General features: G+C 70.7%; 56 protein-coding genes and 2 rRNA genes (2 of these 58 cut by a window edge). 27 read left to right on the forward strand and 31 right to left on the reverse strand.

Translation table 11 applies throughout. The features are described 5' to 3' along the window. From OG753_RS24240 to OG753_RS24285, 10 genes are all read left to right on the forward strand, one after another. Positions 1-2792 (forward strand): 23S ribosomal RNA (locus OG753_RS24240) (it extends 331 nt beyond the left edge of the window). Positions 2793-2868: 76 nt separating this feature from the next. Beyond that, positions 2869-2986 (forward strand): 5S ribosomal RNA (gene rrf / locus OG753_RS24245). Between the two features lie 175 nt (positions 2987-3161). Further along, complete coding sequence (locus OG753_RS24250; protein ID WP_327263800.1) at positions 3162-3827, forward strand: HAD family hydrolase; 666 nt, start codon at positions 3162-3164, stop codon at positions 3825-3827. Positions 3828-3870: 43 nt separating this feature from the next. Continuing rightward, the gene (locus tag OG753_RS24255) at positions 3871-5130 is read left to right on the forward strand and encodes an MFS transporter (protein WP_405790112.1); all 1260 of its coding nucleotides are present in this window, start codon (positions 3871-3873) and stop codon (positions 5128-5130) included. Next, positions 5102-6250, forward strand: a complete 1149-nt coding sequence (locus tag OG753_RS24260; protein ID WP_405792782.1) for an acetoin utilization protein AcuC — start codon at positions 5102-5104, stop codon at positions 6248-6250. Before OG753_RS24255 ends, OG753_RS24260 begins: the two co-directional genes overlap by 29 nt. Positions 6251-6343: 93 nt before the next feature. Next, positions 6344-7174 (forward strand): phosphatase, encoded by an 831-nt coding sequence (locus OG753_RS24265; protein ID WP_327263802.1) that lies wholly within the window; start codon positions 6344-6346, stop codon positions 7172-7174. Positions 7175-7288: 114 nt separating this feature from the next. After that, positions 7289-7498 (forward strand): helix-turn-helix domain-containing protein, encoded by a 210-nt coding sequence (locus OG753_RS24270; RefSeq protein WP_008738568.1) that lies wholly within the window; start codon positions 7289-7291, stop codon positions 7496-7498. A gap of 142 nt (positions 7499-7640) precedes the next feature. Continuing rightward, positions 7641-7739: a 30S ribosomal protein bS22 gene (locus OG753_RS24275; RefSeq protein ID WP_003948845.1), complete on the forward strand. Its 99-nt coding sequence runs from the start codon at positions 7641-7643 to the stop codon at positions 7737-7739. 95 nt (positions 7740-7834) lie between these two features. Further along, positions 7835-8920: an NAD-dependent epimerase/dehydratase family protein gene (locus OG753_RS24280; protein WP_327263803.1), complete on the forward strand. Its 1086-nt coding sequence runs from the start codon at positions 7835-7837 to the stop codon at positions 8918-8920. Beyond that, positions 8920-9912, forward strand: coding sequence for a lysophospholipid acyltransferase family protein (locus tag OG753_RS24285; protein ID WP_327263804.1), 993 nt, complete (start codon positions 8920-8922; stop codon positions 9910-9912). Before OG753_RS24280 ends, OG753_RS24285 begins: the two co-directional genes overlap by 1 nt. Before the next feature lie 52 nt (positions 9913-9964). Here OG753_RS24285 and OG753_RS24290 read toward each other — a convergent pair whose 3' ends face one another. The 3 genes from OG753_RS24290 to OG753_RS24300 form a co-directional block, all read right to left on the reverse strand. Continuing rightward, entirely contained in the window at positions 9965-11170 is a 1206-nt protein-coding gene (locus OG753_RS24290; RefSeq protein ID WP_405790115.1) for a DUF5667 domain-containing protein, read from the reverse strand. A 228-nt stretch (positions 11171-11398) separates the two neighbouring features. Continuing rightward, positions 11399-12214, reverse strand: a complete 816-nt coding sequence (locus OG753_RS24295; protein ID WP_327263806.1) for an ECF subfamily RNA polymerase sigma factor, BldN family — start codon at positions 12212-12214, stop codon at positions 11399-11401. A 360-nt stretch (positions 12215-12574) separates the two neighbouring features. Further along, on the reverse strand, positions 12575-13549 hold the full coding sequence (locus OG753_RS24300) for an HAD-IB family hydrolase (protein WP_327263807.1): 975 nt from the start codon (positions 13547-13549) through the stop codon (positions 12575-12577). 106 nt (positions 13550-13655) lie between these two features. Between OG753_RS24300 and OG753_RS24305 the strand changes: the two genes are divergently transcribed. From OG753_RS24305 to OG753_RS24325, 5 genes are all read left to right on the forward strand, one after another. Further along, positions 13656-13934 (forward strand): glutaredoxin family protein, encoded by a 279-nt coding sequence (locus OG753_RS24305; RefSeq protein ID WP_351302573.1) that lies wholly within the window; start codon positions 13656-13658, stop codon positions 13932-13934. 273 nt (positions 13935-14207) lie between these two features. Further along, positions 14208-15014 carry a redox-sensing transcriptional repressor Rex gene (locus tag OG753_RS24310; protein ID WP_326588687.1) on the forward strand — a complete coding sequence of 269 codons (807 nt, stop codon included), beginning with the start codon at positions 14208-14210 and terminating at the stop codon, positions 15012-15014. Beyond that, positions 15011-16768, forward strand: a complete 1758-nt coding sequence (locus OG753_RS24315) for a glutamyl-tRNA reductase (protein WP_405790118.1) — start codon at positions 15011-15013, stop codon at positions 16766-16768. The genes OG753_RS24310 and OG753_RS24315 overlap by 4 nt, the downstream gene beginning before the upstream one ends. After that, the gene (gene hemC, locus OG753_RS24320) at positions 16765-17733 is read left to right on the forward strand and encodes a hydroxymethylbilane synthase (protein WP_327263810.1); all 969 of its coding nucleotides are present in this window, start codon (positions 16765-16767) and stop codon (positions 17731-17733) included. Before OG753_RS24315 ends, hemC begins: the two co-directional genes overlap by 4 nt. After that, positions 17730-19397 (forward strand): bifunctional uroporphyrinogen-III C-methyltransferase/uroporphyrinogen-III synthase, encoded by a 1668-nt coding sequence (locus OG753_RS24325; protein ID WP_327263811.1) that lies wholly within the window; start codon positions 17730-17732, stop codon positions 19395-19397. The genes hemC and OG753_RS24325 overlap by 4 nt, the downstream gene beginning before the upstream one ends. A gap of 118 nt (positions 19398-19515) precedes the next feature. On the opposite strand, the gene OG753_RS24330 is transcribed toward OG753_RS24325, so the two are convergent. Further along, entirely contained in the window at positions 19516-20466 is a 951-nt protein-coding gene (locus OG753_RS24330) for a GlxA family transcriptional regulator (protein ID WP_405790121.1), read from the reverse strand. Between the two features lie 145 nt (positions 20467-20611). Between OG753_RS24330 and OG753_RS24335 the strand changes: the two genes are divergently transcribed. Beyond that, positions 20612-21676, forward strand: a complete 1065-nt coding sequence (locus OG753_RS24335) for a saccharopine dehydrogenase NADP-binding domain-containing protein (protein WP_327263813.1) — start codon at positions 20612-20614, stop codon at positions 21674-21676. Between the two features lie 112 nt (positions 21677-21788). Continuing rightward, a complete protein-coding gene (hemB, locus tag OG753_RS24340) occupies positions 21789-22790 on the forward strand; it encodes a porphobilinogen synthase (RefSeq protein ID WP_327263814.1) in 1002 nt (333 codons plus the stop codon). Positions 22791-22919: 129 nt separating this feature from the next. On the opposite strand, the gene OG753_RS24345 is transcribed toward hemB, so the two are convergent. The 3 genes from OG753_RS24345 to OG753_RS24355 are packed head-to-tail and all read right to left on the reverse strand — an operon-like array spanning position 22920 to position 25347. Further along, positions 22920-23705, reverse strand: coding sequence for an ABC transporter permease (locus OG753_RS24345; protein ID WP_327263815.1), 786 nt, complete (start codon positions 23703-23705; stop codon positions 22920-22922). Then, positions 23702-24661, reverse strand: a complete 960-nt coding sequence (locus OG753_RS24350; RefSeq protein WP_405792784.1) for an ATP-binding cassette domain-containing protein — start codon at positions 24659-24661, stop codon at positions 23702-23704. Before OG753_RS24350 ends, OG753_RS24345 begins: the two co-directional genes overlap by 4 nt. A 20-nt stretch (positions 24662-24681) precedes the next feature. Further along, complete coding sequence (locus tag OG753_RS24355; protein WP_327263816.1) at positions 24682-25347, reverse strand: DUF4097 family beta strand repeat-containing protein; 666 nt, start codon at positions 25345-25347, stop codon at positions 24682-24684. Between the two features lie 269 nt (positions 25348-25616). On the opposite strand from OG753_RS24355, the gene OG753_RS24360 reads away from it, so the two are divergent. Continuing rightward, positions 25617-26348, forward strand: a complete 732-nt coding sequence (locus tag OG753_RS24360; RefSeq protein WP_405792786.1) for a helix-turn-helix domain-containing protein — start codon at positions 25617-25619, stop codon at positions 26346-26348. Positions 26349-26424: 76 nt separating this feature from the next. After that, positions 26425-26697: a DUF1876 domain-containing protein gene (locus OG753_RS24365; RefSeq protein WP_109778371.1), complete on the forward strand. Its 273-nt coding sequence runs from the start codon at positions 26425-26427 to the stop codon at positions 26695-26697. Between the two features lie 62 nt (positions 26698-26759). On the opposite strand, the gene OG753_RS24370 is transcribed toward OG753_RS24365, so the two are convergent. Further along, complete coding sequence (locus OG753_RS24370; RefSeq protein ID WP_327266883.1) at positions 26760-27506, reverse strand: ABC transporter permease; 747 nt, start codon at positions 27504-27506, stop codon at positions 26760-26762. Positions 27507-27511: 5 nt separating this feature from the next. Beyond that, positions 27512-28447, reverse strand: coding sequence for an ATP-binding cassette domain-containing protein (locus tag OG753_RS24375; protein WP_405790122.1), 936 nt, complete (start codon positions 28445-28447; stop codon positions 27512-27514). A 100-nt stretch (positions 28448-28547) separates the two neighbouring features. Here OG753_RS24375 and OG753_RS24380 point away from each other — a divergent pair, with 100 nt between their 5' ends. Continuing rightward, positions 28548-29324, forward strand: a complete 777-nt coding sequence (locus OG753_RS24380) for a TetR/AcrR family transcriptional regulator (protein ID WP_405790123.1) — start codon at positions 28548-28550, stop codon at positions 29322-29324. 386 nt (positions 29325-29710) lie between these two features. Here OG753_RS24380 and OG753_RS24385 read toward each other — a convergent pair whose 3' ends face one another. From OG753_RS24385 to OG753_RS24405, 5 genes are all read right to left on the reverse strand, one after another. Then, positions 29711-30523 carry a hypothetical protein gene (locus tag OG753_RS24385; protein ID WP_405792788.1) on the reverse strand — a complete coding sequence of 271 codons (813 nt, stop codon included), beginning with the start codon at positions 30521-30523 and terminating at the stop codon, positions 29711-29713. A 1-nt stretch (position 30524) separates the two neighbouring features. Next, positions 30525-31736 carry a hypothetical protein gene (locus OG753_RS24390; RefSeq protein WP_405790124.1) on the reverse strand — a complete coding sequence of 404 codons (1212 nt, stop codon included), beginning with the start codon at positions 31734-31736 and terminating at the stop codon, positions 30525-30527. A 535-nt stretch (positions 31737-32271) separates the two neighbouring features. Further along, entirely contained in the window at positions 32272-32517 is a 246-nt protein-coding gene (locus OG753_RS24395; RefSeq protein ID WP_405790125.1) for a DUF397 domain-containing protein, read from the reverse strand. Then, positions 32514-32852, reverse strand: a complete 339-nt coding sequence (locus tag OG753_RS24400; protein ID WP_405790127.1) for a DUF5753 domain-containing protein — start codon at positions 32850-32852, stop codon at positions 32514-32516. Before OG753_RS24400 ends, OG753_RS24395 begins: the two co-directional genes overlap by 4 nt. Then, a complete protein-coding gene (locus OG753_RS24405; protein ID WP_405790128.1) occupies positions 32809-33300 on the reverse strand; it encodes a Scr1 family TA system antitoxin-like transcriptional regulator in 492 nt (163 codons plus the stop codon). Before OG753_RS24405 ends, OG753_RS24400 begins: the two co-directional genes overlap by 44 nt. Positions 33301-33452: 152 nt before the next feature. Between OG753_RS24405 and OG753_RS24410 the strand changes: the two genes are divergently transcribed. Next, complete coding sequence (locus tag OG753_RS24410; protein WP_405790129.1) at positions 33453-33914, forward strand: ATP-binding protein; 462 nt, start codon at positions 33453-33455, stop codon at positions 33912-33914. Here the strand turns inward: OG753_RS24410 and OG753_RS24415 are convergent. The 4 genes from OG753_RS24415 to argS all read right to left on the reverse strand — a co-directional run bounded on the left by OG753_RS24415 (position 33883) and on the right by argS (position 37322). Next, complete coding sequence (locus OG753_RS24415; RefSeq protein WP_327266885.1) at positions 33883-34680, reverse strand: VOC family protein; 798 nt, start codon at positions 34678-34680, stop codon at positions 33883-33885. The genes OG753_RS24410 and OG753_RS24415 overlap by 32 nt on opposite strands. A gap of 115 nt (positions 34681-34795) precedes the next feature. Beyond that, positions 34796-35086 (reverse strand): hypothetical protein, encoded by a 291-nt coding sequence (locus OG753_RS24420; protein ID WP_405790130.1) that lies wholly within the window; start codon positions 35084-35086, stop codon positions 34796-34798. Continuing rightward, on the reverse strand, positions 35083-35430 hold the full coding sequence (locus OG753_RS24425) for a DUF6247 family protein (RefSeq protein WP_405790131.1): 348 nt from the start codon (positions 35428-35430) through the stop codon (positions 35083-35085). Before OG753_RS24425 ends, OG753_RS24420 begins: the two co-directional genes overlap by 4 nt. 122 nt (positions 35431-35552) lie before the next feature. Continuing rightward, positions 35553-37322, reverse strand: coding sequence for an arginine--tRNA ligase (argS, locus tag OG753_RS24430; RefSeq protein WP_327263823.1), 1770 nt, complete (start codon positions 37320-37322; stop codon positions 35553-35555). Between the two features lie 180 nt (positions 37323-37502). On the opposite strand from argS, the gene lysS reads away from it, so the two are divergent. Then, on the forward strand, positions 37503-39230 hold the full coding sequence (gene lysS / locus OG753_RS24435; RefSeq protein WP_327263824.1) for a lysine--tRNA ligase: 1728 nt from the start codon (positions 37503-37505) through the stop codon (positions 39228-39230). Positions 39231-39309: 79 nt separating this feature from the next. Here lysS and OG753_RS24440 read toward each other — a convergent pair whose 3' ends face one another. The 3 genes from OG753_RS24440 to OG753_RS24450 form a co-directional block, all read right to left on the reverse strand. After that, complete coding sequence (locus OG753_RS24440) at positions 39310-40626, reverse strand: DUF2637 domain-containing protein (protein WP_327263825.1); 1317 nt, start codon at positions 40624-40626, stop codon at positions 39310-39312. A gap of 165 nt (positions 40627-40791) precedes the next feature. Beyond that, positions 40792-41556, reverse strand: a complete 765-nt coding sequence (locus tag OG753_RS24445; RefSeq protein WP_327263826.1) for a DUF3558 domain-containing protein — start codon at positions 41554-41556, stop codon at positions 40792-40794. A gap of 114 nt (positions 41557-41670) precedes the next feature. Then, complete coding sequence (locus OG753_RS24450) at positions 41671-42534, reverse strand: DUF3558 domain-containing protein (protein WP_327263827.1); 864 nt, start codon at positions 42532-42534, stop codon at positions 41671-41673. Between the two features lie 191 nt (positions 42535-42725). Between OG753_RS24450 and OG753_RS24455 the strand changes: the two genes are divergently transcribed. Next, a complete protein-coding gene (locus tag OG753_RS24455; protein WP_405790133.1) occupies positions 42726-43919 on the forward strand; it encodes an RtcB family protein in 1194 nt (397 codons plus the stop codon). 76 nt (positions 43920-43995) lie between these two features. Here OG753_RS24455 and OG753_RS24460 read toward each other — a convergent pair whose 3' ends face one another. Then, positions 43996-44580, reverse strand: coding sequence for a Uma2 family endonuclease (locus OG753_RS24460; RefSeq protein WP_405790135.1), 585 nt, complete (start codon positions 44578-44580; stop codon positions 43996-43998). A gap of 157 nt (positions 44581-44737) precedes the next feature. On the opposite strand from OG753_RS24460, the gene OG753_RS24465 reads away from it, so the two are divergent. Beyond that, positions 44738-45415: a polysaccharide deacetylase family protein gene (locus OG753_RS24465; RefSeq protein ID WP_405790137.1), complete on the forward strand. Its 678-nt coding sequence runs from the start codon at positions 44738-44740 to the stop codon at positions 45413-45415. On the opposite strand, the gene OG753_RS24470 is transcribed toward OG753_RS24465, so the two are convergent. After that, on the reverse strand, positions 45412-46176 hold the full coding sequence (locus OG753_RS24470) for an SDR family oxidoreductase (protein WP_327263831.1): 765 nt from the start codon (positions 46174-46176) through the stop codon (positions 45412-45414). The genes OG753_RS24465 and OG753_RS24470 overlap by 4 nt on opposite strands. Positions 46177-46424: 248 nt before the next feature. Between OG753_RS24470 and OG753_RS24475 the strand changes: the two genes are divergently transcribed. Next, positions 46425-46898 (forward strand): hypothetical protein, encoded by a 474-nt coding sequence (locus OG753_RS24475; RefSeq protein WP_405790139.1) that lies wholly within the window; start codon positions 46425-46427, stop codon positions 46896-46898. A gap of 39 nt (positions 46899-46937) precedes the next feature. On the opposite strand, the gene OG753_RS24480 is transcribed toward OG753_RS24475, so the two are convergent. After that, positions 46938-47666 carry a Mut7-C RNAse domain-containing protein gene (locus OG753_RS24480; protein ID WP_327263833.1) on the reverse strand — a complete coding sequence of 243 codons (729 nt, stop codon included), beginning with the start codon at positions 47664-47666 and terminating at the stop codon, positions 46938-46940. A 41-nt stretch (positions 47667-47707) separates the two neighbouring features. Next, positions 47708-48124 (reverse strand): helix-turn-helix domain-containing protein, encoded by a 417-nt coding sequence (locus OG753_RS24485; RefSeq protein WP_327263834.1) that lies wholly within the window; start codon positions 48122-48124, stop codon positions 47708-47710. A gap of 154 nt (positions 48125-48278) precedes the next feature. Here OG753_RS24485 and OG753_RS24490 point away from each other — a divergent pair, with 154 nt between their 5' ends. Further along, a complete protein-coding gene (locus tag OG753_RS24490) occupies positions 48279-49175 on the forward strand; it encodes an NADP-dependent oxidoreductase (protein ID WP_327266886.1) in 897 nt (298 codons plus the stop codon). On the opposite strand, the gene OG753_RS24495 is transcribed toward OG753_RS24490, so the two are convergent. Both OG753_RS24495 and OG753_RS24500 read right to left on the reverse strand, forming a co-directional pair. After that, complete coding sequence (locus OG753_RS24495; protein WP_405790142.1) at positions 49159-49755, reverse strand: GNAT family N-acetyltransferase; 597 nt, start codon at positions 49753-49755, stop codon at positions 49159-49161. The two genes, OG753_RS24490 and OG753_RS24495, sit on opposite strands and share 17 nt — an antisense overlap. Positions 49756-49803: 48 nt before the next feature. After that, entirely contained in the window at positions 49804-50517 is a 714-nt protein-coding gene (locus tag OG753_RS24500; protein ID WP_405790144.1) for an NADase-type glycan-binding domain-containing protein, read from the reverse strand. A 184-nt stretch (positions 50518-50701) separates the two neighbouring features. Between OG753_RS24500 and OG753_RS24505 the strand changes: the two genes are divergently transcribed. Then, entirely contained in the window at positions 50702-51094 is a 393-nt protein-coding gene (locus OG753_RS24505) for a hypothetical protein (RefSeq protein ID WP_405790145.1), read from the forward strand. A gap of 220 nt (positions 51095-51314) precedes the next feature. Here OG753_RS24505 and OG753_RS24510 read toward each other — a convergent pair whose 3' ends face one another. The 4 genes in view from OG753_RS24510 to OG753_RS24525 are tightly spaced (each overlapping or abutting the next) and all read right to left on the reverse strand, a layout consistent with a single transcriptional unit that may run on beyond the window. After that, positions 51315-51881, reverse strand: coding sequence for a phage tail protein (locus OG753_RS24510; RefSeq protein ID WP_327263838.1), 567 nt, complete (start codon positions 51879-51881; stop codon positions 51315-51317). Beyond that, positions 51878-53860 carry a putative baseplate assembly protein gene (locus OG753_RS24515; RefSeq protein WP_405790146.1) on the reverse strand — a complete coding sequence of 661 codons (1983 nt, stop codon included), beginning with the start codon at positions 53858-53860 and terminating at the stop codon, positions 51878-51880. Before OG753_RS24515 ends, OG753_RS24510 begins: the two co-directional genes overlap by 4 nt. Next, a complete protein-coding gene (locus OG753_RS24520; protein ID WP_327263840.1) occupies positions 53860-54282 on the reverse strand; it encodes a GPW/gp25 family protein in 423 nt (140 codons plus the stop codon). Before OG753_RS24520 ends, OG753_RS24515 begins: the two co-directional genes overlap by 1 nt. After that, positions 54282-54506: the 3' portion of a PAAR domain-containing protein gene (locus OG753_RS24525; protein WP_327263841.1), read on the reverse strand. It continues 93 nt past the right edge of the window; 225 of the gene's 318 nt are visible here — the last part of the coding sequence; the start codon falls outside the window, past its right edge; its stop codon occupies positions 54282-54284. The genes OG753_RS24520 and OG753_RS24525 overlap by 1 nt, the downstream gene beginning before the upstream one ends.

A 54506-nucleotide genomic window follows, 5' to 3' on the forward strand; every position in this document is an offset into this window, starting at 1 on the left:
TGATCGGTCTGCCGGCCGGTCGGCGAGTCAGAAACCGTTGATGTAGTCGAAGGACATGCGAAAGGTCCGGCGTAGAGGGTAAGACCCCCGTAGACGAAACATCAGCGGCTTGCTTAAGAATCTCCCAAGTAGCACGGGGCCCGAGAAATCCCGTGTGAATCTGGCGGGACCACCCGCTAAGCCTAAATATTCCCTGGTGACCGATAGCGGATAGTACCGTGAGGGAATGGTGAAAAGTACCGCGGGAGCGGAGTGAAATAGTACCTGAAACCGTGTGCCTACAAGCCGTGGGAGCGTCGCCGTTGTTCTTCGGAACAACGGTCGTGACTGCGTGCCTTTTGAAGAATGAGCCTGCGAGTTAGCGGTGTGTAGCGAGGTTAACCCGTGTGGGGAAGCCGTAGCGAAAGCGAGTCCGAATAGGGCGATTGAGTTGCACGCTCTAGACCCGAAGCGGAGTGATCTAGCCATGGGCAGGTTGAAGCGGAGGTAAGACTTCGTGGAGGACCGAACCCACCAGGGTTGAAAACCTGGGGGATGACCTGTGGTTAGGGGTGAAAGGCCAATCAAACTCCGTGATAGCTGGTTCTCCCCGAAATGCATTTAGGTGCAGCGTCGTGTGTTTCTTGCCGGAGGTAGAGCACTGGATAGGCGATGGGCCCTACCGGGTTACTGACCTTAGCCAAACTCCGAATGCCGGTAAGTGAGAGCACGGCAGTGAGACTGTGGGGGATAAGCTCCATGGTCGAGAGGGAAACAGCCCAGAGCATCGACTAAGGCCCCTAAGCGTACGCTAAGTGGGAAAGGATGTGGAGTCGCAGAGACAACCAGGAGGTTGGCTTAGAAGCAGCCACCCTTGAAAGAGTGCGTAATAGCTCACTGGTCAAGTGATTCCGCGCCGACAATGTAGCGGGGCTCAAGCGTACCGCCGAAGTCGTGTCATTGCAGCAATAGGGCCAACGCCCGCTGTGATGGGTAGGGGAGCGTCGTGTGCCGGGTGAAGCAGCAGCGGAAGCTAGTTGTGGACGGTTCACGAGTGAGAATGCAGGCATGAGTAGCGATACACACGTGAGAAACGTGTGCGCCGATTGACTAAGGGTTCCTGGGTCAAGCTGATCTGCCCAGGGTAAGTCGGGACCTAAGGCGAGGCCGACAGGCGTAGTCGATGGACAACCGGTTGATATTCCGGTACCCGCTTTGAAACGCCCAATATCGAATCCTCTAATGCTAAAGCCGTGAAGCCGTTCCGGACCCTTCGGGGAAAGGAAAGTGGTGGAGCCGCTGACCCAAGGTGGTAGTAGGTAAGCGATGGGGTGACGCAGGAAGGTAGTCCAGCCCGGGCGGTGGTAGTCCCGGGGTAAGGGTGTAGGCCGAGGGGTAGGCAAATCCGTCCCTCATTAAGGCTGAGACCTGATGCCGAGCCGATTGTGGTGAAGTGGATGATCCTATGCTGTCGAGAAAAGCCTCTAGCGAGTTTCATGGCGGCCCGTACCCTAAACCGACTCAGGTGGTCAGGTAGAGAATACCGAGGCGTTCGGGTGAACTATGGTTAAGGAACTCGGCAAAATGCCCCCGTAACTTCGGGAGAAGGGGGGCCATCACTGGTGATCGGACTTGCTCCGTGAGCTGGGGGTGGCCGCAGAGACCAGCGAGAAGCGACTGTTTACTAAAAACACAGGTCCGTGCGAAGCCGTAAGGCGATGTATACGGACTGACGCCTGCCCGGTGCTGGAACGTTAAGGGGACCGGTTAGTGGCCTTTCGGGGTTGCGAAGCTGAGAACTTAAGCGCCAGTAAACGGCGGTGGTAACTATAACCATCCTAAGGTAGCGAAATTCCTTGTCGGGTAAGTTCCGACCTGCACGAATGGCGTAACGACTTCTCGACTGTCTCAACCATAGGCCCGGTGAAATTGCACTACGAGTAAAGATGCTCGTTTCGCGCAGCAGGACGGAAAGACCCCGGGACCTTTACTACAGTTTGATATTGGTGTTCGGTTCGGCTTGTGTAGGATAGGTGGGAGACTTTGAAGCAGCCACGCCAGTGGTTGTGGAGTCGCCGTTGAAATACCACTCTGGTCGTGCTGGATGTCTAACCTCGGTCCGTGATCCGGATCAGGGACAGTGTCTGATGGGTAGTTTAACTGGGGCGGTTGCCTCCCAAAGGGTAACGGAGGCGCCCAAAGGTTCCCTCAGCCTGGTTGGCAATCAGGTGTTGAGTGTAAGTGCACAAGGGAGCTTGACTGTGAGACCGACGGGTCGAGCAGGGACGAAAGTCGGGACTAGTGATCCGGCGGTGGCTTGTGGAAGCGCCGTCGCTCAACGGATAAAAGGTACCCCGGGGATAACAGGCTGATCTTCCCCAAGAGTCCATATCGACGGGATGGTTTGGCACCTCGATGTCGGCTCGTCGCATCCTGGGGCTGGAGTCGGTCCCAAGGGTTGGGCTGTTCGCCCATTAAAGCGGTACGCGAGCTGGGTTTAGAACGTCGTGAGACAGTTCGGTCCCTATCCGCTGTGCGCGTAGGAATATTGAGAAGGGCTGTCCCTAGTACGAGAGGACCGGGACGGACGAACCTCTGGTGTGCCAGTTGTCCTGCCAAGGGCATGGCTGGTTGGCTACGTTCGGGAGGGATAACCGCTGAAAGCATCTAAGCGGGAAGCCTGCTTCAAGATGAGTATTCCCACCTCCTTGAGAGGGTAAGGCTCCCAGTAGACGACTGGGTTGATAGGCCAGATGTGGAAGCCCGGTAACGGGTGAAGCTGACTGGTACTAATAGGCCGAGGGCTTGTCCTCAGTTGCTCGCGTCCACTGTGTTAGTTCTGAAATAACGAACAGCTGTGAAAACACCAGCGTTCAAATTTCATAGTGTTTCGGTGGTCATAGCGTTAGGGAAACGCCCGGTTTACATTCCGAACCCGGAAGCTAAGCCTTTCAGCGCCGATGGTACTGCAGGGGGGACCCTGTGGGAGAGTAGGACGCCGCCGAACAATCATTGTGGGAAAGCCCCGCACCTTATGGTGCGGGGCTTTTCTGCGTTTACGGCCCGATCGTGCCGGCCCGCGCCGCAGGGCTGTCGTCCGAATGGCCGCAGCAGGCCGGTGATGCGTCGTCCGCGGCCCGGCGGAGCGGGCCTTGCGTCCCTTTAGTTCGTACTGTGGGGGTATGGGCTACGACCTCGTCATCTTCGACAACGACGGCGTGCTGGTGGACAGCGAGCCGCTCGCCAACAGCACCCTCGCCGGGTATCTGACCGAGCTGGGGCACCCGACCACCTACGAGGAGTCGGTCCGCGACTACATGGGGTCCGCCGTGCACCGCGTGCACGACCTCGTCCAGGAGCGGACCGGGGAGCGGCTGCCGGCCGACTTCGACGAGACGCTGCACGCGCGGACCGTCGCCGCGTTCGAGCAGGAGCTGAAGCCCGTACCCGGCGTGGAGGAGGTGCTGGGGGCGCTGACCGCGCAAGGGGTCGCCTACTGCCTGGCCTCCTCCGGGACGCACGAGCGGATCCGGGTCGGACATCGGGTGGCCGGGCTCGACGGGTGGTTCGAGGAAGAGTGGATCTTCAGCGCGCAGGACGTCGGCCAGGGCAAGCCCTCTCCCGACCTGTACCTGCACGCGGCGCGGCAGATGGGCGTGGAGCCCGCCCGTTGCGTGGTCATCGAGGACAGTCCGCTCGGTATCCAGGCCGCCGTCGCCGCGGGCATGGACGTGTACGCGTTCACGGCGATGCTGCCCGCCGACCGGCTCCCCGGGGCCACCGGGCACTTCGGTGACATGAAGCAGCTCAACGGACTGCTCGGGCTGGAGGCCGGACTGGGTATGTGATCTCTCTACCCACGGGTAGCCCGTGGCCCTACGCTGACCCGCCATGACGGATGATGTGCGGCTTCGGCGTGGCCGGGGCGCTCTGGGGTTCAGTTTCTTCGTGCAAGGCGTTGCCTTCGCGCTGCTCGTGACGCGGATCCCGGCCATCCAGGACCGGTACGGGATATCCGACGGCCTGCTGCCCGCCTTCCTCGCGGCCGTGCCGGTCCTCGCGGGGGCGTCGAGCGTGGCCACCGAGCACCTGGTGAAGCGGGTCGCGCCCAGCGTCGTACTGCGGTGGGCGCAGCCGCTGGTGCTGTTGTCCCTGCTGGGTGTCGGCGCCGGCGGCCGGATGTGGCACGTGGCCCTCGCCCTGGGGGTGTTCGGGCTGTCGGTGGGTGCGCTGGACGCCTCGATGAACATGCTCGGGGTGAGCCTGCAGCGGGCGTACGGGCGCAGCATCATGCTGGGCTTCCACGCCGCGTACAGCTTCGGCGGGATCCTGGGGGCGTCGGCCGCGTGGGCGGGGGCGCACTGGAAGCTGGACCTGTTCGTCAGCTATCTGCCGGCCGTGGTCGTGCTGTTGCCGCTCGCGCTGCTGGGGAGCCGGCGCTACGTCGACGCGCCGGAGACGGTCACGGTGACGGGTCCGGGCGCGGGGGCGGCCGCGGAGAAGGCCGCCGGGAAGGGACTGGGCAGCGGCGGGTTCAAGCTGCTGCTGCCGCTGTGCCTGGTGATGGCGTGCGCGTACATCGGTGACTCGACGGTGGCGAACTGGAGTGCCAAGTACCTCCAGGACGTGCTCGGGAGCTCGGAGCAGATGGCGACCGTCCCCTACAACGTCTACATGGTGACCACGCTCGTCGGGCGGGCCGTCGGGGACCTGGGTGTGCGGCGCTTCGGGGCGGTGGCCGTGGTGCGGGGCGGGACGCTGGTGGCGGCCGGCGGGTTCGCGGTGGTGGCCGTGGCGCCGGGGGCGTGGGTGGGGATGCTCGGATTCACGCTGCTGGGGATCGGGCTGTGCGTGATCGTGCCGCAGACCTTCGCGGCCGCCGGGAGGCTGTTCCCCGGGGCGTCCGACACGGCTGTCGCCCGGCTCAACATCTTCAACTACGTCGGCTTCCTGATCGGGTCGCCGCTCGTCGGGGCGCTCGGCGATGCCTGGAGCTACCGGGGCGCGATGCTGGTGCCGATGCTGCTGGTCCTGGTGACCTTGTTCCATGCCCGTTCGTTCGGCTCGGAGGGCGCCCGATACGGTGTCCGCCATGAGCGGCGAGCCGGTGACCGGGCTGTTGATGTGGGACGAGGCGGTAACGAGGTATGACTTCGGACCGAGCCATCCGATGGACCCGGTGCGCCTGGCGCTGACCATGGGCCTGGTGCGCGCCTTCGGGCTGGACCGGGCGATGGAGGTGCGGGCGGCCCCCGTGGCCGGGGACTCGACGCTGCGGCTGGTCCACCGGCAGGACTACGTCGACGCGGTGCGCGAGGTGTCCGCCGACCCGGGCGCCGCGGACGGTTCGTACGGGCTGGGGACCATGGACGATCCGGCCTTCCACGGGATGCACGAGGCGTCCGCTCTGATCGCCGGGCAGTCCGTGGCGGGCGCGGAGGCGCTCTGGAACGGTGAGGCCGAGCACGCCGTGAACTTCGCCGGCGGGCTGCACCACGCCATGCCGGGCGGTGCGGCCGGCTTCTGTGTGTACAACGACGCGTCGCTGGCCGTGGCGCGTCTGCTGGAGCTGGGGGCCGAGCGGGTCGCGTACGTGGATGTGGACGTCCACCACGGGGACGGCGTGCAGGCGGCGTTCTGGGACGACCCGCGGGTGCTGACCATCTCCCTGCACGAGCATCCGCGGACGCTGTTCCCGCAGACGGGCTGGCCCGAGGAGACCGGTGGGCCGGGGGCGGAGGGGTCGGCGGTGAACATCGCGCTGCCCGCCGGGACCGGGGACGAGGGGTGGCTGCGGGCCTTCCACGCGGTCGTGCCGGAGCTGCTGGCGGACTTCCGGCCGCAGGTGCTGGTGACGCAGCACGGGGCCGATACGCACTTCGAGGACCCGCTCGCGCACCTGGCGGTCTCGCTGGACGCCCAGCGGGTCGTCCAGGAGGCGTGTCACCGGCTCGCGCACGAGTACGCGGACGGGAAGTGGCTGGCGCTGGGCGGCGGCGGGTACGCGGTGGTGGACGTCGTGCCGCGGTCGTGGACGCACCTGGTGGGGATCGCTGCGCACCGGCCGGTGGATCCGCAGGCGGCGGTCCCGGCTGCGTGGCGGGACGAGGTGTACGCGCGGACGCGGCAGTTGGCGCCGGCGCGGATGACGGACGGGCGGAGCCCGTCGTGGCCGGACTGGGAGGCGGGCTACGACCCGGCGGACCGGACGGATCAGGCCGTTCTGGCCACCCGTCGGGCGGTGTTCCCGCTGCGCGGCATGCTGGCCTGACCGCTCGGCCGGATCAGATGCATCGTTACGCCAACTGTGGGGCTGTTCGCCGGAATTGATGAACCGCCAGATGGGTTGCGGCAGCATCGGAGGGTGTTGAGCACCGGCGCGCTGCGTGCGCATCTGCTGGCCGCCCGGTTGGCCGGGTCCGTCGCCACCTCCCGGGAGGAGAGCCTGCGCAGTTACCGGCTGTTCGCGGCGCGGGATCCGCGGGTGATGCTGGGGCTGGATCCGGAGTGGGGCTGGGGCGAGGGTGATCTGCTGAGGCTGATGGCGGACAAGTGCGGGGTCTCGGCCGATCCGGCGCACGTCAGTGGGCCGGACGTGATCGACCCGGAGCGGACGGTGGCCGCGCTGGAGGCCTTCGCGGGGCGCCTGTGCGAGGCGGCGAGGGCCCGGTCGCCCGTGTTGTTCGGGACGGGCCATCCACATCGGCTCCTGGGCTTCTACGCCGGTTTGGCCGAGGCGTTGTCGGCGGCGGGATGTGTTGTCCTCACCCCTGCGCAGGGGGTGAGTGTCGACATGACGACGCGGTTCGGCGTACGCACGCACACCATCGAATACGTACGGGGGGTCGCACTGGTGCGGGAACCCGGCGTGCGGTTGCCCGGGAGTGCGACCGGCGTGCACACCCATTCGCCCCTGCCGGTCCGGGTGGCGCTGGGGGCCCTCGCGGAGGCCGGCGGGCCGCTGCCGGAGCTGGTGGTGGGCGACCACGGGTGGGTCTGCGGCGCAGGTCAGCTGGGTGTGGACGCGATCGGGCTGGCGGATACGGACGATCCCGCGCTGTTCGTCGGGGAGGCCGAGGGGCGGGTATCGGTGGCCGTTCCACTGGATGACGCGGTGCGAGCGGACTACTACCGACCGCTTACGAGGTACGTGCTCGGCCGCGCGAGTCTGACGGGGCGGCAGGAGTGGCCGTAGCTCCTCTTCCCCACTCGTATCACGCGCCCCTACTCTGGGGAGTGAGCGTGCGACGACGAGGAGTAACCGGAGGGGAAGCCGGTGCCCGTCATGCGCGGAAGGTCAAGGTGTGTCATGGCTGCTGGCGAGAGGCCTCTCAGTGAGGTTCAGTTCCTGACCGTGGCGGAGGTCGCCTCGGTGATGCGAGTGTCGAAGATGACCGTGTACCGGCTGGTGCACAACGGTCATCTGCCCGCAATCCGGGTGGGCCGGTCCTTCCGGGTCCCCGAGAACGCGGTCCACGAGTACCTCCGAGAGTCCTATGTGGGGGTGGAGTCGGCCTGAGACTGAGGCTCGGGACGCCCCTGGCTACGACGCGGAAGCGCTCGGATTACAAGCTCAGAGCTCGGGCGGGTAGGCTAGGCCGACGTAGGTCGTGTGGGCCCAGACGCCCCGCACCAGTGAAGAGAAGTGAGCGAGGGTAGTCGTGGGCTCTGTTATCAAGAAGCGGCGCAAGCGGATGGCTAAGAAGAAGCACCGCAAGCTGCTCAAGCGCACCCGCGTCCAGCGCCGTAACAAGAAGTAAACGGCAGCTGTACGTGTTCTCCGCAGCCCCTCCACCATTCTGGTGGAGGGGCTGCGGTGCAGCCGGGGGACTTCTTCGAGGGAGGCGCTGAGCTCGTGGGGAAGGTCGTACTCGTCACCGGGGCAGCCCGGCAGTTGGGCGGTCGCTTCGTGCGCCGGATCCAGCGTGACCCGGACGTCGAGCGCGTGATCGCGGTGGACGCGGTGACACCGCCGCACCGGCTGGGATCGGCGGAGTTCGTCCGTACGGACATCAGACAGTCGGCGATTGCCAGAGTGCTGGCCGAGCACGCCGTGGACACGGTGGTGCATCTGGCGGTCACCGGGGGCAGCGCGGGCACGGGCGGCGCGCACAGCACCGTCAAGGAAACGAACGTCATCGGCACCATGCAGCTCCTCGGAGCCTGCCAGAAGTCGCCGACGGTACGGCGGCTCGTGGTGAAGTCGAGCACCAGCGTCTACGGGGGCACGCCCCGGGACCCGGCCGTCTTCACCGAGACCACGGAGCCCAAATCGCTGCCGGCGGGCGGCTTCGCGAAGGACGCCGCCGAGGTCGAGGGGTACGTACGGGGCTTCGCGCGCAGACGGCCGGACGTCGCGGTCTGCGTCCTGCGGTTCGCCAACATCCTGGGGCCCTACGCCGACTCGGCGCTCGCCGAGTACTTCTCGATCCCCGTGATGCCGACCGTGCTGGGGTACGACCCGCGGCTGCAGTTCGTGCACGAGGACGACGTCCTCGAAGTGCTGCGGCTGGCGGCGCAGGAGCCCAGGCGCGGGACGCTGAACAGCGGGACCTTCAACATCGCGGGCGACGGCGTCCTGCTGCTGTCGCAGTGCTCGCGGCGGCTGGGGCGGCCCACGCTGCCGCTGCTGCTGCCCGCGCTCAACTGGGTGGGCTCCGCGCTGCGGGCGGTCGGGGCCACCGACTTCTCGCCGGAGCAGATAAGGCTTCTCACCCATGGCCGGGTCGTGGAGACCACGCAGATGCGCGAGGTGCTCGGCTTCGAGCCGCTCTACACGACCGCCGAGACGTTCGCGGACTTCGCGCGGAGCCGGGGGAGCGGGCTGCTGCCTCCGGAGCGGGTCGGACGGGCCGTGGACCGGGTGGCGGCCATGCTGAATGCAGACGGGCTCGACGGGCTCAAGGACGACGCCTACGCGGCTGAAGGAGCGAAGCGATAGTGGCGGACGCCAAGGTCATTCCGTTCGGCGAGGACCGGCCGCGGCGGCGGATCCCCCGCCGGGTGCGCGCGGTGCCCGCTGCCGAGCCGGTGGTGGAGGAGCGGGCCGCTCCCGAGCCCGCCCCCGCGCCCGCTCCGGACGCGGCGCCCGGCGACGGCTGGGACCGGCGGATCGCCGGCGGACTGGCGTTCCTGCGGCGGCGGATCACCGGCGACTACGAGGTCGACGACTTCGGCTACGACAAGGAACTGACGGACCAGGTCCTGATGTCCCTGATGCGGCCGCTGTACGACAAGTACTTCCGGGTCGAGGTCAAGGGGATCGAGAACATCCCGGCGGAGGGCGGCGCGCTGATCGTGGCGAACCACTCCGGGACGCTGCCGCTGGACGGGCTGATGCTCCAGGTCGCCGTGCACGACCGCCACCCGGCGGAGCGGCACCTGCGGCTGCTGGCGGCGGACCTGGTCTTCATGCTGCCGGTGGTCAACGAGCTGGCCCGCAAGGCGGGGCACACCCTGGCGTGCGCGGAGGACGCGCAGCGGCTGCTGGAGGCCGGGGAGCTGGTCGGTGTGATGCCGGAGGGCTTCAAGGGGATAGGGAAGCCGTTCGGGGACCGGTACAAGCTGCAGCGGTTCGGTCGGGGCGGGTTCGTGTCGACGGCGCTGCGGGCGGGGACGCCGATCGTGCCGTGCTCGATCGTGGGGGCGGAGGAGATCTACCCCATGGTCGGCAACGCGAAGACGCTGGCGCGGCTGCTGGGGGTCCCGTACTTCCCGATCACGCCGACGTTCCCGTGGCTGGGGCCGCTGGGTGCGGTGCCGTTGCCGACGAAGTGGACGATCCAGTTCGGTGAGCCCATCCCGACGGACGGGTATGCCGCGGAGGCGGCGGAGGACCCGATGCTGATGTTCAACCTGACGGACCAGGTGCGGGAGCAGATCCAGCACACGCTCTACAAGCTGCTGGTGCAGCGGCGGTCGGTGTTCTTCTGACGGGCCGTCGAAGCGGAAAGGGCGGGGCCGCCGCGGCGGCCCCGCCCTTTTCCTACTCTGCGTCCTCCGCGCCCAGGCCCAGGCCCGGGAGGAGCCCCGGGAGCAGGGGCGGGATGGTGATGTCCGGCTTGGGGTCCTCCGGCGTGCCCGAGGTGGGCGGCCCCGACTGACCCGCGGGCGGGTTGAGCAGGTCGCCCGTACCGCCCAGGAGGCCGCCGGCGGGGGGCCGGCTGCTGCCCGAGGGGGACGGCGCCGTGGGGCTGCCGGAAGGCGTGCCCGCGGCGGGGGTGGACTGCTGTGTGCCGCTGGGCGTTCCCGGCTTGGCGGACGAGCCGGGGGTGCTGCCGGTGCCGCGGGGCTGCTCCGGTGGCTTGGGGAGCAGGCTCTGGAGCGGCGCCACGTCATCGTCTATGGCCTGGAAGACCGACTCCACCTCACCGCCCACGTCCGTGAGCTGTGCCGGGAGCTTCTCGCGGAGCTTGCCCCACGCGTCGCGGTGGGAGCGGGAGAACGACGACAGCTTCTGGATCGGGCCGAGCGAGCCGTCCCGTTCGTACGCGGCCTGGAGGAGGCGGTGGCCTGCCTCCGCGTCGTGCTTCACGCCCGCCAGTGCCCGGCGGATCGCGCCCAGGGACTCGTGGTCCAGGTCGCCCAGCCGGCCCCGTTCCATCAGCCTGCGGGCTTCCGACAGACGGTTGGAGGCCTGGTCGAGATAGAGCTCGCCCCGGTCCGCGTCGTCGTCGGCCATCCCCAGCTTCAGGTCCTCCATGCCCCGCTTCACGGGGTAGAGGTGGTCACCGGGCAGGGCGTCGGAACTGGCAGCGGCCACTCCGCTGAAGGCCCCTGCGGCCACACCCACGGTGAGGCCGCCCGCTGCGATGCCCTTGGACCAGCGGGAGCGGGGCCGCAATTTCCGGAGCGGGGTCGCCCGGTGGGCGCCGCGGCCGGTCCGCTGTTCGGGCACCAGAGGGTCCGAGGCGGCACTGCCCCCCGCCCTCTCCTCCAGCACCATGGTCTCCATGGCGGCAATGAGCTGGGCTCGTTGCACCACTTTGACCTCGGGGTCCAGCACTGGGCGCGGCATTCTTTCGCCGAGCACGCTCGCCAGGGCCAACAACCGGTCGTGGTCGGCAGGTTCGGCAGGCGCCTCGGACTGCTCGGCCGCCGAGTCCGGTTCCGAAGGGTCGGACTGGGTCCGATCCTCCAGGGCCTGGGCGAAGGCGTTCGCCCGCCGGTGCGGGGTCACGTTCGCGATCACTGGCGGCACCTCCTCTCGTCATGACGATCGACTCCCCAAGGTGTCCGGAAGGTTGCCTTCCTTGAGCACATCCACACTTTCGGGTGAGCGGCTTTCGGCAAAGCGTGTCCACAGGGAGCCTGCATTCCGCACAACGAGCGTCGCGGCACTTGGGTTACGGACGAAGGATGATCTGACCACAGCGTCATCGAGGGGTCACCGAATGTGAGGTTGTCTGGTGTCGGAGGGTCAGCGGGCGTCTTCGGGGAGGAGGCGGGCCAGTGTGCGGACCGCCCGGTACTGGAGGGTCTTGATGGCGCCCTCGTTCTTCCCCATCACCCGGGCCGTCTCGGCGACCGAGAGGCCCTGCAGGAAGCGCAGGGTCACGCACTCCTGCTGCTGCGGATTGAGCTTGCGCACGGCCTCCAGCAGGGCCGCGTTGGAGAGGGACTCCAGGACGGAGTCCTCGGGGCTGCGCTCGACCTCGTTCGCGTCGAGCATCTCGCCGGTGGTGACCTCCAGCCGGAAGCGGCTGGACTTGAAGTGGTCCGCCACCAGGTTGCGGGCGATCGTCACCAGCCAGGCGCCGAAGTCGCGCCCCTGCCAGGTGAAGGTGGAGATCCGGCGCAGGGCGCGCAGGAAGGTCTCGCTGGTGAGGTCCTCCGCGGTCGCCTTGCCGCCGACGCGGTAGTAGATGTACCGGTAGACCGTGTCGCTGTACTGGTCGTAGAGGCGGCCGAAGGCGTCGGCCTCGCCCGCCTGTGCACGTTCGACCAGATCCATCATGCGGGCCTGGTCGCTGTCCGCCGTGGGGCGGCGGTGCGTGGCCTGGGTCCCGGTGCCGGCGGCGTTCGAGCCACCGGCGGCGCGACCTCGTCTGCCCACCGTCGCGCCGCCGTCGGTCAGGGCATAGCAAGGACCGGCCGGGCCGAGGCCGGCAGGGACTGCGGCGGCGAAGGCGGGGGCGGCGTACGCGGCGGTGGGGACGAAGCCGCGCAGGTGGTCGAGGACCGTTGCGCGCAGCTGAGCCAGGCCCGAGGCGTCAACCCCGACAGGTGGGTACACGGGACTCCCAGAGGCAGAGCTTCCATCACGTGCAGTGCGGAACCGTTCACCCGTCGTGGCGACAGATGGCCGGTGGCATGCGTTTGAGGAGAATAACGCTTCGTACAGGCAGTGCTACACCCAGTTGCCCAAATCACCGGTTCCGACACTTCCGTTGCGTGTCGAGGGCATATTCAGTCGCAGATGGTGATCGATTCTTGATCGCTTGGATACGCGGAATGGACGCTTCCAAGGGGGCTCGCGACCGAGTCGGGCATGCCGGAGTGCCGCGCCGGGGGCGCGGGTAGGGGTGAGGGAATGCCGGTGGCCGGGATCCGGCCTGGGTGGGCCCGGGGCGTACGGGCCCCGGGCCTGGTGTTGTTACTTCCTGCGGCGGTGCAGGGCGATGGCGGCGGCGGCGCCGCCCGCGATCGCGCCGACTCCGGCGGCCGCCGGGACGCCGACCTTCACGGCCTTCCGGCCGGTCCGATAGTCGCGCAGCCGCCAGTCGTTGGTCCGGGCATGCTTGCGCAGTTTTGTGTCGGGATTGATCGCGTACGGATGTCCGACCAGTGACAGCATCGGGATGTCGTTGTGCGAATCGCTGTACGCGGCGCAGCGTTCGAGATCGAGTCCTTCCGCGGCCGCCAGGGCGCGGACCGCCTCCGCCTTCGCGGGGCCGTGCAGCGGCTCGCCGACCAGGCGGCCGGTGTAGACCCCGTCGACGGACTCGGCGACGGTGCCCAGGGCCCCGGTCAGGCCGAGGCGGCGGGCGATGATCGTGGCCGTTTCCACGGGGGCGGCCGTCACCAGCCACACCTTCTGGCCGGCGTCGAGGTGGGCCTGGGCCAGGGCGCGGGTGCCCGGCCAGATCCGCTCGGCCATGTACTCGTCGTAGATCTCCTCGCCGATCGACATCAGCTCGGAGACCTTGTGGCCCTTGACGATGGACAGGGCGCTGTCGCGGGCGTCCTGCATGTGCTCGGGGTCCTCGACCCCGGCGAGCCGGAACCAGGCCTGCTGCCAGGCGAAGCGGGCGAGCTCGCGGCGCCGGAAGAACTCGCGCTTGTAGAGGCCGCGGCCGAAGTGGAAGATCGCGGCGCCCTGCATGACGGTGTTGTCGAGGTCGAAGAAGGCGGCGGCGAGATCGTCGCCGGCGACCGGGAAGACGGGCTCCTCCGGGGGAGCCTCCGGGCCCTCCTCGATGCGGGCCGAGGGTTCCGTTTCGGGCTCGGTGAGCGGTGGGGCCTCGGCCAGAGCGGTCTTGCGGGCGGCCTCGGCCGAGGCCTCGCCCGCCAGCACGCTGCGTGCGGTGGCGGAGCGCCGACGAGGGGGGAGCCATCCGAGAGCGGCCATGACGCGAGCATAGCCACTGTGTTCGGGAGTTCCCGAACCGATGGGATGCGGAGGCGTGAACTCTTCGGGGCGCTGCTGTTACGCGAGGGCGCGGGAGAATGGCGGCATGAGCCCTTTGTTGCGCCGCAAGGAGAAGAAGCGTCCCGGGGAGCGGATGGTGACGCTCATCGGGAAGCCGGGGTGCCATCTGTGCGACGAAGCGGAGGAGGTGGTCGCGAAGGTGTGCGCCGAGACCGGTGCACAGTGGGAGAAGAAGGACATCTCCCAGGATGAGGAGCTCTACCGGCTGCACTGGGAGCAGATTCCGGTCGTGCTCGTGGACGGCGAACAGCACACCTTCTGGAGGGTGAACCCCGACCGGCTCCGGCGGGCGTTGGAGGCCTGACCCTCTTCCCGGTTATCATCATGGGCGATTTATGGGGTCTCGGGGGCGTATCTGTGAGGAGTGTGCACGGTTTTGCCCCCTTTGGGATTTGAACGGGTTCGGCGTGCCGTTGGTTCCGGCTTTGCGTGCCGAAACCGCGTGACCCCGGTCACTTTGGTCGGACAAAGCGGACACAATCTTTGTGCACGCGTTCACAAAGGCATAGCCTGCTGTCGACGGGGCGGTCCTGGGACAAGTGGCCGCCTGCAGCCCCGCTCATCCCGCAGGAGCATCGTGGCAACTGGCCGAACTCACCGACCGGCGACCCGCAGCCGAGGTATTCCCGAGGCCACTGTCGCCCGGCTTCCGCTGTACTTGCGTGCCCTCACCGCGCTCTCCGAGCGATCGGTGCCCACGGTGTCCTCCGAGGAGCTCGCGGCCGCCGCCGGAGTCAACTCCGCGAAGCTGCGCAAGGACTTCTCGTACCTGGGTTCCTACGGCACCCGCGGCGTCGGCTACGACGTCGAGTACCTCGTCTACCAGATCTCCCGCGAACTCGGCCTGACCCAGGACTGGCCGGTTGTCATCGTCGGAATCGGTAACCTCGGCGCCGCGCTCGCCAACTACGGCGGTTTCTCCGCGCGCGGGTTCCGCGTGGCCGCGCTGATCGACGCGGACCCGGCGATGGCCGGCAAGCCGGTCGCCGGCATGTCCGTGCAGCACACCGATGATCTGGAGAAGATCATCGAGGAGAACGGCGTCTCGATCGGTGTCATCGCGACGCCCGCCGGAGCGGCCCAGCAGGTCAGCGAGCGGCTGATCGCGGCCGGTGTCACCTCCATCCTGAACTTCGCCCCCACCGTGCTGTCCGTGCCCGAGGGCGTGGACGTGCGCAAGGTCGACCTCTCCATCGAGCTCCAGATCCTCGCCTTCCACGAGCAGCGCAAGGCCGGCGAGGAAGCGGCCGCCGCTGCCGCCGGCGGCTCCTCTGTGGGCGGCGCCGCACCCGCTGCGGCCGTGGTGCCGCCGGCCGGGCGGACCACGGCCGAGCAGCGCAAGGGCGGGCCCGAGGGCGACGTGCCGGCGGTGATGCCGGCATGAGTCTGCTCGTCGTAGGGCTGAGCCACCGCAGCGCACCCGTGAGCGTGCTGGAGCGGGCCTCGCTGTCCGCCGATGCCAAGGTGAAGCTGCTGCACGACACCCTCGCCGCCGAACCGGCGACCGAGGCGACCGTGCTGGCCACCTGCAACCGGATCGAGCTGTACGCGGACGTGGACAAGTTCCACGCCGGCGTCGCCGAGCTGTCCACGCTGCTCGCGCAGCACAGCGGCGTCGCGCTGGAGGAGCTCACCCCCTACCTGTACGTGCACTACGAGGACCGGGCGGTGCACCACCTGTTCTCGGTGGCGTGCGGGCTGGACTCGATGGTCGTCGGCGAGGGGCAGATCCTCGGCCAGATCAAGGACGCGCTGGCGCTGGGGCAGGAGCTCCACACCGCCGGCCGGCTGCTCAACGATCTGTTCCAGCAGGCACTGCGGGTCGGCAAGCGGGCGCACTCCGAGACCGGGATCGACCGGGCCGGTCAGTCGCTGGTGACCTTCGGGCTGGAGCAGCTCGCCGTGCGGACGCCCGTGAACGAGTGGGCCGCGGGCAAGCGGGCGCTGGTCATCGGCGCCGGGTCGATGTCCTCGCTGGCCGCGGCGACGCTGGCGCGGGTCGGGGTCGCCGAGATCGTCGTGGCGAACCGGACCGCCGACCGCGCGGAGCGGCTGGCGGAGATTCTGGTTGCCTCGGGCACCGGGGTCTCGGCCGTGGCCGTGCCGATGGCCCGGGTGGCCGATGAGCTGACACGAGTCGACGTGGTCGTCTCGTGCACCGGTGCGACCGGGCTCGTGCTGACCGCCGACGACGTGCTCGACGCCGTCTCCTGGGGCGCCGGTGGGCTCGCGCCGGCCGAGCAGGGAGAGGCCGGGGCTGCGCCCCAGGCCTCCCAGGGGTTCCGCCCCCGGCCCCCCGCGCCTCAATTGCCGGCGGGGCTGGATTCGGCTGACGCCGCCGGTTCCGTGCAGGTGCCGGCCGGGCTGGACACCGACGTGCTCGCCCGGCTGGTGGCAGCCACCGAGGCCGGCGGCCGACTCGCCGATGCCGGGGCCGCGCGGACGATCAGCGCTCCCGTGGAGGGCGACGGTTGTCCCGTCGGGCCCGACGGGCGGGCCGCGCTGACCGGTGTCGACGCCAACTCCCTCGAACTGCACGGGACCTGGGCCGACCAGGGCGAGGCCGCCGCGCAGCGGCAGCCGCGCCGCAGCACCCGTACGCAGGCCCAGGCGACCACCGTCCGCCTCGCGCTGCTCGACCTGGCCATGCCCAGGGACATCGACGCGGCGGTGCACCGGATCCCGGGCGTACGGCTCGTGGACATCGAATCGCTCGCCGAGGCGTCGGCCGACGCCCCGATGGCGGCCGACGTCGATGCCGTACGCGGGATAGTCGCCCAGGAAGTCGCGGCCTTCGGGGCGGCGCAGCGGGCCGCGCACATCACGCCCACCGTCGTCGCCCTGCGGGCCATGGCGGCCGAGGTCGTGGCCATGGAAGTGGCGCGGCTCGACGGGCGGGTCCCCGACCTCGACGAACGGCAGCGCGCCGAGGTCACCCAGACCGTGCGCCGCGTCGTGGACAAGCTCCTCCACGCGCCGACCGTGCGCGTCAAGCAGCTCGCGAGCGAGCCCGGCGGTGCCGGGTACGCGGAAGCGCTGCGCGAACTCTTCGACCTCGACCCTCAGACGGTTGCTTCCGTCAGCCGGGCGGACGCGGCCGATCCGATGAACGACGACGACCCAGGACGGGCATCATGAACACACGTCCCGACCAGCCGCTGCGGCTCGGTACGCGGCGGAGCAAGCTGGCCATGTCCCAGTCGGGGCACGTCGCCGACGCGGTACGGGCCGTCACCGGCCGGGCCGTCGAGCTCGTGGAGATCACGACCTTCGGTGACGTCTCGCGCGAGCACCTCTCGCAGATCGGCGGGACGGGCGTGTTCGTCACGGCCCTGCGCGACGCGCTGCTGCGCGGCGAGGTCGACTTCGCCGTGCACTCGCTGAAGGACCTGCCGACCGCGCAGCCCGACGACCTCGTGATCGCGGCCATGCCGCGCCGCGAGGACGCGCGGGACGCGCTCGTCGCCCGGGACGGTCTGACCTTCGAGCAGCTGCCCGACGGTGCCCGGATCGGTACCGGGTCGCCGCGGCGCACCGCTCAGCTCAACCACCTGGCCCTGTCGCTCGGCAAGCGGATCGAGACGGTGCCGATCCGCGGCAACGTCGACACCCGGATCGGCTTCGTCCGCGACGGTGAGCTCGATGCCGTCGTCCTGGCGGCCGCCGGGCTGAACCGGATCGGGCGCGGCGTGGAGGCGACCGACCTGCTGTCCGTCGACAGCGTCCTGCCGGCTCCCGGCCAGGGCGCCCTGGCCGTGGAGTGCCTCGCGTCCGACACGGACCTCATCGCCGCGCTCGGTGAACTGGACGACCCGCACACCCGGGCCGCCGTCACCGCCGAGCGTTCCCTGCTCGCCGCCCTGGAGGCAGGCTGCAGCGCACCCGTGGGCGCGTTCGCCGATCTGCTGGCGGACGGGGAGATTGTCAATGAAATGCGCCTGCGCGGCGTCGTCGGAACCCTCGACGGAACCACGCTGGTGCAGCTGTCCACCACCGGTCCCGTGCCCCAGTCGTACGACGAGGCCATGGCGCTCGGCCGCGAACTCGCGGACGAGATGCTGGCCAAGGGCGCGGCCGGTCTGATGGGGGAGCGATCGCTTTGAACCCCTCAATTCCGACCACCTCCGCCTATCCGGCCGTCGCCGCCCACGGGCGCGTCACCTTCCTCGGTGCCGGCCCCGGCGACCCGGGTCTGCTGACGCTGCGCGCCGTCGAGGCGCTCGCGGCCGCGGACGTACTGATCGCAGAGCCCGATGTGCTCGAGGTCGTACGGACGCATGCGCGCGCGAATGTCGACACGCCGCAGCTGACGGTCGCTGACGAAGTGTCAGCAGCCGCCGGGGTCCCGGTGATCCGGGACGCGGCCAATCTTGTCATGGAGGCCGCACGCTCCGGCAGGCGGGTCGTGCGTGCCGTCACGGGCGACCCCGGGCTCGACGGCAACGCCGCCGAGGAGATGCTGGTGTGCGCCACCGCCGGCATCCCCTTCGAGGTGGTGCCCGGTGTCGCGACCGCGGTGGGCGTGCCCGCGTACGCCGGTGTCCCGCTGCGCGACAAGCAGGGCGCGGACGTGCGGTTCGTCGACGCGAGGACCGCATCGGCGCGCTGCTGGAGCGAGGTCGGCGCGAGCGACGGCATCCTCGTCGTCTCCGCGACGCTGGAGACCGTCTCGGCGGCCGCCGCCGAGCTGGTGAGCGCCGGGCGCAAGCCCGACACCCCGCTGACGGTGACCGTCGCCGGCACCACCACGCGCCAGCGGACCTGGTGCGCGACGCTGGGCACGATCGCCCAGGTGTTCAAGCAGGGCAAGGTGCTCCCCTCGCCCGAGGGCGCCCGGCCCGTCATAGCCGTGGTCGGTGAGCACAGTGCCGTCGCGCGCCGCGAGGAGCTCTCCTGGTTCGAGTCGAAGCCGCTCTTCGGCTGGCGGGTCCTCGTACCGCGGACCAAGGAGCAGGCGGCATCGCTCTCCGACCAGCTGCGTTCCTACGGCGCGGTGCCCCACGAGGTGCCGACCATCGCCGTGGAGCCGCCGCGCACCCCGCAGCAGATGGAGCGCGCGGTGAAGGGCCTGGTGACGGGCCGCTACGAGTGGATCGCCTTCACCTCGGTCAACGCCGTCAAGGCCGTCCGCGAGAAGTTCGAGGAGTACGGGCTCGACGCGCGCGCCTTCGCGGGCATCAAGGTCGCCGCGGTGGGCGAGCAGACCGCCGCCGCGCTCGTGGAGTTCGGCGTGAAGCCGGACCTCGTGCCCAGCGGTGAGCAGTCCGCGGCCGGACTGCTGGAGGACTGGCCGCCGTACGACCCGGTCTTCGACCCGATCGACCGCGTGTTCCTGCCGCGGGCGGACATCGCGACCGAGACGCTGGTCGCCGGGCTGATCGAGCTCGGGTGGGAGGTCGACGACGTCACGGCCTACCGGACCGTGCGCGCGTCGCCGCCGCCGGCGGACACGCGCGAGGCGATCAAGGGCGGCGGTTTCGACGCCGTTCTCTTCACGTCCTCGTCGACCGTCCGCAACCTGGTCGGGATCGCCGGGAAGCCGCACAACGTGACCGTCATCGCCTGTATCGGGCCGGCGACGGCCAAGACGGCGGAGGAGCACGGGCTGCGCGTGGACGTGCTGTCCCCGGAGCCGTCGGTGTCGAAGCTGGCGGAGGCCCTCGCCGAGTACGGTGCGGCGCGCCGCGAGGCGGCGAAGGAGGCCGGCGAGACGGTGTTCCGGCCGAGCGAGCGCCGGCCGGGGGCGCGTCGTCGTCGTACGACGTGAGCGGCTTAGGCCGGCTCGACCGGTCGCAGAGGGGCCCGGGTGCGCTGAGCGCCCGGGCCCCTTCGTCCGTCCGGCCCCGGTAACCCCGTTGTGCCCGGACGGGGCGCCTGGGCCGCGGTCAGGCCGGGTTCGCGCTGCGGAACGCGCGGCGGTAGGTGTCGGGCGGGACCCCGACGACGCGCTTGAACTGGCGCCGCAGGGTGGTGGCCGTACCCATGCCGGTGGCGACGGCGACCGCCTCGACGGTGTCGTCGGTGGCCTCCAGCAGTTCCTGGGCGCGGCGCACGCGCTGGGTCAGCAGCCATTGCAGTGGCGTCCGGCCGGTGACCGCCCGGAACTGCCGGCCGAGGTGGCGCGGGCTCGTGCCGGCCCTGCGCGCCATGTCGGTGACGGTCAGCGGCCGGTCCAGGCGCTGCTGCGCCCAGGCGAGGAGGTCGGCGAGCTGGTGGTCGCCGCCGCTGGCCTGGACCGGGGTGGTCACGAACTGGGCCTGGCCGCCGGGCCGGTGCGGAGGCATGACCAGACGGCGGGCGACGGCGTTGGCGACGGCGGCGCCGTGGTCGAGGTGGACCAGGTGCAGGCACAGGTCGACGGCGGCGGCCTTGCCCGCGGCCGTGAGCACGCTGCCGTTGTCCGTGTAGAGCACGTCGGGGTCGACCTCGGCCCGTGGATGACGTGCGCTCAGTTCCGCGGCGTGCGCCCAGTGGGTGGTGGCCCGGCGGCCGTCGAGGAGGCCCGCGGCGCCCAGGACGAAGGCACCGGTGCACAGGGAGGCGATGCGGGCGCCCGCCTCGTGGGCGGCGCGCACGGCGTCGACCAGCTCGGGCGGCGGAGGTTCGTCGATGTCGGCGCAGGCGGGCACGATCACGGTGTCCGCCCGGGCGAGGTGCTCCAGGCCGTGGTCGGGCTCGACGGTGAACGGGCCGACGCGCAGCGGGCCGGGGCCGCAGAGCAGTACGTCGTACCAGCCCTGCGGGGCGTCGGGCGGGGGATTGCCGAAGATCTCGTGGGCCACCGCCAGCTCGAAGTGCAGCAGGTGACCGGCGGCCGCCAGGGCGACGGTGGGCATGTCCGAAAGTGTACGGGTGCTGTCGTTCCGGACCCTCACGTCCGGGCCCGGACCGCCCCGAGACTGGGTTCATCGAGCCGCACAGAGCGCACAGAGCGCACGGGCCGCAGCGGACGCAGCTGACACAGGGGACGGGGAGAACGCGATGAACACGGTGGACGGCACGAGGGACAGGGCGACTGCGGCGGGCGCGGTGGTGGTCTACGGGGCGACGGGACACACCGGTCGTTTCATCGTCGCCGAGCTGCGCCGGCGCGGCATCGCCACCGTCGTCTCCGGTCGCAGCGCGACGCAGTTGGAGGCGCTGGCGGCCGACGGCGGCGCGGACGTGCTCGTCCGCCCGGCCACCGTGGACGACCCGGCCTCCCTGGACCGTGCCCTCGCCGGAGCGGCGGCCGTCATCAACGCCGCCGGACCGTTCGCGGTGACGGGCGGCCCGGTCGTCGAGGCGGCCCTGCGCGCGGGGATCCCGTACGTCGACGTCGCGGCGGAGATCGAGGCGAACGCGGCGATGTTCGCCGACCACGCGGTGGCGGCCGGCAAGGCGGAGGTGCCCGTGGTGCCGGCCATGGCCTTCTACGGGGGCCTGGGCGACCTGCTCGTGAGCGCGGCCATGGGGGAGCGGACCGCGGCGGACGAGGTGCACGTCGCGTACGGGCTGAGCAGCTGGCAGCCCACGGCGGGCACGCGGGAGGCCGGTGCGGTGTCCCACGAGCGCCGCGCGGGCCGCCGGGTGCGGTTCACGGGCGGCGCGCTGCAGTACCACGACGACGAGCCGGCGGAGCAGGAGTGGCTCTTCCCGGAGCCGCTGGGCCGGCGGAAGGTGATCGCGGAGTTCACCATGGCCGACGTCGTCACGGTGCCCAGTCACGTGGCCGTGCCCGAGGTGCGCACCTACATGGCGGTGGAGGCGGCGCGGGACCTCGCCGGGGCGGACACACCGGCGCCGGAGGCGGTCGACGACCTCGGCCGCTCGGACCAGACCTTCGTCGTCGACGTCCTGGTCCGTGCGGGCGGCGCCGAGCGCCGGGCCACGGCCCGGGGCCGGGACATCTACGCCGTCACCGCGCCCCTGGCGGTGGAGGCCGTCGAGCGGATCCTGTCCGGGCGGACCCGGACGACGGGTGTGGCCTCGGCCGCGGCGATGTTCGACGCCCCGGACTTCCTGCGGGCGCTGGCCCCGTACCTGTCGGTGGAGCTCGCGCACTGACCGTCCGGCGCGATCGGCAGGACACCCCCTGGGACGGGTGGCGCCCGGGCACGGGGGAGCCGGGCTCTACCCTTGTCCGGACTGCTGTCGATGCTCGAAGAGGCGACTGAAGATGAGCGCGTACGGATCCTTCCCCGGTTCGCGGCCCCGCCGGCTGCGCACCACCCCGGCGATGCGGCGGATGGTCGCGGAGAACCGGCTGCACCCCTCGGACCTGATCCTCCCGGCGTTCGTCCGGGAGGGCATCAGCGAGCCCCTGGCGATCTCCGCGATGCCGGGTGTCGTGCAGCACACCCGGGACACGCTGCGGAAGGCCGCCGTCGAGGCGGTCGAGGCGGGGGTCTCCGGGATCATGCTGTTCGGTGTCCCGGCGGACGAGAACAAGGACGCGCTGGGCACGGCGGGCACCGAGCCGGACGGGATCCTGCAGGTCGCCATCCGCGACGTGAAGGCCGAGGTCGGGGACGACCTGGTGATCATGTCGGACCTGTGCCTGGACGAGTACACGGACCACGGCCACTGCGGTGTGCTGGACGAGAACGGGCGCGTCGACAACGACGCGACGCTGGAGCGGTACGCGGAGATGGCGCAGGTCCAGGCGGACGCGGGCGTCCACGTGGTCGGGCCCAGCGGGATGATGGACGGGCAGGTCGGCGTCATCCGTGACGCGTTGGACGAGACCGGGCACGAGGACGTCTCGATCCTCGCCTACACGGCGAAGTACACCTCCGCCTTCTACGGTCCCTTCCGCGAGGCCGTCGCCTCCTCGCTGCAGGGCGACCGCAAGACGTACCAGCAGGACCCGGCGAACGCCCGGGAGTCGCTGCGGGAGCTGGCCCTCGATCTGGAGGAGGGTGCGGACATGGTGATGGTCAAGCCGGCCGGTCCCTACCTCGACATCCTCCACCGGGTCGCGCAGGCGGTGGACGTACCGGTGGCGGCGTACCAGATCAGCGGTGAGTTCGCGATGATCGAGGCGGCGGCGGAGAAGGGCTGGATCGAGCGCGACCGGGCCATTCTGGAGACCCTGCTGGGTATCAAGCGGGCCGGCGCCGACACGATCCTCACGTACTGGGCGACCGAGGTGGCGGGCTGGCTGCGCGAGACCCGCTGAGGCTGTGGCGGGCGGCCTGCCGGGCGGTCGCGTGGGCGGTCGGGCGGGAACGCCGACGGGGCGGCGTACGCCGACCGGGTGTCGGAGTGACGCCGCCCTGGGGCGGAACGGGCCGTGCTGTCATGCCGGTTACTTCGGGTCGCGGTTGAAGTTCGCCGTCGACCAGCGGTAGCCGAGGGCGATCAGGGCGATGGACCAGGCGAGGGCGAGCCAGCCGTTGTGGCCGATCTCGGTGCCCAGGAGCAGGCCGCGCAGGGTCTCGATGGCGGGTGTGAAGGGCTGGTACTCGGCGATCGGCTGGAACCAGCCCGGCATCGCGTCGATCGGGGTGAAGGCGCTGGAGATGAGCGGCAGCAGGATCAGCGGCATCGCGCTGTTGCTGGCGGCCTCGGCGTTGGGACTGGCCATGCCCATGCCGACGGCGATCCAGGTGAGCGCCAGGGCGAAGAGCGAGAGCAGTCCGAAGGCCGCGAGCCATTCCAGGGCGGTGGCGCCGGTGGAGCGGAAGCCGATGGCCACGGCGACGGCGCCGACGAGGACCACGCTGGCGATGGACTGCAGGACGCTGCCGACGACGTGTCCGATGAGTACGGAGCCGCGGTAGATCGCCATCGTGCGGAAGCGGGCGATGATCCCTTCGGACATGTCGGTGGACACGGACACGGCGGCCCCGATGACGGTGCTGCCGATGGTCATCAGCAGGATGCCGGGGACGACGTACGCGATGTACTCGGAGCGGCCGGCGCCGCCCATGCCCGCGCTCATCACGTCGCCGAAGATGTAGACGAAGAGCAGGAGCAGCATCACCGGGGTGAGCAGCAGGTTCAGGGTCAGCGACGGGTAGCGCCTGGCGTGCAGGAGGTTGCGGCGCAGCATCGTGGAGCAGTCGCGGGCGGCGAGGGCGAGGGAGCTCATCGGGCGTTCTCCTGGGTCTGGTGGGGGATGCGGGTGCCGCCGCCGGTGAGGGCGAAGAACACGTCGTCGAGGTCGGGGGTGTGGACGGTCAGCTCGTCCGCCTCGATGCCGGCCGCGTCGAGCCGGTCGAGGACGGCGCGCAGCTCGCGCTGGCTGCCGTCGCTGGGGATCTGCAGGGAGAGGGACTCCTCGTCCCGGGTCACTTCGCCCAGGGCGAGGACGGCGGAGCGGTAGGCGGCCGGGTCGGTGAAGCGGAGCCGGACGTGTCCGCCGGGGATGAGGCGCTTGAGTTCTTCGGCGGTGCCCTCGGCGGCGATCTTCCCGTCGTTGAGGACGGCGATGCGGTCGGCGAGCTGGTCGGCCTCCTCCAGGTACTGGGTGGTGAGGAAGACGGTCACGCCGTCGGTGACGAGCTCGCGGATGATCTGCCACATGGTGTGGCGGCTGCGCGGGTCGAGGCCGGTGGTCGGTTCGTCGAGGAAGATGATCCGCGGGCTGCCGACCAGGGTCATGGCGATGTCGAGGCGGCGCTTCATGCCGCCGGAGTAGGTGGAGGCGGGCTTCTTCGCGGCTTCGACGAGGTCGAAGCGTTCCAGGAGTTCGGCGGTGACCCGCCGCCCCTCGTGCTTGGACAGGCGGTGCAGGTCGGCGAGGAGGAGCATGTTCTCCTCGCCGGTGATCAGCCCGTCGACGGCGGAGAACTGGCCGGTGACACCGATCGAGGCGCGGACCGCCTGGGGGCGGGTGGCCAGGTTGTGGCCGGCGACGTACAGGTCGCCGGCGTCGGGGGTGACGAGGGTGGAGAGGATCTTGACGGCGGTGGTCTTGCCGGCGCCGTTCGGGCCGAGCAGGGAGAAGATCGTCCCTTCGGGGACGGCCAGGTCGATGCCGTCGAGGACGGTCTTGTCGCCGTAGGACTTGCGCAGCCCGTTCGCCGCGATCGCCAGGTCGCTCATGCCGGTCATGTCGGTTCTCCTTAGAGGCTGCGGGCGGTGATGTCGCCGTGGGCGGTGGTGGCGCGGATCGTCAGGCCGGCGGCGCCGCTGTTCTTGAGGGTGTTGTGGATGCGGCCGTAGGTGGTGCCGGCATCGAGGGAGGCGGAGACTCCGCGGGCGGCGCCGACGTTCACATCGCCGGAGAGGGTGGAGAGTTCGAGGTCTCCGCCGGTGGCCTCGGTGATGTGGAGGTCGCCCTTCTGGGTGCTGATCGCGGCGTTGCCTGCGAGGCGGCCGACGGTGATGTCGCCGGCCTGGAGGGTGAGGCGGGCGCCGGCGGTCTCGTCGAGCTTGACGGTGCCGTGGGCGGCTTCGTAGGTGACCTCGCCCAGGCGTCCGACGCCGCGGAACTCGGCGCTGGCGGCCTTGGCTTCGATGCGGGAGCCGGCGGGGAGCTGCACGGTGACCTCGACGGAACCGGAGTTGCCGAGGATGCGGTTCTTGGCCGGCGCTGCCGCGATCCGCAGGACGCCGTCCGCGTATGCGGCGGTGGTCTGCTCGGCGGCCTTGACGTCGCGGCCCTTGGAGGCGTCGGCGGGGAGGATCTCGACGGTGGTGTCGGCCCGGTCGGCGGCGATGAACCGGATGCGTCCGGCGGGGATGTCCAGGACGGTGGTGACCGGGGTCGGGGTGGCGAACTTCTGCATGGTGATTCTCCTTCTTCCGCGGCGGGCGCTCCGTGCGCCCTGCCGTTTCTGATGAGTGAAAAGCTACGTTGCGTTCGATGTTCTAGCAACGCACTCGTTGCGCATCAATGCGGAAGCTGCAGGTCAGAAGCTAAATTTCATTGCAATGGTTTCGCGCTTAATGCAACAAGCGGGGTGTTGTTCGTTGCAATGAAATGGAGGTGAACGCTATAGTGGGGGACGCCACGGACTACTACGGACCACCACGGACGATCACGAAGGAGACCGCGATGCCGGGAGGCAGGCTCACCCAGCAGGAACGCCAGCAGATCGCGCTGGGACTGGCCGACGACCTCGCGTACGCCGAGATCGCCAGGCGTCTGGACCGTCCGACCTCGACGATCTCGCGCGAGGTCATGCGCAACGGCGGCCCCAACGGCTACCGCGCCGACCTGGCCCACCGCGCCACCGAACGCCGCGCCCACCGCAGGCAGCCCGTGCCCCGAGGAGCCGAGGCGCCTGCGCAGGCCCACGGGCGCGACGCCGAGGCGGTGCGCGAGTACGAGGAGGTGTTCACCGACGTCCTCGTCCGGGCGGGGACGCCGAAGATGATGGCCCGGGTGATGGCCTGCCTGTACATAACGGACTCGGGCAGCCTCACCGCGGCCGAACTCGTCCAGCGCCTCCAGGTCAGCCCGGCGTCCATCTCCAAGGCGATCACGTTCCTGGAGGGCCAGGGCCTCGTCCGCAGGGAACGCGACGAACGCCGCCGCGAGCGGTACTTCGTCGACGACGACGTCTGGTACCAGGCGACGATCGCCTCGGCCCGTGTCAACGAGCAGATCATCGCGACCGCCCGCCAGGGCGTGAGCATCCTCGGCCCCGACACCCCGGCCGCCAACCGCCTGGAGAACATCGCCCGTTTCATGGACTTCGTCTCCGAGGGCATCACCCGCGCCGCGGAACAGGCCCGCGCGGTCCTCCACACGAAGCCCGCGACACCCCCGGACGACGAGGCCTGAGCCCGGCTCCCGGCTCGCGTCGTACGGGCCGCGGGCGCACTCTGGAGGGAGGGTGACCTCCTGGAGGTGATGCACCATGGCCACGCTCGTCGGGTGGCATGTGGAGCTCGAATTCACCGAGGAGGGCCACCGCACCAGTGCGGCGGCCCTGGTCAGGCTCGGGGACGGCTCCGAGATCAAGGCGCGGGGCTATGCCTTGCGCCATCCCTCCGACCCGGAGCAGCTGAGGGTCGGGGAAGAGATCGCGGGCGCTCGCGCGCTCATGGATCTCGCGTCGCAGATGTTGCAGAAGGCCCACGCCGAGATCGACGAGGCGACGGGCCGTCATTCGTACCCGCTCAACCGCTGAGCGGCAGAACTCCTTCGGCTTCCCGCCGAGCGGCTCCCCCGGGGTCGCTCGGCGGGAAGCGGTCAGCGGGTCCGGGTGCCGAAGAGGATGCCCGCCAGGGTCACCGCCGCGGCCGTGATGGCCGCGCACCAGGTCAGGGCGATCCACGGGGCGTCCCCGGCGGGCTGGTCGAGGAGCAGGGCGCGCAGGGATTCGATCACCGGGGTCAGCGGCTGGTGGTCGGCGAAGCCGTGCAGCCAGCCGGGCATCGTCTCGATGGGGACGAACGCGCTGGACGGGTACGGCAGGAACATCATCAGGAAGGTGAACCCGCCCGCAGCCTCCGGTGACTTGGCGAGCAGCCCGAGCGCGGCCGCCAGCCACGAGATCGCCGTGATGTACGTCAGCAGCAGGGCGGCCGCGGCGAGGAAGGCGGCCGGGCCCGCCTGGGGCCGGAAGCCGATCGCGAGGGCGACGGCGAGGACCAGGGCGGTGGAGATCAGGTTGCGCACCACGGAGGCCGCGACGTGCCCGGCGAGGATCGGGATGCCGCCGATGTCGAGGGAGCGGAAGCGGTCGATGACCCCGTTCGTCATGTCCTCGCTGACGCTGACGGCGGTGGAGGCCGCGCCGAACCCCGCGCAGAGCAGCATGGCGCCGGGGACCACGTACGTCACGTACGCCGTCCCGGTGTCGATGGCCCCGCCGAAGAAGTAGACGAAGATCAGCATCAGCATGACGGGCAGCATCAACGCGGCGATCAGCGCGTCGGGCCGGCGGCTGCTGATGCGCAGGCTGCGGCCTGCCAGGGCGAAGGCGCTCACGGGCATGGCGGTCATCGGTGGGCTCCCGTCAGGGCGAGGAAGACGTCGTCGAGGGTGGCGCTGCGCAGGGTGAAGCGGTCGACCGCGGTGCGGTCCGGGTCGAGTTCGTCGAGCAGCGCCCGGACGTGGGAGGCGCTCCCGTCGGTGGCGAGGCCGAGGGTGAGCTCGTCCGGGGCGCGGTGGACCGCGCGCGGGCTGAGGGTGTCGTAGGCGGCCCGGTCCGTCAGGGTGAGGTCCAGCCGGTGGCCGGCGACGCGCGACTTGAGGGCGGAGGGCGTGCCCTCGGCGGCGATCCGTCCGTCGGCGAGGACGGCGACGCGGTCGGCGAGCCGGTCGGCCTCCTCCAGGTACTGGGTGGTCAGCAGGACGGTGGTGCCGTCGGCGCGCAGTTCCCTTACGAGGTCCCACACGTCCTGGCGGCTGCGCGGGTCGAGGCCGTTGGTCGGCTCGTCGAGGAAGATCACCTCGGGGCGCGAGACGAGGCTCGCGGCGAGGTCGAGCCGCCGCCGCATACCGCCCGAGTACGTCTTCGCCGTGCGGCCGGCCGCTTCCGTGAGGCCGAACCGGGCGAGGAGCTCGTCGGCACGGCTGCGCGCGGCGCGCGGGGAGAGCCCGGCCAGACGGCCCATCATGCGCAGGGTCTCGGCGCCGGTCAGGAGCTCGTCCACAGCGGCGAACTGGCCGGTGAGGGAGATCAGTTCGCGGACCCGGGAGCGTTCGGTGGCGGTGTCGTGCCCGGCGATGCGGACGGTGCCGGAGTCGGCGGCGGTGAGGGTGGCCAGGATCCGGACGGTGGTGGTCTTGCCGGCGCCGTTGGGACCGAGGAGGGCGAGGACGCTGCCGCGCGGGACGGCCAGGTCGATGCCGTCCAGGACGCGGAGGTCGCCGTAGGACTTGGTGAGGCCGGTCGCGTGGATGCCGAGGCCGCCGGAGGCGTGTGCGGTCATGGGGACGGTGCTCCCTTCGCCGTTTCTGCGTATGCCTTACGCTCTTCTGTGTAAGTAATACACAGAACTAGGATGGGGGTCAATCGAGGAGTGGGCGGTCATGGCGGAAGAGGACAGCGAGACCGGGCTCCCGGCGAGCCTGGAGATGGCCTGGGGCCTGCGCGAACGCCCCGGCAAGGGGCCGCGCCCCACGCTCACGCTGCCGAAGATCGTGGAGGCGGCCGTGACGCTGGCCGCGAGTGAGGGCATGGACGCCGTCTCCATGGGCCGGGTGGCCAAGGAGCTGGGCGTCTCGACGATGTCCCTCTACCGGTACGTCACGGCGAAGGAAGAGCTCTACATCCTGATGTCGGACGCGGGCGTCGGCGCCCCGCCGCCGGTCGCCGCCGGCGAAGGCGCGGGTTGGCGGGAGCTGCTCTCGGAGTGGGCGTACGCGCAGCGGGCCGTCCTGATGGCCAACTCCTGGATCCTGCGCATCCCGCTCACCGGGGCACCCGTCAGCCCGAACCAGCTCGCCTGGATGGAACGCGGGCTCGCCTCGATGGCCGGCACGGGTCTGAAGGAGGGCGAGAAGCTCTCCACGATCATCCTGATCGGCGGCCTGGTCCGGAACGAGGCCACCATGGCGGCGGACATGATCGACGCGATCGTGAAGTCCGGGGCCGCCCCGGACCAGGTGATGGCGCAGTACCTGCGGACCCTGCGGCTGATGACCGGCCCGGACACGCACCCGGCCGTGACGCGGCTACTGGAATCCGACGCGTTCACGGGCTCGGACGAGCCGGACTTCCAGTTCCGCTTCGGGCTCGACCGGATCCTGGACGGCCTGGCGGCGCTGATCGCGGGGCGGGCGGGGTCGGTGCCGGGCGGGGTCTGAGGGGGCGGGGTTTCGGCGGGGCGGCATCAGGGATGTGTATGGGGGTTTCCCGTCAGTCCCATCGTCTCTCCGTGTCGGGCCGGCCCCTCAAGGGCGCTCGTTCCTCGCGTCGCTGCGCGATGGCCTGCGGCCACCCTTGACCGCCCGTCCCGCCCCGGACATACGAAGACTGCCGGGAAACCCCCAAAGGAACGGGCCGGGGGATGCTTATCAGGAACGGGATGGTCGGAGAAGCCCGACCCGGTCGGGCGTGAGAGGCACGTCCAGGAGGCGGGGCCCATCGAGACCGGGCCCCGGGTCGGGGGTGGCGCGTCCGATCGCTACGCGCTCCTCACCTCTCAGCGTCTCCAGGCCGTACTGGGCCAGGCACAGGCCGCCCCGGATCGCTACACGCTTCCCGATGACGGCGTCCGGTCCTTGTCCGGGGCTGATGGGAGCGGAAGCGCAGCAGGTCGGACGGGCGGCAGGAGATCGCTCTCGCTCACGGTGTACGTCAGCGGTGGGTAGGTGAAGTCGGTTTCGTCGTTCTCGCGGCGCCGTAGTCGGTAGAACTCGTGCCTCTGCTCGTCATCGGCCGAAGTGAGGCGCGCGCCCTGCGGGAGGTACGCGTGTCCGTCGCGAAACCGAAGGAAGGTCTTCGACGTGCGAAACGTTACGCCCAGCCATTGGTTGTCCGCCGTCGGGACGGTGTCCAGCACGATCTTGTGCTTGAATCGCCGGTTCAACTCGACGGAGAACGCGACAACACCGTTGTGGGTGAGGGGGATCTCGAAATTGTCGGCATCGGACCCCTTTGATTCGAAGATCAGCTTCCTCGGTGGGTTCGATTCGGGATGTTGGTAGCAGGAGAATACGGCGATGAAAGACTCGTCGGCCAGATCCAGGGCCTGGTCGGAATGGCTGCCCATGGTTCTGTACGCATTCGTGTAGCTCTCCACGAGAGCATTGTTGAAGCCGACCGGGATCGCCGTATGTTCTTGAATCTTCTGCGCCAGCCGTTCGTGCACCGCGTGGAAACGCTGCGCCGGGCTGCTGTATTGAGTGGTGGTGCGTACGAGAGGCACACACCCCGCCTCGCCGATCCGGGTGAGCGCGGCACCTCGCCGGCCCTTTCCCACGTCTTCCAGACGAGCCGACGCGGACAGGTCCGCAAAGAGATCCTGCCCGATCGGCAGAGAGCGCGAGATGACCACCGGGATCCTAGGCTCGGGGGGCAACGTAGTCTCCCGTGTTCATGCTGAAGAGAAACTTGTCGCCGTAGTCGATGAAGGACGAGGTCCTGTTCTCCTCGGCGTACAGCCTCCGCAGTTCGTCCATGCCCTCGGATGTCGGCGGCCCCAGCTCCACCAGATCCCCGGCCGTTTTGAGAAACGCGTGGCCGTTCTTGTGAACGGCTTCGGCGCTCGAACAGCGCACCACGTATCCCAGCCGGGTCGGGAGCATCTCGGCGCCCAGTGTCGAAGGCCTGATCTCATGCGTATACAGGCGGTTGGTGGACAGCGGCATGAAGAACACGGACCCGGGATAGAGGGTCACGGCGAATTGCTGGGGAAGCCCACCCCCGTCGCCTTCCGGTTCCTTGAGTCGGAAGTGGAGCCGGGTCAGCCCGCTGGCACGCTTCAGACCATAGTCGAAGGCGTCGTCGGCCATCGGATGCAGCTTGTCGAGCCCGTCATAGAAGGTGCAGAAGGCCATGATCCCATTGACGGGCATGTCCTTCGTCTTGTCAGCATGCGCCGATATCTTCGCCTTCGACTGCTTGCGGTCAGTCGTGGCCAGGGTGTTGTGGTAGATCTGCGCGAGGACATGATTCAGCGGCGCCTGGTCCCGGAATACGGTGGCGGCCTCGCGATTCAGGGCCTCGACGATCCGGGTGTCCGTCGGGCGAAAACCCTCGGTCGGCCCCGAAAGATTCGTGGAGCACCGCAGCAGACGGAAATGCAGCTCGTCACCGCTCTGCTCGACGGGCGTCAGATAGATCCCGCTGCGATGGGCCGTTCCGGGCTTGGTGGACTCCGTCAGGGACTGGAAGGCGTGCTCCGCACGGATCCGTCCGAAGTGATCGGCGTCGAGGTCGAAGAAGCGGCGGTAGTACACGCCGGCGCCGTGCACCCGGACGGGAACTCGGCCGACACCGACGAGGGTCCAAGGCCTGTCGACGTCCCCGCGGTAACCGTGCGACAGCTCCCGGACGACGAACACCCGCTCCGCCGCCTGCAATTCGCCGATGCCGGACACATCGCCACACAGGTAGACGGTCTTCTGCGAGAGGTCCGCCGAACCCAGGTCCTCCGGCGTGATCACGGACCCGAAGAAGTCCCTGATCAAGTCGTCGTCCTGCAACGCAGAAGGCGCGACCAGGATGTTGCTCGCATCATCGATGCAGGCCTCTGTCAGCCCTGCCGGGTACATGAAACGGCACCTGCCCTTCGTAGATCTTGATGAATTGAACCGTGGACCAGCCCTGGGCGGCTCGCAGTCGCGTGATCGGGAAGCGTGTAGCGATCCGGGGCGGCCTGTGCCTGGCCCAGTACGGCCTGGAGACGCTGAGAGGTGAGGAGCGCGTAGCGATCGGACGCGCCACCCCCGACCCGGGGCCCGGTCTCGATGGGCCCCGCCTCCTGGACGTGCCTCTCACGCCCGACCGGGTCGGGCTTCTCCGACCATCCCGTTCCTGATAAGCATCCCCCGGCCCGTTCCTTTGGGGGTTTCCCGGCAGTCTTCGTATGTCCGGGGCGGGACGGGCGGTCAAGGGTGGCCGCAGGCCATCGCGCAGCGACGCGAGGAACGAGCGCCCTTGAGGGGCCGGCCCGACACGGAGAGACGATGGGACTGACGGGAAACCCCCATACACATCCCTGATGCCGCCCAGCACGGACACCGTTCCCATGCCGCCGCCCCGGTTCGCGACACGTGTGCCACTGGCTGCCGCCGGCCCTCGCCAGGGCTATCGAGCAAGCCAGCCGATCATCGCCGCCCAGCTCGTCGGCGCGAGCGCCAGGATCGGCCCGTCCTGGACCTTCGAGTCCCGGACGTGGATGGTGTGAGCACTGGTGGCCACCTCGACGCAGTCGCCGCCCTCGCTGGCGCTGTACGAGGACTTGTGCCAGGCCACGGCGACCTCCAGGCAGGCGCCGCCTTCGTCACCGCTGTAGCTGGACTTGAACCACTTCAGTGCAGTCGTGGCACTCATGTCTCTCCTAGCAGGCGGTCCAACAGGCCCCGCGTCTGCTCGGTGTTGAGGGCCTGAGTCCGCAGCATTGCATACTTGCGCGCCAAGATGCTGACCTCATTGGGGTCCGAGATGAGCTGGCTGCCGCGCTGGGTTTCGGTGTAGCCAAGGTGCTGGTGATCCGGGGTTTCCAGCAGGATGAACGGGCCGTTGAGGCCCGCGTGGGAGGTGCGTCCCAGCGGCATCACCTGGAGGCTCACGTCCGGCAGACCGCTGCTTGTACGGAGGTGGCGCAGCTGCTCCGCGTACACCTCATCCCCGCCGAGCCGGTCGCGGAGTGCGGCCTCCCAGACCACGAAGCTCAGGGTCGGCGGAGTACTGCGGCGGCAGGATCCCCTGACGCGCGATCCGGCGGGCGGTCAGTGCCTCGACCTCCGCCTCGGGGTGGGCCGGGACGCGGCACTTGAAGACGGCCCGGGCGTAGTTCTCCGTCTGGAGCAGGCCCGGAACGACCTGGTTGTCGAACCAGGAGAGCGCAATCGCACTGTCCTCAAGGTCCATGTACTCCTCGGCCCATGGCGGCGTCGCGTCCGCCTCCGGCATCCCGTTTGCCGCAACGGTCAGCAGGCCCGGTAGCCCCAGGTGCAGGTCCATCAGCTCCGCGACATTCGGCATCAGCGCCCGCCGCCCCTGCTCGATCGACGCGATGCTCTCCGCATCCAACCGCACCAGCTCCCCGAGCTGCCGCTGAGTCAGGTTCTTGGCGATCCGCGCGGCGGCCACCTGCGTACCGACCATCTTCATGGTCGTCGCGTTCGGCCGTACTCGTTTCCTCGGTGGCATGACAGCGAACTCCCCACCCGCGCAGGCGGAATACCCCGCGCGGACCCGTACTCATCGAGGAGTACGGGTCCGCGCCCGGCCACACGCTAGTCACGCAACGCGACGATCGTCCTGTGAATCCAACTATTCAGGCGGCCCTCGTGCGCGAGCGGCTCCACCCGCGCTCGCCCCGAACCGTCGCAGCTGCGCGCCAGTTCACACGTGACACCTTGCAGGCGTGGGGCGCCGTCGACCGCCTCGACGACATGTCGCTCTGTGTGAGCGAGCTCGCGACCAATGCCCTGCGGTACGGCGTCCCGCCCGGCCGCGGGTACCTGCTGCGGCTGTTCGGCTTCGAGGACGCGACCCTGCGCATCGAGGTGCACGACAGCGGGCCCGGGCTGTCCCGGATCACCGGGCGGCCGCACGGGCACGGCCTCACCCTCGTCGCCGCGCTCGCCGACGACTGGGGGGTGCTGGCGCGGACCCCCGGGAAGGTCGTCTGGTGCGAGTTCCGGACGGGGAGGGCGCACGGGGAGGGCGTCCCCCGTGCGCCCGGCCGCGTTACGCGGGCTGCTCCGGCATCGTCGCCGTGATCACCGCGAAGGGGGCGCCCTGCGGGTCGGCCAGAACGGCCATGCGGCCCGCCACCATGTCGAAGGCGGGGGCGAGGGCGGTGGCCCCGGCCCCCACGGCGGCGGCCTGGATCTCGTCGACGTTGTCGACGTGGAAGTACGGCAGCCAGTGCGGGGGAGTGCCGGGGGGAGCCTTGTCCAGGTTCATCATCCCGCCGACCGCGCGGCCGGCGGCCTTGAACTCCGTGTACCCCTCGGCGCCCGGCATCGTCGAGGCCGCGGTGGAGACCGGCAGGACGGCGGAGTAGAACGCGGCCGCGGCGGGGACGTCGCTCGTGCTGAGCTCGTTCCAGACGAGGGCCCCGTGCTCGTTGACGATGCCCGCGCCGTCGAAGGAGCCCGGCTCCCACAGGCCGACCACGGCGCCGGTCGGGTCGGCGACGACGGCCATCCGGCCGAGGTCCATGACGTCCATCGGGCCCATCAGGACCGTGCCGTGCGCGTCGGTGACGGACTTGATCGTGGGGTCGATGGCGTCGGTGGACAGGTACGTCGTCCACACGGTCGGCGGCATCGGGTCGGGGACGGTGCCGTCCGGGTTCATGGCCTTCATGATGCCGGCGACGGGCCGGCCCTTGAGGGTGCAGACGGAGTAACCGCCCTGCTCGGCGGGGCCGACCTCGCCCTGCCAGCCGAAGAGGCCGCAGTAGAAGTCGAGGGCGGCCTGCTGGTCGGGGGCCATCAGGTCGATCCAGCAGGGAGTGCCGGGCTTGTAGGGGCCGTTCATGTCGGGCACGGATGCCTCCGGTGGCGGATGCGGGGAAGGACGGGCCGTCCCCTACCCGGCCCGTACGGCCCGAATCGAGCCGTACGGGTGAACAGTTGGACCGCGCTGCCCGCTCCTACTGCCAGAAGATCTCCTCGACCACGATCTGCGGCTCGGCCACCCGGGGGAGGAACGTGAAACGGATCCAGCCGCGGAAGCCGTCGAAGTACGCGATGTGCGGGCCCCGGGGGACGGTGGACCGTGCGGGTTCCACGTCTTCCCCGCGGTACGGGGCGTGCGACGTGCGCAGCACGAAGAGGACTTCCCACAGCGCCTCGCGGGCAGCTTCGGGCAGACCGAGCCGGTACTTCTCGGCGTCCTGCGTACAGTCCACGGCCCACGGCGGCCCGGTGAACTCTTCGCTCACTCGCCGGGCTCCCGCTCGCGCAGCTCGTGGCGGATGCGAGAGGCCTCGTCGAGGAGTTTGCGGGCCGCTTCGGCGTCCGTGGCTTCGGCCGCCCGCTTTTCGAGATCGCTGACATGGCGGTCCAGCCCGGAGTCGCGTGCGAGGGCGTACTCGCCCCACCAGCGGGCCATGAACGCGGGCACCGGTGCGATGTCGTAGGCGTCGGCGATCTGCTGCCGCCAGGCGTTGTCGAAGTCGGGCAGCAGCGCCGGAGCGTGGGCGGCCATGGCGGCGCGCAACGCCTTCGGCGTGTACTCCGGCATCGGCGGCACGGACCCGCCGGGCTCAGGTGTCGCGGTCGTCATTTCCGGTTCCTCCTCGGATCGGACACGTCCACCCTAGCCGTCGGGGTCCGGCAGCGGCCGGGGAACGCGACGGCCCCCGGGGCGGATGCGCCGGGGGCCGTCGCGTGGAGCAGGCGAGGAGATCAGAGCTTCTCGGGGGTGCGGATGCCCAGGAGGGACATGCCCTTCGTCAGGGTGCGGGCCGTCAGGTCGCACAGGAAGAGGCGGTTCTCGCCGACGACGAGCTCCGGCTCCGGCTTCACGACCGGGCACTGCTCGTAGAACGTCGTGAACAGCGACGACAGCTGGTACAGGTACGCGGCCACCTTGTGCGGGGCGTGGTCCGCGGCCGCCTCGGCGATCAGCTCGCCGAAGTGGTCCAGGTGCAGGCCCAGCGCGCGCTCGGCCGGCGCCAGCTCCAGCTCCGGGTGCGCGACCGGCTTGCGGTCGCCGGCCCGGCGCAGGATCGACTTGATCCGGGCGTACGCGTACTGGAGGTACACCGAGGTGTCGCCGTTCAGCGAGACCATCTGGTCCAGGTCGAACTTGTAGTCGCGCGCCGCCGAGGTCGACAGGTCGGCGTACTTCACCGCGCCGATGCCGACGTACTGACCGTTCTCGACGATCTCCGCCTCGGTCAGGCCCACCTTCTCGGCCTTCTCGCGCACGACCGCCGTCGCCCGCTCCACGGCCTCGTCCAGCAGGTCCACCAGCCGGACCGTCTCGCCCTCACGGGTCTTGAACGGCTTGCCGTCCTTGCCGAGCACGGTGCCGAAGGCCAGCTGGACGGCCTTGACCCCGTCGTTCAGCCAGCCCGCCCGGCGCGCCGTCTCGAAGACCATCCTGAAGTGCAGGGACTGCCGCGCGTCGACCACGTAGATCAGCTCGGTCGCACCCAGCTCGGCGACCCGGTTGCGGATCGCCGACAGGTCGGTCGCCGCGTAGCCGAAGCCGCCGTCCGACTTCTGCACGATCAGCGGGGTCGGGTTGCCGTCCGGGCCCTTGACGTCGTCGAAGAACACGCAGAGCGCGCCGTTGGAGCGGACGGCGACGCCCGACTCCTCCAGGAGCTTGCAGGTCTCCACGAGCATGTCGTTGTACCCGGACTCGCCGACCACGTCGGGGTCCTGGATGTCCATGTCCAGCTTGTTGAAGACGGAGTAGAAGTAGATCTTCGACTCGTCGACGAACCGCTGCCACAGGGAGAGGGTCTCCGGGTCACCGGCCTGGAGGTCCACCACCCGGGCCCGGGCCCGCGTCTTGAACTCCTCGTCGGAGTCGAAGAGCGCGCGCGACGCCTTGTAGAGGCGGTTCAGGTTGGACATGGCCTCCTCGCCGGAGACCTCCGCGTCCGACTTGTGGTCCAGCTCGTGCGGGTGCTCCAGCAGGTACTGGATGAGCATGCCGAACTGGGTGCCCCAGTCGCCGATGTGGTGGCGACGGACCACCTTCTCGCCCGTGAACTCCAGGATCTCCACCATCGCCGCGCCGATCACGGCGGAGCGCAGGTGCCCGACGTGCATCTCCTTGGCGACGTTCGGCTGCGCGTAGTCGATCACCGTGGTGCCCGGGTTCGCCGCGAGCGGGACGCCGAGACGGTCGTCGCCGGCACGGGCGGCGAGGGTCTCGATGATCGCCCGGTCGGTGATGGTGATGTTGAGGAAGCCGGGGCCGGAGACCTCGATCTCCTGGATCAGGTCACCGGTCGGGATGCCCTCGACCACGGTCGTCGCCAGCTCGCGCGGGTTGGCCTTCGCCTTCTTCGCCAGCGCCAGGATGCCGTTGGCCTGGAAGTCGGCCCGGTCGCTTCGTCGCAGCAGCGGGTCCGCGGCACCGGCCTCCGGCAGGGCGGAGACGAGGGCGTCCGCGACGCGCTGATTGACGGAAGAAGCGAGGGAAGGGACCGAGGCCATGAGCTGCCGTTCCTGTGAGGTTGTGCCGGTGGGTGCACTTGGTTGTTCCGACAAGTGCCGAGTATCCCACGAGGGGGCTGCCCCTTTCCCGGGATAACCACGTCTGCCGAGCAACCCCGGAGCGTCCTGTTCCGTCTGGGAGAATGGCTGAAGCCAGCATTCGAGATAGAAGGACGTGTCGTGGCTCAGAGCAGCACCGAGACCGACTGGGTCTCCCGTTTCGCGGACGAGGTCATCGCCGAGGCGGAGCGCCGAGCACCCGGCAAACCTGTCGTCGTCGCGTCCGGACTCTCCCCCTCCGGCCCCATCCACCTGGGCAACCTCCGCGAGGTCATGACCCCCCACCTGGTCGCGGACGAGATCCGCCGCCGGGGCATCGAGGTCCGCCACCTGATCTCGTGGGACGACTACGACCGGTACCGGAAGGTGCCCGCGGGCGTGCCCGGCATCGACGAGTCGTGGGCCCAGCACATCGGCAAGCCGCTGACCTCGGTGCCCGCACCGGCCGGGTCCGCGCACCCGAACTGGGCCGAGCACTTCAAGGCCGTCTTCGTCGAGGCCATGGCCGAGATGGGCGTGGACTACGACCCCATCAGCCAGACCGAGCAGTACACCAGCGGCGTCTACCGCGAGCAGGTGCTGTTCGCGATGAAGCACCGCGGCGACATCGACGCCATCCTCGACCAGTACCGCACCAAGCAGAAGCCGGGCGGCAAGAAGCCCCAGCAGAAGCAGGTCGACGAGGCCGAGCTGGAGGCCGCCGAGGGCTCCGGCGCCGCCGCCGAGGACGACGGCAGCACCGGCGAGGGCGGCTACTTCCCGTACAAGCCGTACTGCGGCCAGTGCGGCAAGGACTTCACCAAGGTCACCTCGTACGACGACGAGACCACCGAGATGACCTACGTCTGCACCGAGGACGAGTTCACCGAGACGGTCAAGCTCAGCGAGTTCAACCGCGGCAAGCTCGTCTGGAAGGTCGACTGGCCCATGCGCTGGGCCTACGAGGGCGTGATCTTCGAGCCCTCCGGCGTCGACCACTCCTCGCCCGGCTCCTCCTTCCAGGTCGGCGGCCAGATCGTGCACATCTTCGGCGGCGAGCAGCCGATCGGACCGATGTACGCGTTCGTCGGCATCAGCGGCATGGCCAAGATGTCCTCCAGCAAGGGCGGGGTCCCCACCCCGGCCGACGCGCTGAAGATCATGGAGCCGCAGCTGCTGCGCTGGCTCTACGCCCGCCGCCGCCCCAACCAGTCCTTCAAGATCGCCTTCGACCAGGAGATCCAGCGGCTCTACGACGAGTGGGACAAGCTGGAGGCCAAGGTCGCCGACGGCTCCGTGCTGCCCGCCGACGCCGCCGCGCACACCCGCGCCGTACGCACCGCCGCCGCCGAGCTGCCGCGCACCCCGCGCCCGCTCCCGTACCGGACGCTCGCCTCCGTCGCCGACATCACCGCCGGCCACGACGAGCAGACCCTGCGCATCCTGACCGACCTCGACCCGACGCAGCCCCTCACCTCCCTCGACGAGGTACGGCCGCGCCTGGACCGCGCCGAGAACTGGATCACCACCCAGGTCCCGGCCGACCAGCGGACCCTCGTACGCGAGGAGGCCGACACCGAGCTGCTGTCGTCCCTGGACGACGAGGGCCGCGAATCGCTGCGGCTGCTCCTCGACGGCCTCGACTCGCACTGGTCGCTCGACGGGCTGACCACGCTCGTCTACGGCGTCCCGAAGGTCATGGCCGGGCTGGAGCCCGACGCCAAGCCGACGCCGGAACTCAAGGTCGCGCAGCGGACGTTCTTCGCCCTGCTGTACCGGCTCCTCGTGACCCGCGAGACCGGGCCGCGACTGCCCACGCTGCTGCTGGCAGTGGGCGCGGACCGCGTGCGCAAGCTGCTCGCCGTCTGAGCCCACCCGGGCTCGCAGGACATGCGGAAGGGCCCGCACCCCGAGGGGTGCGGGCCCTTCCGCATGTCCGCCGTCGCCCTCAGGCGATGTGCTCGGCCTCGCGGTCCTTGTGGTAACGCTGCTTGAACGCCGGGATCATCCGGCGGAGCAGGGAACCGCTGCGCGGGTGCGTCACGCCGTAACCGTCCGACAGGTGTATGTCGAGGGCCTCCGCCGACGGGTAGTCCTGCTTCTCGTCGACCAGCGCGCAGAACACCTTGTACGCCGCCTCGGCGAACTCGGCCTCGTCAGGGGTCTCGGGACCCTCCTGCGGGGCCTCCTCCTGACGCGGGGCCGGGATCGGCAGCTCCTGCTGCGCCGGCCGCTCCTCGTCCGGGCCCATCGGGGGCAGCACCGGGGTCGGCTCCAGCCCCTCCACGTACTGCGGGTTGTAGCCGCCCTCGTACGCCGCCTGCGGCGCCAGCGGCGCGGCGAACCACGCGCTGTTGTGGGCCGCGGGCATGGCCGTCGGGTCCACCGCGAAGGCCGGCGGGACGTGCTGCGCGGCACCGGGGACAACGGGAGCGCCGGGCGCGCCGGGCGGGATCTGCCCCTGCGACTGCAGCTGGGGCTGGACGGCCTGCGGGGCCTGCTGGGCGAGCTCGGGCGCGGCGGCCAGGGCCGGCGCCTGCTGCTGGTTCTGCTGCTGGTTCTGCTCCACCGGAGGCAGCACCGCCGGCTCGATGCCCGTCGCCGCCAGCGCGTCCGGAGTCGTCTCCGCGAGCGGCACACCGATCTTCGCCAGCTTCAGCGGCATCAGCGCCTCCACCGGAGCCTTCCGCCGCCAGGAACGCCCGTACCGCGCCTGCAGGCGCGCCTGGTAGATCAGCCGGTCCTGCTCCATCGTGACCGCCTGCTCGTAGGAGCGCAGCTCCCACAGCTTCATCCGGCGCCACAGCTTGAAGGTGGGTATCGGCGACAGCAGCCACCGCGTGATGCGCACACCCTCCATGTGCCGGTCCGCGGTGATGTCCGCGATCCGGCCCACCGCGTGCCGGGCGGCCTCCACCGTCACCACGAACAGCACCGGGATCACGGCGTGCATCCCGACACCCAGCGGATCCGGCCAGGAGGCCGCACCGTTGAACGCGATCGTCGCCGCCGTCAGCAGCCACGCCGTCTGGCGCAGCAGCGGGAAGGGGATCCGCATCCAGGTCAGCAGCAGGTCCAGGGCGAGCAGGACGCAGATGCCCGCGTCGATGCCGATCGGGAACACCAGCGAGAAGCTGCCGAACCCCTTCTGCAGGGCGAGCGCACGCACCGCGGAGTACGAGCCCGCGAACCCGATCCCGGCGATGATCACGGCTCCCGCGACGACGACGCCTATGAGTATCCGGTGCGTACGAGTCAGTTGCATCGCGGCCACCCGCGATCCCCTCCCCTTGTCGAGCACATACCGAGCGCAGAGTGCTGAGTGCTGGCGCCGGTGCGAGGCACTTACCGCGCCTTTACCGAGCTGCAGCAGGCACAGCGTACGGGTGACCGGATGTCAACGCCCAAGGGCCCCGCCCCGCGACCTCCCCTACTGGGGCTTCGGGGACTGCGGCGCCTCCGCCGGGGCCTTGTTCGCCGCGCCCACCGAGGCCACAGCCTCCTTGGCGGCCGCGACCGCGTCCTGGAGCAGCTTCGCGTGGTCCGGCGCACCGGCACCCTCGAGCCCCGCACCGTTGTAGTCGAGCGTGATCACCACGTTCTGGGTGCGCGCCACGACCGTCGTGTTGAAGTGGTCGTTGCCGTCCTTCTTCACCGTGTAGACGACCGACGTCCCCTGGTCGCCGGTCTCACCGACGGCCTCAGCCTTCGGGTCCTGCGCGCCCTCGGTGGTCTTCGCCACCTCCACCTGCTTGTTGAACTGCTCCTCGGCACGCTTGTTGGCGTCGCCGAGCGTGGCGTGCGAGTCGGAGCGGAAGAAGGAGAGCGAGAGCCAGCGGTACTGCGAGCCCTTCAGGCCGTCCTCGTCCAGGCCCGTCCAGTAGCAGCTGACGCGGGTGGCCGGGTCGTTCGACGGGGTCGCCGTACCGTTCTTGTCCTTCGCCTCCGGGACGAGCGTGTCTATCGTCGCCGTCTGGACCGCCTTGCAGGCGTCCGGGAGGGTGGCGAAGGCCGCCTTCTCCAGGGTCTTGGACGACTTCGGGTTGGGCTTGGCCGACGAGGACGAACCGGACTTCTTGTCGCCTTTCGCGCCCGAGTCCTTGCCCGAGTCGGACGAACACCCGGCGACGGTGAGGATCACCGGGACGGCTGCGCAGGCGAGAACGCGGGTGAGGCGCGAGGCTGATCGGTGCATGGTTCCTTCAGTGCGATTGTCGGTTGTTCTTCGGACGCGGGACCGGGCAACGGTAGCCCGACCGGGTGGCCCACTGCTGTGCGCGCCGTCACCCCCGGGCGTGGCGCGCACCACTCACTCGCTGAAACGCTCCGCCAGAGCCTGTGCCAACTGCCGTGCCTTGTCCTGGGTTTCGGTGCTCGGCGGGATCGTGCCGGGCAGCGCGGGCTGCACGCTGTACTCCATGCTGACGATGACGTTCGAGGTACGGAACACAATGCGCACGGTGCGGGACTGCGCGGCGCTGGCCCCGGCGGGGCTGAGCTTGTCCTCCAGGAACGCCTCGCTGCCGAGATCCTCCAGGACCCGGGACCCGAGCTCGACCGGGGCGGACGGGCCCCCGCCGGGGGACGACGGCGCGCCGGAGGCGGGTGCTCCGGAAGCGGGCGAACCCGAGGCGGCCGGAGCGGCGGGCGTCGGAGCCGCCGGGGTGGGAGCCGCCGGGGCGGGGCTCCCGGTGGGGCCGGGGAAGGGCAGGCGCGCGTCGGTGAGCCGGCGCACGTAGACCTGCTTGGCCTTCTCGTCGTCGCTGCTGACGGCCCGGTCGTACGAGACCACGCGCTCGAAGCGGACCGACAGCAGCCGGGTCTCCTCCGGGCTCTGCCCCGTCCAGCGGCAGCCGACGTGCCGGTCGCCGTCGTACGAGGTGTCCGCGACGCCCGCGTACATCTGGTCGCGCTGCTCCGGGGTGAGGCTGTCCCCTGCCGGGAGCATGCCCTTGAGCTTCTTGCTGTCGACACCGGCCTTGCAGGGCGCGGGCAGACTGCGGTACTTCCCCGGCTGGGCGGGCACGGCGGCGCTCCCGCCGGCCTTCGAATCGCTGGTGCTTCCGCCACCGCTCCCGTCGGTGCACCCGGTCAGGCCGGCCGCCCCTGCCGCGAGCGCGGTGAGCATCGCGATGCCTGGCAGGACTCGCCGCCGTACCGCCTTGCGCTGCACGTCCACTGGCTCCCTTCGACCGGCGGGCCCCCCGACGGTCAGGAAAATGCGTTGCCGCGACTCGGGCGCGGCTGGACACAATGTCTATCGCACACGCTGGTGCCGGCGCCGGTCCTCTGTCGTATTTGGGATCAAGAGCGAGGCTTTTGCGCTTTCCAACTTTTCCGTGGTTTTCGGGGGATTGATTCCTTATGTCGTACGTAGAGGTGCCCGGGGCGAAGGTCCCGATCAGGATGTGGACCGACCCGGCGTCGGTCGAGGACAGCGCGATGCAGCAGCTGCACAACGTCGCCACCCTCCCCTGGATCAAGGGCCTGGCCGTGATGCCGGACGTCCACTACGGCAAGGGCGCCACCGTCGGCTCGGTCATCGCCATGAAGGACGCGGTGTGTCCGGCGGCGGTGGGGGTGGACATCGGCTGCGGCATGTCGGCGGTGAAGACGTCCCTGACGGCCAATGACCTGCCGGGGGACCTGTCGGGTCTGCGGTCGAAGATCGAGCGGGCGATTCCGGTGGGGGCGGGGATGCACCGCGAGGCGGTGGACCCCTCGCGGCTGTACGGGTTCTCGGAGGCGGGTTTCGGGGACCTGTGGGAGCGCTTCGACTACGTCACGGATGCGGTGAAGTTCCGGCGGGACCGGGCGATGCGGCAAATGGGAACCCTCGGCCAAGGGAATCACTTTTGTGAGGTCTGCATTGATTCATCCGGTTCGGTGTGGCTCATGCTGCACTCGGGATCGCGGAACATCGGCAACGAGCTGGCGGCCTTCCATATCGGCGTGGCCCGGGGGCTTTCGCACAACGAAGGCCTCGTGGACCGGGACCTCGCGGTCTTCCTCGCGGCCACACCGGAGATGGACGCGTACCGCAACGACCTCTTCTGGGCGCAGGAGTACGCGAAGTACAACCGCGCCGTGATGATGAGCCTGTTCAAGGAGGTGTTCCGGAAGGAGTTCCGGAAGGCGAAGGTCTCCTTCGACCGGGAGATCAGCTGCCACCACAACTATGTGGCGGAGGAGCGGTACGACGGCATGGACCTGCTGGTCACGCGCAAGGGCGCGATCCGCGCCGGCAGCGGTGACTACGGGATCATCCCGGGCTCCATGGGCACGGGCTCGTACATCGTGAAGGGGCTCGGCAACGAGAAGTCCTTCAACTCGGCCTCGCACGGCGCGGGCCGGAAGATGAGCCGGACGGCGGCGAAGAAGCGGTTCTCGGCGCGGGATCTGGCGGAGCAGACCAAGGGCGTGGAGTGCCGCAAGGACTCGGGCGTCGTGGACGAGATCCCGGGTGCCTACAAGTCCATCGAGCAGGTCATCGACCAGCAGACCGACCTGGTGCAGGTCGTGGCCAAGCTCAAGCAGGTCATCTGCGTCAAGGGCTGAGGCCCGGGCGCGGATGTCGGGGGAGTGCGGGAGCCCGGACCGATGGTGATCGGTCCGGGCTCCCGCGCGTCTGCGATCAGGCCTCGTCGCCGTCGAGGAGGAGGTCCACCGGGAGCTCGACGGAGACTCCGATGGACGGGGGCAGGGGGATGGATTCGCCTCGCTTGTAGGTCCTGCGCAGGCGGTACGCGCCGTTGCGGGGGTCACGGCAGAGGACGGCCTCGTCGTGGTGGCGGTCGGCGATGACGTACACCGGAATGTCCGCCTTCGCGTAGCTGTCGACCTTGACGCCGATGTCGTCGGACCAGTTCGACGAGGTCACTTCGACGACCAGGCGGAAGACGTCGGCCGCGTAGCAGTTCTTCTGGACCTTGTGGTCGCGGAAGTCGGCCTCGACGAGGGCGAAATCCGGAATGGCGTAGTCGTCGGAGCCGGTCGGCAGCCAGAGACCGATCCCCTGGACGTATCTCAGCCCCGCGTTCCGGGCGCCGGCATCGTAGAACTTCTCGATCAGCCAGCTGAGCGACAGTGCGTGTGACCCGTCCGCGGGTGGTGTCACGGTGAGCCTTCCCTGGAGAATCTCCACTCGGTGTCCGGGAAGCTCCTTGGAGAGTCGATCGGCGGCCTCCGCGATCGTGGTCTCGTGCTGTATCACGGCCATAGCTTCCTCCTTCTCGCGGCTCACGCTTTCGGATCGTAGTCGCGCCCGCCGACATTTCGTACGCATTCACCCGTACGGGCCTCAGGGGCGCGGGTATCAACTTCCTTTTAGCGCAGGAGGGTTGACCGGCGACTTGGTCTAGACCAGGGTGTGCGGCATGTGGAGATCCCGCGCGCTTCTCGCCGCCCTCGCGTCGTTGTCGCTCGCCCTCGGGGCCGCCGGGTCCGCGCAGGCGAAGGTGGGGCTGCCGCCCGTCGTGTCGCGTGTGCCGACCGGTGAGAAGGTCGTCTTCATCACCATCGACGACGGCTGGAGCCATGATCCGGCGGCGGCGCGGATCCTGTTGGAGAAGCGGGTGCCCGCCGCGTTGTTCCTGTTGCCCGGGGCCACCTCGTACGACACCGGGTACTTCACCCGGCTCACGGAGGAAGGGCGCGTCGGCGTCGAGAACCACACGGTCAACCACCCCGACCTGACCACGCTCGACGCGGCCGGCAAGGACGCCGAGGTCTGCGGGGCCGGGGAGCAGCTGCAGGCCGCCTTCGGGCGGACGCCGAAGCTGCTGCGGCCGCCGTACGGGGCGGTGAACGACGAGGTGCGGCTCGCGGCCAAGGCGTGCGGGGTGAAGGCGCTGGTGACCTGGACGCACGATTTCACCACCTGGGAGCAGACCCCGCCGACGCCGCGGCTGCAGGCCGGGGACATCGTGCTGCTGCACTTCACGCCGACGCTGGCGGCGGACCTTCAGCGGGCCCTGGACGCGGCGAGGGCCGCCGGCCTGAAGCCGGCGGCCCTCATGCCGCACCTGAAGGCGGCCGGAGTTCTCCGGACCTAGAGCTCCCGGTGGACCTTGGTGTTGGAGGCCTGGGCGCGGGGGCGGACCACCAGGAGATCGATGTTGACGTGGCTGGGGCGGGTGACCGCCCAGGTGATGGTGTCGGCCACGTCGTCGGCGGAGAGGGGCTCCGCGACGCCCGCGTAGACCTTCTCCGCCTTCTCGGCGTCGCCGCGGAACCGGGTCTTCGCGAATTCCTCGGTCTTGACCATGCCCGGGGCGATCTCGATGACGCGCACGGGCTGGCCGACGATCTCCAGGCGCAGGGTCTCGGCGAGGACGCGGGCGCCGTTCTTGGCGGCGACGTAGCCGGCCCCGCCCTCGTACGTGGAGTGGCCCGCGGTGGAGGAGAGGACCACGACCGTGCCGTCGCCGGAGGCGGTGAGGGCGGGGAGCAGGGCCTGGGTGACGTGGAGCGTGCCGATGACGTTGACCTCGTACATCGTGCGCCAGTCGGCGGGGTCGCCGGTGGCGACAGGCTCGGCTCCGATGGCTCCGCCGGCGTTGTTCACGAGTACGTCGCAGCGGTCCAGGGAGGCGGCGAAGGCGTCGACGGCGGGACGGTCGGTTACGTCGAGGGCGTGGGCGGTGGCCCGGTGGCCGGCCGCGGTGATCTCGGCGGCGAGGGCCTCGATGCGGTCCTTGCGGCGGGCGGTGAGGACGACGTGGTAGCCGGCGGCGGCGAGCTGCCGGGCGGTGGCCGCGCCGATGCCGCTGCTCGCGCCGGTGACTACGGCGGTTCGGGTGGCGGCCGTGCTCATGTGCGGGCTCCTCGGTCGTTCGTACGGGCGATTACCCGCCAGCATAGGCGCGGCTCGGCGGCCGCGCGGGGCGTACATGATCAGGGCCGTTCCGGCGGGGCGGGCGAGGGCCCGGCGATGTCCCAGCGGCAGATGGGGGTGGGCGCGCCCTCGTTCGTGTGATGGTCCGATCGGTCGGGGGTGCCGGTGGCTAGCCTCCGCGCGAGGAGGTGGTGTCGGTGCGCCGTGGTGCCGTACGAAGTGTGGTGGTGGCGGGTTTGCTGGCGCTCGGTGCGGGTGTCCCCGGGTCGGCCCAGGCATCGGTCCTGCCGTCGGTCCGGGCGTCGGTGGCGGACGAGCCGGAGGCCGATGTGGCCTACCACGGCCGGGTGGTCCTGGCCGGGGCGCGGCTGCGGATCTGGATGGTCCCGGAGAACAACGGGCCCGCCGCGCTGCCGAACGCGACGGTGCGGGTGCGGCTGTCGGCCGAGCTCGCGGACCGGCAGGATCTGGCGGGTGGCTGCGCGCGGGCGGGCGTGCGCGAGGTGGTGTGCGAGACGGGACCGCTGCCGCTGCACGGGCGGGGCCGGCACATCGGGCTGCTGCTGGAGCTGCGGGAGCCGTCGCCGGAGGTGGTGGTGCGGGTGGACACGTGGTGGAACGGCGGTGCCACGGACCGGAACCACGCCAACAACGAGCACGTGGTGCTGGCGCTGGACACCGGCGACGCGTACGCCTTCTAGGCCGGGGCGCGCCCCTGGGCAGGGGCGCGTCTTCCGGGTCTAAGCCGTGCCGAACTCCACCAGGGCCTCGTCGACGATCCGCTCCAGGCGGGCGTGATGGGCGCCGCGCCAGTAGACGCGCTCGCACTCGGCGCACTGTGCGAAGACGTCGTAGGAGCGGTGCGTGCCCTGTTCCAGGCGCTCGCCGACGCTCTCCTTGTCGGCCTCGCGGAGCGGGCCGTTGCAGGCGGTGCAGCGGGTCCACGGTGCGAGGGCGGGTGCGAACCGGCCCAGTACGTCGCGCAGTTGCTCGTCGGGGTTGTCGCTGTAGACGTAGGCGCCGGCGAACAGCTCGCGGCGGCGCAGCAGTCCGCGGTCGCGGGAGAGCAGGACGCGCTGCTCGGCGGCGGAGCGGGTGGCGAGGGCGGGGTCGCCGATGTCCTCGTTCTCGTAGGCGGCGTCGACGCCGAGCAGGCGCAGGCGGCGGGCGAGGGTGCCGAGGTGGACGTCGAGGAGGAAGCGGAGCGGGGCGCCGGGGACCTGCTGGGGCCGTTCGACCCCGAGCACCTCGACGTTCTGGCCGTCCTGGGGCACGTAGGAGACGGGTACCTCGTGGCCGTCGACGAGGAGGCGGCCGACCTCGGTGAGCGGGACGCCGGCCGATTCGACGACGTGGCCGAGGCTGGAGGCGCCGTCGGTCGCGGTCGGTACGCGTTCGGCGCGCCGGCTGGGCGGGGCGAAGAGGCGCAGTTCGGGGGCGAGGGTGAGCTGAATGCCGGGTCCGTTCACCCTGTCAGCATGCCATTGCCGGGGAGCGGGTCGCGCCGGATTTACGAGGTCGCGGTGGTCCGGTCGTAGGTGTCGCGATGGGCGTTGACCTCGTCGAAGTGGTTCTCGGCCCACAGTTTCACGGAGGACAGGAGGCAGCCGAGGCTGCTGCCGAGGTCGGTGAGGCGGTAGTCGACGCGGACGGGGACGGTGGGGGTGACGGTGCGGGTGACGAGGCCGTCGCGTTCGAGGGAGCGCAGGGTCTGGGTGAGCATTTTCTGGCTCACGCCGGGGATCTTGCGGCCCAGGTCGCTGTAGCGCATGGTGCGGTCCTCGGCCTGGCCGAGGGCGCTGACGATGAGGCCGACCCACTTGTCGCTGATGCGGGCCAGGAGCTGGCCGGTGGGGCATTCCCTGAGGAAGGCGTCGTAGGCGGAACGGGCTTCCTCGCGACGGGCCGCGGCGGTGCTGGTGGCCATGGGTGCCCCACTTCCGGGTCGGGTACGCACCTTGGAGTGCGTACTTACGAAAAGAGAGTACCTCTCCCTAGGTTAGTGCTCGTCAGGAACGAGGGAACGCGTGAACGACCACGCGATCCGGCGAACAGGGGAGATCGAGATGACTGAGCAGACGATGCAGGCGGCCGTGGTGACCGGGTTCGGCGGCCCGGAACAGGTCGTCCTGGCCGAGGTCCCGCTGCCGCGCCCCGCAGCCGGCCAGGTCCGCGTCCGGGTCACCGCCGCCGGGCTCAACCCGGTGGACGGCGCGGTCCGCGCCGGGGTCTTCGGCGGCGCCGGACAGCGGCTCGGCCTCGGCTGGGACGTGTCCGGGGAGATCGACGAGGTCGGCGCCGGCGTGACCGGCCGGAGCGCCGGGGACCGGGTCGTGGGGCTGCACTACGGGACGGTGAAGCCGCTGGGCACGCACGCGCAGTACGTGGTGCTCGACGCCACCGCCGTGGCGGCCGCGCCGGCCACCGTGGACGCCGTGGCCGCGGCCGGGCTCCCGCTCGCCGCCCTCACCGCCGCCCGCGCGGTGGACCAGCTGGGGCTCGCCCCCGGCAACTCGGTGCTGATCACCGGCGCCGCGGGCGTCGTCGGCGGCCTGGCCGTCCAGCTCGCCGCGCGAGCCGGCCTGGTGGTGACGGCCCTGGCGGGCGCGGAGGACGAGGAGCTCGTACGGTCCCTGGGCGCGACCGGGTTCGTCCCGCGCGGCTCGGCTGCGGCCGGCCCGGTGGACGGGGTCCTGGACGCGGCCGTGCTGGGCGCGGAGGCGCTGGGGGCCGTACGCGACGGCGGGGTCTACGTCGGCCTGATCCCGCACCACGCCCCGGCCGCGGAGCGCGGCGTCCGGGTGGTGGAACAGGAGGTGGCGGCGGACGGGGAGCACCTGGCCCGTCTGGTGGCCCTGGTCGACGCGGGCGCGCTCACCCTGCGGGTCGCGGAGACCTTCCCGCTCGCGGAGGCCGCCAGGGCCCACGAACGGCTCGCCGCCCCGGGGGTCCGCGGCCGCATCATCCTGACGCCGTGACCGCCGCGTCCGGGCCCTGCGGCCGCCCCACCCGGTAGCGCCAGTCGCAGCTCGGGTGGGGCACCCCGGGCGGGTACTCGAAGTCGACGTCGCCGAGGTACTCGAACCCGGCCCGCCGGCAGACCGCGTTGGACGCCGGGTGGTCGGTGCCCGGGAAGGCGTGGACGCTGTCGCGGGAGCCGTGGGCGCGGACGTACGCCAGGAGTTCGGCCAGCGCCGCCACGGCCAGCCCGTGGCCCTGGAACTCGGGCAGGATGCCCCAGCCGGCCTCGTAGACCGGCTCGCCCCGCCACTCCCGCTCCCAGAAGCCGACGGACCCGACGCTGCGGGCGGCCCCGTCCCCGGCCCCGTCCCCGGCAGGGTCTACGGAAGGGTCCCCGGCGGGTGTCCACACCACGCGGAACATCCGGCCGGCGGCCGGCTCCCGCGCGCTCAGGGCCTCGTAGCGCCGCTGCCGGTCGACGAGCTTGGCGGCCGGCTCGGGGCCGCCCAGGAACTCGGTCATGGCCTGTTCGTTCTTGCGCTCCAGCAGCCAGAAGTCCCCCGCGGACCAGGGTTCCAGTCGTACGTGCGTCTCCATCCGGACACGCTACTGCGGTGCGGTGCGGTGCGGTCACGCTCGGGGCCGTCAGCTCCGCTGGAAGAACTCCACCTCCGCCAGGGCGAGATGGCGGTCCGGCGCGGCCCCGGCGGGCATGTCCAGGGTCAGCCGGACCGTCGTTGCGTCACTGATACCGGTGGGGAAGGTCTGGGGACCGGGCTTGTCGCTCAGCGTGAGCCTCCTGTGGACCTTGCGGCCGTCCCCGGCCGTCACCTCCATGTCGATCTGGAGCGCCCGCGCCTGCCGGGCGTACTCCTCGGGCGAGGTCGAGGCGCCGTTGGTGATGATCACGTCGACCAGGCGGAAAGGCTTGGCGAAGGTGTACGTCGCCGAGGCGCCGGGGGCGGGCGCGCCCCAGTAGCGGTTGCTGAGCCCGTCCGTGCTGTCGCCCACCGGATGTCCGGGCACCTCGGCGCTCGACTCGACGCGGGCGGCGGTCACCGCCTTGGCCTTGCCGAGCTTGTCGCGGGTGTCCTCGATCAGGTGGCGGCCGGCCGGCAGCAGCAGGAAGGCGCCCGCGCAGAGGGCCAGTACGACGGCCAGGACCACCAGGAAGCGCGTCGTCCGGCCCGAGCCCGCGCGGGTGCGGCGGCGGAACGGCCACACGGTCCGCCACCACGGCAGGGGTGCCGGTGCGGTGGTGGGCGTCAGCGGAGCCGCGCAGCGGCGGCAGAACCGGCGCTCCGGCGGGTTGGGCGTGGCGCAGGCGGGGCAGGGCGCGCCGGACACGTCGTCGCTCACGGCGGCGGTACGCACGACCGGGCGCGGGGCGACGGCCTTCGCGGGCCGGACGGGCTGCGGGGAGGCGGGTATCGGCGCGGGTGTGGATGCCTGCGGCGCGACGGCCCGGGGGGCGGCGGGGGGCCGTGCCGGGATCACCGGGTGCGGGGCCCCCGTCCCGGAGGGCGCGGGCGGTGCCGGTTCCGTGCCCGGGGACACGGAGGGTGCGGGCGGGGCGGATCCGTCCCGCGGCTCCGCGGCGGGCTGCTGCTCCGCGGAGGGCGCGTGCGGGACGGGCCGCCTGCGCTGCCAGGGCCGCCGTTCCGCGGCCGCGGGCCCGGAAGGCGCGGGCGGGTCCGGCGGCGTACCCGGGGGCGCGGCGGGGCCGGCGGGCGCGGCCGGGTCCGCCGCCGCCGGACCGGCGGGGCGGGACTCCGGCGCGGAGGCCGTGGACGGGGGCGACCCGGCAGCGGTGGGCGACGAAGGGGCCGATCCGGCAGTGGTGGGCCTGGCAGGGGCCGTTCCGGGAGCGGTGGGTGCAGGACGGGCCGATCCGGCGGCGGTGGTGGCAGGAGGGGGCGATCCGGGAGTGGACTGAGCGGAAGAAGTGGACCCGGCCGGGCCGGCCGGCTCGGTTGGGGGGTCCGGCGGGGCGGGGGTGGGGTGGGGCTCGGCCGCCCCCGGGACGTCGGCCGGCGGGGCGGCCGAGGTCCGGGAGGGGGCGGAGCCCGACCAGCCCAGGTAGGCACCGCAGTTGCCGCAGAAGTCGTCCGTCACGCCGTTGGACGACCCGCACACGGGACACGCACGCACCGTTGTCACTTCCCTTCGTCCGCGGGAGGCCCGGGCAGGATCTCGACCCGGCAGACCGTGTGGACGGGGCACAGGGTGCGCACGAGCGCGCGGACCCGGTCCGCGTCCACCGCCTCCCCGCCCTGCGGCCACACCCGGACGAGGACCTCGCCGGCCGGAGCGGCGGGCAGCTCGCCGCCGGCCGTACGGGACCAGACGGCCCCGCCGTCGCCGCTGACCTCGGCGGACACGCCCAGCACCAGGCGCAGGGCCTCGGTCAGGCCGCGCCGGGTGCCGCGCAGGCGGTGCAGTTCCACCGCCCGCGCCACCGCCTCGCGCCGCAGTCCGGTGGGCCACCGGGGGTCGTCGACGGCGCCCACCCAGGAGGCCAGCCAGGGCAGGAAGTCGGCCGCCGGAGCCAGCCGGGGGTCGAAGTAGGAGGGCAGGTTGTCGAGGGTCGTGAACACCGGGGCGAGGACGGTGTCCAGCCCGGCCGTGAACCGCTGGGCGAAGTCGTCGTCGGCGTACAGCGCGGGCAGTTGCTCGCCGATCGGATGCCGGCTGGGCAGGCCGGGGACGGCGGCCCGGCTCATCCGTGCACCCCCGGCTCCCGGTCCGGCTCCGTCACGACCACCTGGTGCTGGTAGGAGAAGACGAGTGCGCCCGCTCCGATGTCGATGCGGTCGACGGGGGCTCCGCGCCGCCCGGTGATCGGGTCGGCGGCGAACATCCGGATCTCCTCCACCAGGACTTCCCCGACGGCGCGTTGGAGTACGCCGAACACCTCGCCGTACTGGACGGGCCGCCCGAACGGCCAGCCGGCGCCGTCGGGCCCGCCGTGCAGGGGGTTGAGGTGGCGGAACAGCGCGGCGAGCGCCGCCTCGCGCACCCGGTCGGCGTCCGCGGCGGGTGCCGACAGCCGTGCGACGACGGTGACGCCCTGGTAGACGGGCGGCTCCACGACGACGCGCGTGCCGATCAGCCGCCGTTCGTCGAGGGCAGCGGTGATCGCTTCGAGTACCTGGTCGGAGGGGATCAGCTGCTCGAAGCGGAGCCGGTCGCCCTCGTCGGCCACCGCGTCCGGCACCACCAGGACGCGTACCGCGCCCGCGGCGGCCGCTCCGCCCGCCGTGCCGGTGGCGGGCAGGCAGCGGACCCGGAGTACCGAGGGCGCCGCCCGGCGGGCGATGATCTCGTGGTCCTCGGCGGTCACCGCGCGTTCCTGCATGCGCAGGGCTTCCGGCGCCCGCAGTCTGGCGTTGTCGATCGTCTCCCCGGCGACGCCGCCCCGCGCCGCCTCCCGGTTGGTGACGCGGGCGACGTAGGGGACGGAGCTGCGCAGTACGGAGATCGCGCCGCGCGAGACGTTGCCCGCGGGGCCGCCGCCGGTGCGGTAGCGGGCCACGCGGATCCGGGAGCCCTTGGGCGGCACGGCCCCGCAGGACCGCAGGGTGCCGTCGGCCTCGCGGAGCACCGGCGGGAAGGCGAACTCGCCGGTGGTGGCGTTCACGCGGACGTGCCGGTCGTCGGGGCCCGAGCGGCCGAAGTGCTCGACCACCTCCCAGCGCTGCCATCCGTCGGCGGAGGACACCTCCACCGACGGCGGTTCCCCGTCGAGCAGCACGGGCGGGCGGCCGAGCCGGAAGGTCTGCCCGGCCACCCCCTCCGAGGTGCCGAGCGGTACGTCGCTCACCCGCTCGGCGTGCTCCACGGTCATGGTGCCGCCGACGGTGAAGACGGCGGCCTCGCGCACGGTCGGGGACTCCGAGTAGAACGGCTGGCCGGGCTCGGGTTCGGTGACCCGGCAGCGCAGCCATCCCGCGCGGGTGCCGCTCAGCAGTGAGGCGGTGTGCCCGGCCGGTACGTACACGATGATCTCGCCGGGCCGGTTGAGACCGCCGGTGCTGTCGGAGTTGGTCTCGCAACGCTGCCACCGGCCGCCGTCCCACGCCTCCCACACGAGCGGGGGCTGGCGCGGGTCGACGCCGACGCCCTCGACGCGGCTGTCGAGACGGACCGCGACCACGCAGCGCGGTACGGCCGTCGGCAGGCCGAACAGCAGAGCGTCGCCGGGCTCGGGCGTCGCCGCGAAGCAGGGGATGTCGCGGCCCTCGGCGAGCGCGCCGGTCCGGTCGGTCATGTCACCGGTGCGGGGCGCGGTGACCAGGCGCGTCAACTCGCTGGGCACGATGCGCAGATCGCCGGTGGTGGCGAACACCACGGCCTCCTCGCTCTCCCCGGTGGCGGTCGTGACCTCGGTGCCGGCGGGCAGCGTGACCGTGTCGGGCTGCGGGGCGGACAGCCAGAAGTCGATGTCGGCGGCGGCGGCCGAGGGCGGGTACAGCTGGATGTCCAGCAGGTCCAGGAAGGCCAGGTAGTTCTTCTCCGGGACCCGGTTCAGCCGGTAGAGCAGCTGGTCCACGAGGTAGGCGAACGTCTCGATCAGGGTGACGCCCGGGTCGGAGACGTTGTGGTCGGTCCACTCCGGCGCGCGCTGCTGCACGTACCGCTTCGCCTCGTCGACGAGTTGCTGGAACCGCCGGTCGTCCAGGTTGGGGGAGGGCAGGGCCATCAGTCCGCGACCATTTCCTCGGCCCCCTCCTCGGAGGGGATCGTGTAGAAGGGGAAGACCAGGTTGCGCCGGTCGTTGGTGGTGCGCACCGTGTAGTGCACATCGATGTAGAGGGTGCCGGCGTCCACGGCGTCGAAGGCCACGACGACCTCGTCCACCGCGATGCGGGGCTCCCAGCGCTCCAGGGCCTCGCGCACCTGCTGGGCGACCCGCCCGGCGGTGTCGCCGTCGCCGGGGGCGAAGACGTACTCGTGGATGCCGCAGCCGAATTCGGGCCGCATCGGCCGCTCGCCCGGAGCGGTGCCCAGGATCAGCCGGATGGCCTCCTCCAGCTCCCGTTCCCGCTCGACCATGGCGATGCCGCCGGTCGGCCCGACGCGCAGGGGGAAGGCCCAGCCGCGCCCGATGAACCGTTCGCTCATCACACGCCGCCGATCAGGACGTTCATGGCGCCGGTGAGGACCATCGCGCCGCAGGCGGTCTGGTCGCGGGCCCGTGCGGCGGGCAGCCCGCCGATGAGGACCGCGCCGGCGGCGAGGGCTGCGGGGTTGGGCATGATCACGTTGGCCGGTCCCGTCGCCGCGTGCGGCGGGACCGGGCAGACGTGCAGGCTGCCCACGACGGCGGCGGGCTGTCCGCCGATCAG

This window comes from Streptomyces sp. NBC_00029 (assembly GCF_045160505.1).
Classification (GTDB): Bacteria; Actinomycetota; Actinomycetes; order Streptomycetales; family Streptomycetaceae; genus Streptomyces.

What these genes read in the sequence shown, in the direction of transcription:
- OG753_RS24370 (WP_327266883.1), bottom strand. Translation starts at nt 27,506, where the DNA reads ATGCCCGTGAGCGCCTTCGCCCTGGCAGGCCGCAGCCTGCGCATCAGC.
- OG753_RS24270 (WP_008738568.1), top strand. Translation starts at nt 7,289, where the DNA reads ATGGCTGCTGGCGAGAGGCCTCTCAGTGAGGTTCAGTTCCTGACCGTG.
- OG753_RS24345 (WP_327263815.1), bottom strand. Translation starts at nt 23,705, where the DNA reads ATGAGCTCCCTCGCCCTCGCCGCCCGCGACTGCTCCACGATGCTGCGC.
- OG753_RS24415 (WP_327266885.1), bottom strand. Translation starts at nt 34,680, where the DNA reads ATGAACGGCCCCTACAAGCCCGGCACTCCCTGCTGGATCGACCTGATG.
- OG753_RS24350 (WP_405792784.1), bottom strand. Translation starts at nt 24,661, where the DNA reads ATGAGCGACCTGGCGATCGCGGCGAACGGGCTGCGCAAGTCCTACGGC.
- OG753_RS24455 (WP_405790133.1), top strand. Translation starts at nt 42,726, where the DNA reads ATGTCGTACGTAGAGGTGCCCGGGGCGAAGGTCCCGATCAGGATGTGG.
- OG753_RS24365 (WP_109778371.1), top strand. Translation starts at nt 26,425, where the DNA reads ATGGCCACGCTCGTCGGGTGGCATGTGGAGCTCGAATTCACCGAGGAG.
- argS (WP_327263823.1), bottom strand. Translation starts at nt 37,322, where the DNA reads ATGGCCTCGGTCCCTTCCCTCGCTTCTTCCGTCAATCAGCGCGTCGCG.
- OG753_RS24335 (WP_327263813.1), top strand. Translation starts at nt 20,612, where the DNA reads ATGAACACGGTGGACGGCACGAGGGACAGGGCGACTGCGGCGGGCGCG.
- OG753_RS24515 (WP_405790146.1), bottom strand. Translation starts at nt 53,860, where the DNA reads ATGGCCCTGCCCTCCCCCAACCTGGACGACCGGCGGTTCCAGCAACTC.
- OG753_RS24445 (WP_327263826.1), bottom strand. Translation starts at nt 41,556, where the DNA reads ATGCACCGATCAGCCTCGCGCCTCACCCGCGTTCTCGCCTGCGCAGCC.
- OG753_RS24300 (WP_327263807.1), bottom strand. Translation starts at nt 13,549, where the DNA reads ATGGCCGCTCTCGGATGGCTCCCCCCTCGTCGGCGCTCCGCCACCGCA.
- OG753_RS24460 (WP_405790135.1), bottom strand. Translation starts at nt 44,580, where the DNA reads ATGGCCGTGATACAGCACGAGACCACGATCGCGGAGGCCGCCGATCGA.
- hemB (WP_327263814.1), top strand. Translation starts at nt 21,789, where the DNA reads ATGAGCGCGTACGGATCCTTCCCCGGTTCGCGGCCCCGCCGGCTGCGC.
- OG753_RS24440 (WP_327263825.1), bottom strand. Translation starts at nt 40,626, where the DNA reads ATGCAACTGACTCGTACGCACCGGATACTCATAGGCGTCGTCGTCGCG.
- OG753_RS24375 (WP_405790122.1), bottom strand. Translation starts at nt 28,447, where the DNA reads ATGACCGCACACGCCTCCGGCGGCCTCGGCATCCACGCGACCGGCCTC.
- OG753_RS24390 (WP_405790124.1), bottom strand. Translation starts at nt 31,736, where the DNA reads ATGTACCCGGCAGGGCTGACAGAGGCCTGCATCGATGATGCGAGCAAC.
- OG753_RS24470 (WP_327263831.1), bottom strand. Translation starts at nt 46,176, where the DNA reads ATGAGCACGGCCGCCACCCGAACCGCCGTAGTCACCGGCGCGAGCAGC.
- OG753_RS24520 (WP_327263840.1), bottom strand. Translation starts at nt 54,282, where the DNA reads ATGAGCGAACGGTTCATCGGGCGCGGCTGGGCCTTCCCCCTGCGCGTC.
- OG753_RS24305 (WP_351302573.1), top strand. Translation starts at nt 13,656, where the DNA reads ATGAGCCCTTTGTTGCGCCGCAAGGAGAAGAAGCGTCCCGGGGAGCGG.
- OG753_RS24485 (WP_327263834.1), bottom strand. Translation starts at nt 48,124, where the DNA reads ATGGCCACCAGCACCGCCGCGGCCCGTCGCGAGGAAGCCCGTTCCGCC.
- OG753_RS24315 (WP_405790118.1), top strand. Translation starts at nt 15,011, where the DNA reads ATGAGTCTGCTCGTCGTAGGGCTGAGCCACCGCAGCGCACCCGTGAGC.
- OG753_RS24260 (WP_405792782.1), top strand. Translation starts at nt 5,102, where the DNA reads ATGTGGGACGAGGCGGTAACGAGGTATGACTTCGGACCGAGCCATCCG.
- OG753_RS24250 (WP_327263800.1), top strand. Translation starts at nt 3,162, where the DNA reads ATGGGCTACGACCTCGTCATCTTCGACAACGACGGCGTGCTGGTGGAC.
- OG753_RS24405 (WP_405790128.1), bottom strand. Translation starts at nt 33,300, where the DNA reads ATGAAGATGGTCGGTACGCAGGTGGCCGCCGCGCGGATCGCCAAGAAC.
- OG753_RS24425 (WP_405790131.1), bottom strand. Translation starts at nt 35,430, where the DNA reads ATGACGACCGCGACACCTGAGCCCGGCGGGTCCGTGCCGCCGATGCCG.
- OG753_RS24395 (WP_405790125.1), bottom strand. Translation starts at nt 32,517, where the DNA reads ATGAGTGCCACGACTGCACTGAAGTGGTTCAAGTCCAGCTACAGCGGT.
- OG753_RS24255 (WP_405790112.1), top strand. Translation starts at nt 3,871, where the DNA reads ATGACGGATGATGTGCGGCTTCGGCGTGGCCGGGGCGCTCTGGGGTTC.
- OG753_RS24355 (WP_327263816.1), bottom strand. Translation starts at nt 25,347, where the DNA reads ATGCAGAAGTTCGCCACCCCGACCCCGGTCACCACCGTCCTGGACATC.
- hemC (WP_327263810.1), top strand. Translation starts at nt 16,765, where the DNA reads ATGAACACACGTCCCGACCAGCCGCTGCGGCTCGGTACGCGGCGGAGC.
- OG753_RS24380 (WP_405790123.1), top strand. Translation starts at nt 28,548, where the DNA reads ATGGCGGAAGAGGACAGCGAGACCGGGCTCCCGGCGAGCCTGGAGATG.
- OG753_RS24510 (WP_327263838.1), bottom strand. Translation starts at nt 51,881, where the DNA reads ATGAGCCGGGCCGCCGTCCCCGGCCTGCCCAGCCGGCATCCGATCGGC.
- OG753_RS24465 (WP_405790137.1), top strand. Translation starts at nt 44,738, where the DNA reads ATGTGGAGATCCCGCGCGCTTCTCGCCGCCCTCGCGTCGTTGTCGCTC.
- OG753_RS24490 (WP_327266886.1), top strand. Translation starts at nt 48,279, where the DNA reads ATGCAGGCGGCCGTGGTGACCGGGTTCGGCGGCCCGGAACAGGTCGTC.
- OG753_RS24360 (WP_405792786.1), top strand. Translation starts at nt 25,617, where the DNA reads ATGCCGGGAGGCAGGCTCACCCAGCAGGAACGCCAGCAGATCGCGCTG.
- OG753_RS24495 (WP_405790142.1), bottom strand. Translation starts at nt 49,755, where the DNA reads ATGGAGACGCACGTACGACTGGAACCCTGGTCCGCGGGGGACTTCTGG.
- OG753_RS24330 (WP_405790121.1), bottom strand. Translation starts at nt 20,466, where the DNA reads ATGCCCACCGTCGCCCTGGCGGCCGCCGGTCACCTGCTGCACTTCGAG.